The organism is Patulibacter brassicae (assembly GCF_033949425.1).
In the GTDB taxonomy this organism is placed as follows: Bacteria; Actinomycetota; Thermoleophilia; order Solirubrobacterales; family Solirubrobacteraceae; genus Patulibacter; species Patulibacter brassicae.
The window spans coordinates 447907-504219 of sequence record NZ_JAXAVX010000002.1 but is presented as its reverse complement, the minus strand read 5'-3'; the positions used below and the strand labels follow the sequence as shown (position 1 = coordinate 504219).

Genomic DNA, 56313 nt, shown 5'->3' with positions numbered 1-56313 from the left:
GACGAGCTCGGCGAGCGCGTAGCCGGTGGCCACGACGTCCGAGCCGGCGAGCGCGTCGTCGGCGAGGTGGATCGAGCGATCCGCGCCGAGCGAGACGGCCTTGTGCAGCGCCTTCTCGGCGCCGGCGGGACCGACGGTGATCGCGACGACCTCGTCGACCTGCAGCGCGCCGCTCTCCTTGAGCTGCAGCGCGGCCTCGATCGCGTGGGTGTCGAACGGGTTCAGCGTCTTCTCACCGCTGCGGTCGAGACGTCCGTCCGCGCCGACCTTCTTCTGGACGGCTGCGTCCGGGACCTCTTTCACCAGGACGACGATCTTTGTCACTTGTGCGCCTCCTTCGGGGGCAAACTGGCGTTCGGGAGTGTAGCTCGCTGGTTGACTGGCCGGTCAGCCCAGCGAGAGCTTTCCGACCGGCAGTAGCTTTTCAGGTCGCAGTGGTTCCTGCGCACTGGCCGGGACGCGCGACGGCGGGAGCCGTCGAGGGGCGCGGTCGACCGGCCGCTGAAGGGGTCGCCGAGGGTCGCTCAGGCGCGCTCGCGCGCGCCGACGCCCTCCACGATGAAGTCGATGATCGCCTGCGTCGGAGTACCCGGACCGAACACCTCGGCAACCCCGGCCTCCTTCAGCACCGGCACGTCCTCCGCCGGAATCGTCCCACCCGCCGTCACCAGCACGTCATCGACCCCCTGCTCCCGCAGCAGCTCGACGATCCGCGGCACCAGCGTCAGATGCGCACCCGACAGGATCGACAGGCCCACGGCATCCGCATCCTCCTGGATCACCGTCTCCACGATCTGCTCCGGCGTCTGATGCAACCCCGTGTAGATGACCTCCATCCCCGCATCACGCAACGCACGAGCGATGATCTTCGCCCCACGATCGTGACCATCCAGCCCCGGCTTGGCCACCACCACGCGGATCTTGCTCTGAGCTGTCATCTCGTCTCTCGGGCCGGTCCGGATCCGACCCCGCTCGCACGGGGGTCGAGCGTGCCGCGATCCTATCCGCGGACGGGGGCCGGCGCGGCGTGGCCCGACCGCGCGGACCGCCCGGTCGCCGGGGCGCCGGGAGCGCGTCCCCGACCGGCCGCGCGCGCCGACGGCCGAGGGCCGCGGGCGCCGCCCTCGCCCCGCGCGCGGGCGTCCGGCGCCCCGGCCCCCGGGCCGAGGCGGCGGGGGAGCCGAGGCGAGCCGGACGGGCTCAGCGCGCGCCGTCGAAGCGGCGCACGAGGCGCCAGGCGGACGGCAGCGCGGCGCCGGCGATCGCGGCCTTGATGAGGCCGCCGACGATGAACACCGTGAAGCCGTTGTGGATCGTCCAGCCCCAGTCCTGGCCGACCGCGAGCTTCAGGCCGACGATGCCGAAGGCGAAGACGATGAGCTGCCCGGCGACGAAGCACGCGAAGGCCGTCAGCACCTTGCGGTCCGCGCCCCGCTCGGCGAGCCGGCCGATGACCGCGGCGGCGACGATGAAGCCGACGAGGTAGCCGCCGGAGGCCCCGGTCACGACGCTCCAGCCGCTGGCGCCGTCGGCGTAGACCGGGAAGGCGAGCCCGAGGAGGAGGTAGAGCGCGAGCGCCGCGCCGCCGCGGGAGGCGCCGAGCGTCGCGCCGACGAGGACGACCGCGAGGGTCTGCCCGGTCACCGGCACCGGGGACGGCGGAACGGGGATCGAGATCTGCGCGCAGAGCGCGGTGAAGAGCGCGCCGGCCAGGATCAGGACGGCGTTGCGGGCCCAGGCCCGGGACTCGGCGCCCGCGTGGCGGCGGGTGGCGAGGGCGTCGGCGAGGACGGACCGTGGAGCAGGAGCGGTGGCGGTGGCCATGGTTCGGTTCCTTTCGAACGGGGACGCGCATCTTGGCGCGTCCCACGGTCGGACGTCGTACGGGTGGTCGGACCACCCACTGGGCGGGTGGTCCGGCGAGGCGCGGACCACTGCTCCGCGCGCCCCGGGGCGCGCCTCCGGTCGGGGCGCGCTCAGCCTGGATCCAAGCTCAGTCGAGCGTGCGGACGCCCTCGGTGATGAAGTCGATGATCGCCTGCGTCGGAGTACCCGGACCGAACACCTCGGCAACCCCGGCCTCCTTCAGCACCGGCACGTCCTCCGCCGGAATCGTCCCACCCGCCGTCACCAGCACGTCATCGACCCCCTGCTCCCGCAGCAGCTCGACGATCCGCGGCACCAGCGTCAGATGCGCACCCGACAGGATCGACAGGCCCACGGCATCCGCATCCTCCTGGATCACCGTCTCCACGATCTGCTCCGGCGTCTGATGCAACCCCGTGTAGATGACCTCCATCCCCGCATCACGCAACGCACGAGCGATGATCTTCGCCCCACGATCGTGACCATCCAGCCCCGGCTTGGCCACCACCACGCGGATCTTCGTCTGGGTCGCGGCGCTCATCAGAAGACCGGGGTCTCGGTGTAGCTGCCGAAGACGTCCTGCAGGGCGTGGATGATCTCGCCCTCCGTGACGTGGGCGCGGGCGCAGTCCATGAGCGGATCCATGAGGTTCGCGTCGGGCTTCTCGGCCTGCTCCTTCAGGGCGACGAGCGTCGCCTCGACGGCGGCGCCGTCGCGGGCCGCGCGCACGCCCTGCAGGCGGTCGACCTGCTTGCGCTCGAGCGCCGGGTCGACCTTCAGCAGCGGGTGCTCGCCGTCGTCGCCCTCGGTGTAGCGGTTGACGCCGACGACGATCCGCCGCTCGTCCTCGATCGCCGTCTGCAGCTCGAAGGCCGCCTCCGCGATCTCGCGCTGCGGGTAGCTGAGCTTCACCGCCTCGACCATGCCGCCGAGCTCGTCGATCTTGCGGAAGTACTCGTAGGCCTGCCGCTCCATCTCGTCGGTCAGCGCCTCGACGAACCAGCTGCCGCCGAGCGGGTCGATCGTGTTCGTCACGCCCGTCTCGTGGGCGATGATCTGCTGCGTGCGCAGCGCGATCCGCACCGCCTCCTCCGACGGCAGGGCGAGCGCCTCGTCGTAGGAGTTCGTGTGCAGCGACTGCGTGCCGCCGAGGACGCCGGCGAGCGCCTCGATCGCGGTCCGGGCGACGTTGTTCAGCGGCTGCTGGGCGGTCAGCGAGACGCCGGCCGTCTGCGTGTGCGTGCGCATGAGCCACGACTTCGGGTTCTTCGCGCCGAAGGTCTCCTTCAGCTCGCGCGCCCAGATCCGGCGGGCGGCGCGGTACTTCGCGATCTCCTCGAAGAAGTCGATCTGCGAGTTGAAGAAGAAGCTCAGCCGCGGCGCGAAGTCGTCGACGTCGAGGCCCCGCTCGATCGCCTGCTCGACGTAGGTCAGCCCGTCCTTCAGCGTGAAGGCGAGCTCCTGGACGGCCGTGGCCCCGGCCTCGCGGATGTGGTACCCGGAGATCGAGACGGAGTTCCAGCGCGGCATGTTCCGCGTGGACCACTCGATCATGTCGCCCAGCACGCGCATCGCCGGATCGACCGGGAAGCACCACTCCTTCTGGGCGATGTACTCCTTGAGGATGTCCGCCTGGATCGTGCCGTTGAGCCGGTCCAGCGGGACGCCCGGGTTGTCCTGGTCGCCCCCGCCCTGGCGCTCGGCGGCGACGGCGAAGAACGCGAGCATCACCGCGGCCGGCGCGTTGATCGTCATCGAGACGGAGACCTTGCCCAGGTCGATGCCCTGGAACAGCGTCTGCATGTCGTCGACGGTGTCGATCGCGACGCCCTCGCGGCCGACCTCGCCCAGCGACAGGGCGCTGTCGGAGTCGTGGCCCATGAGCGACGGCATGTCGAACGCCGTGGAGAGGCCGGTCTGCCCGTGGTCGAGGAGGTAGCGGAAGCGCTCGTTCGTCTCCTCCGCGGTGCCGAAGCCGGCGAACTGGCGCATCGTCCAGAGCCGGCCGCGGTACATCGACGGGTAGACGCCGCGGGTGAAGGGGTACTGCCCCGGCACGCCGATCGAGGGATCGATCTCCCCACCCGCCCCCTCGGCGGTGCCGGTCGGCCGGTCCTTCTCGGTGTAGAGGGGCTCGATCGGGATCCCGCCGAGCGTCGTGAACTCGACGTCGCGCTCGGCGTTGAGCCCGTAGGCGGCGCGCCACTGGTCGTAGCTGGAGGGCGCGGTGGTCGTCGGCTCGGGCGGCATGGGCATGGCGTCCTGGGGCGTGGGGCTGGTGGGGCGGGCCCGCGGGGGCGGAGTCCTGCGAGGAACAACGATAGTCGGACTTCCTCCTATCTTCCCCGATGGTAGCCGAGCCGACGGCGATCGTCCAGCGTCCCAACGCGCCCGACCGCGCTTCGGCGGGGTGCGCCGTCGCGCGATCAGGCGCTGCCGGCCGCCGGCTCGGCGTCGGCGGCGTAGTCGCCCTCCGCGCGCCGGACGGTCCGCAGCAGCGTGGAGAGGAGCTCCTGCTCCTGCGCCTCCAGCGCGCCGAGTCCGAAGTCGTCGGCGTTCAGCCGCTCCGTGGCGCGCGCGGCCCGGGCCCGGCCCTCGTCCGTGATCTCCGCGAGCGTCGCCCGCCGGTCGTGCTCGTGGGGCACCCGGCGCACGAGGCCGTCCTGCTCGAGCTTGTCGACGATGTTCGTCACGCTCGTGCGGTGGACCTGGAGCCGCTGCCCGATCTTGCCCAGCGGGAGCGACCCCGTCCGGGTGAAGGAGAGGAGCATCAGCGCCTCGTAGCGCGGGAAGGTCAGGCCCTCGTCGCGCAGCAGCTCGTTCAGGCGCGCGAGCAGGATCTGCTGGACCCGCATGACGGACGTGACGGCGGCCATCGGCCGGGCGGGCTCCGGTCCCCAGCGGTCGGTCCAGTGGCGGCGCGCCTCGGCGATCGGGTCGATGCGCAGGGGGTCCGCCACGCCCGGAAGGCTCGCACACGCGGCCGTCGGGGGACCGCGACGCCCGGCGGAGCGACCCCGGGGGCCGCCCCGTCGGCTCCGCGGCCCGGACGGGCACGCGGAGCGCCGGGCCGTCGCCGTTGGGACTAGCGCTTGCCGCAGACCGGCCAGGGCTGCGTGCCCCGAGCCGCGAGCAGTCGCGCGGCGATCCGGTCCTGCTCGGCCTCGGGCGCCGCCGCCGGGTCGCCGCTGCCGCCGTGGGCGCGCCACGTCTGGCGGTCGAACTGGTACTTCCCGCGGTACTGGCCGCTGGCGGAGACCGCGGTCGGGTCGCCCCCGGACTCGCAGGCCGCGATCCGCTCGAGCGTCGCGTTCGAGCTGCCCGAGGCGGAGGCGCCGGCGCCCTTGCTGCGGGTGGTGCTGCGGGCCGCGGCGGAGAGCCCGAGCGCCTCGAGGGTCACCGGGCCGACGATGCCGTCGACCTGGAGGCCCTTCTGGCGCTGGAAGCGGCGGACCGCCGAGCGCGTCTTGGGGCCCGCCACGCCGTCGGCGGTGACGCCGAGCGCCTTCTGGATCTGCTTGACGCTCGCGCCCGCCACGGAGATCGTCGCGGTCGCCTTCCCGCTCCCGCCGCCGGTGGCCTGCTGCGCGCCGGCGACCCCGCCGACGCCGAGCACGGCCACGGCGAGCGTCGTCGCGACGGTTCGGCGCCGTCGGCTCCAGGTCCGTCGGCGCAGGGCGATCGCCCGGCGGGCGCGAGATGCGCGCTGGCTGCGCGCCCACGGAAGCGTGGACGCGAGGTCTCGGTCGTGCGTCACGAATGTCCCTTCGTCTCGACGCCTACGGGGTTAGCTGTCGGGCTCGCGCGCAAGACGTGCGCTACACCGGCGATGCCGGCGATTCGCCCCTGGCCACCGTTGGGTGACCCGTGGGTCCCCCGCTCCCGGTCGTCGCACGACCGGGACTCGGCTGGGTTATGACGCGCGGAACTGTAGCGGACCGCTCGGGCGACGGCCCGAACCCGGACGGGTCAGCCGCGACGACGGCCGACGCCGCCCGCGGGCCGGCCCGCGCTGGCGGCGCGCCCGAGGCCGCCGAGCGCGGCGATCGCCGCGAGCGCCGCGGCGCTCTTCAGGTGGGTCGCGATCCGCTCCAGGCGGATCACCTCCCACCCCTCCTGCCGCGCGACCCGCGCGAGCTCCCGGTCCGGGTTCACCGCCACCGGCCGCCCGACCGCGCGGAGCATCGGCAGGTCGGACTCGCTGTCGGAGTAGGCCCACGACGCGCCGAGGTCGAGCCCGTCGCGCTCGGCGAGCTGCCGGATCGCCTCCGCCTTGCCCTCGCGGTAGGTCATCGGGCCCGCGAGCTTGCCCGTGTAGCGCCCGTCGACCTGCTCGAGCGGCGCGCCGACCGCACCGTCGAAGAAGAGGATGTCGGCGATCATCGACGCGGTCTCCTGCGTCGAGGCGGTGACGATGTAGATCGGGCGGCCCTCGTCCTGGTGCTCCCACGCGATGGCGAGCATCTCGGGGTAGAGCCGCGGCAGGACGCCGGCGAGCACCCGTGGCGAGAGGCGCTCGAAGTCGCGCACGCGCTGGCCGGCGAGGAACGAGCCGACCCGCTCCCAGACCTTGCGGGTCGAGTCGTCCGTCGATCCGCGGAGGCGGAACTTCACGTTCTCCCAGCCGTCGGCGGCCAGGCGCCGGCGCGAGATGAGCCCGTGAGCGGCCGCGGCGCGGGCCCAGTAGAAGCCCGACGAGCCCGCCACGAGCGTCTTGTCGAGGTCGAAGAAGGCCGCTGCGCGAAGGCCCGGCCGGGGCTCGGGCGCGGTCTCGTCCGGGGCGTCGGCGGTCACCGGGCGAGGGTAGCGAGCGTCCCTCAGCGTTCCGTGAACGGCGTGCGCGAGCCGTGTCGGCCGGGGTCCGGGGCGCGGACCCGGCCGACACGCGCGCAGCGCCGGGGTCAGCCGACCTTGATGACGACCGCGTCGCCCTGACCGGTGCCCGAGCACGCGGTGGCGACGGCGATGCCGCCGCCGCGGCGGCGCAGCTCGAGCAGGGCCGAGCCGATGATGCGGGCGCCCGACGCGCCGAGCGGGTGACCGAGGGCGATCGCGCCGCCGTTGACGTTCACGCGGTCCTCGTCGATGCCGAGGTCCTTGATCGTGTTCAGGGCGACCGAGGCGAACGCCTCGTTGATCTCCCACACGTCGACGTCGGACGGCGTGAGCCCGGCCTTCTCGAGCGCCTTCGCCGACGCCTTGCCGGGCGTCGTGAGGAGGTTCGGGAACTCGCCGGCGGCCTGGCCGAAGGCGACGACCTCGCCGAGGACCTCCTTGCCGTTGGCGGCGGCCCACTCGTCGGAGGCGACGACGAGCGCGCCGGCGCCGTCGTTGACGCCCGGCGAGTTGCCGGCCGTGTGCGTCCCGCCCTTGACGAGGCCGGGGAGCTTCGCGAGCGCCTCGAGGGAGCTGCCGCGGCGCGGGCCCTCGTCGGTGTCCACGACCGTGTCGCCCTTGCGGCCCTTGATCGTCACCGGGACGATCTCCTCGCCGAGGCGGCCGCCGTCGATGGCGTCCAGCGCCTTCTCGTGCGAGCGCAGCGCCCAGCGGTCGAGGTCCTCGCGGGACCAGCCGTGCTCCGTGGCGACCTCGGTCGTCTCGTCGAACATCTGGCGCTTCGTGAACGAGTTCGTGAGCCCGTCGTGGACCATCGAGTCGATGGTCTTCGCGTCGCCCATGCGGTAGCCGAAGCGGGCGTTCGTCAGGAGGTACGGCGCGAGCGACATCGACTCCATGCCGCCGGCGATGCCGACGCCGAGCCCGTCCGCGCGGATCAGGAGGTCCAGCAGCGCCACCGACCGGATCGACGAGGTGCAGACCTTGTTGATCGTCTCCGACGAGACGTGGTTCGGGATGCCGGCGGCGATCTGCGCCTGGCGGGCGGTGATCTGCCCCTGCCCCGCCTGGATCACGTGACCCATCGCGACGTGCTCGATCTGGTCGGGCGCGACGCCGGCGCGCTCGAGCGCGCCGCTGATCGCGATGCCGCCGAGCTCGACGGGTGGCGTGGACGAGAGGCCGCCGCCGAGCTTGCCGATCGGCGTGCGGGCGGATCCCAGGATGACGGTCTTGGCCATGGTGCGATGTTCCTTCTCGACGGGGCGCCTGACGGGCAGGCGGACCGGCGGGCGCGCGGCCCTCCGGCACGGGTCGGCCTCGACCCGCGGCCCGAACGCTACCGACGGTCGGGTACTCGGGCGGCGTGACGCGGTATCGCCCCCGACGGGCGGGCGGGCGCCACGGGGGCGGCGAGGCCCGTCGGGAACGGCCCCTACGCTGCGGTGGTGCCCGCGGATCCCACCCCGATCGACGTCCAGCCCCTGCGCGAGGGCGACCCGCCCGCGGACGCCGTCGTCGTGGGGCTCACCGCCGCGGGCCCGACCGGGGCACCGCCGGACGCGCCGCTCGCCGTCCTGGAGCGCCTCCGGGAGGCGGGCGAGGCGCGGATCGAGCGCGCGGCCGTCGCCCATGCGCACGACGCCGAGGGCACCCGCTGGCTGCTCGTGGGCCTCGGCGAGACGGGCCCGCGTCACGACGACGACCGGCGCGGCGCCGCCGCCGCGGGCCTCCGGCGGCTGCGGGACCTCCGCGCCCGCGAGGCGCGCGTGGTGCTCGACGCCCCCGGTGCGGCGGCGACCGTCGCCGAGGCCCTCGTCCTCGCCGCCCACCGTCCCGCGAAGGTCCGGGGCGCCGGCGCCCCGGCGGACGGGGCCGACGAGCCCGGTCCGCTCCGGGTGCGGATCGCCGCGCCGGGCGGCGGGCCGCTCGACGCCGCCGCGGCTGCGGACGTCGAGGCCGCGGTCGTCGTCGCCCGGGCCCAGAACGAGGCCCGCGCGCTGCAGCAGCTGCCGTCGAACGTCCTGACGCCGCGCGCGCTCGCGCTGCGCGCGCGGGAGCTCGCCGAGCGCACGCCCGGGATGTCGGCCTGCGTGGAGCTCGGCGAGGCCGCGCTGCTGGCCCGCGGGATGGGCCTCTTCGCCGCCGTCGGTCGGGGCAGCGCCGAGCCGCCCGCGCTCGTCGTCGTGCGCTACGCGCATCCGGAGGCGACCGGGCCGACGCTCGGGCTCGTCGGCAAGGCCGTGACCCACGACACCGGCGGCTACAGCCTGAAGACGCGCGCCGGGATGGTCGGGATGCGCCTGGACATGTCCGGCGGCGCGGCGGTCCTGCACGCGGTGGCGGCGATCGCGCGGCTCGGGCTGCCCGTCTCGGTGATCGGGGTCCTCGGGGCGACGGAGAACCTCGTCGGCGAGCGCGCGATGAAGCCCGACGACGTCTTCGTCGGCGCGAACGGGACGAGCGTCGAGATCAACAACACGGACGCCGAGGGCCGGCTCGTGCTCGCCGACGCCCTGCACCACGCGCTGGAGCTCGGCGCGGAGCGGCTCGTCGACGTCGCGACCCTGACCGGCGGGGTCTCCGTCGCCCTCGGCACCTCGCACGCGGGCCTGCTCGGACGTGACGAGGCGTGGCTCGCGCTCGTCGGCGCCGCGGGCGAGGCGACCGGCGAGCGGGTCTGGCGCCTGCCGCTGGAGGACGAGCACCGCGACCTCCTGAAGAGCTCGCTGGCCGACCTGGCCAACAGCGGCGGGCGCTCCGCCCACGCGATCCTCGGCGCGGCCTTCCTCGAGCGCTTCAGCGGCGAGGTCCCCTGGGCGCACGTCGACATGGCCGGGCTCTCGTCGGACCTGCCGCGGAGCTACCTCGGCAAGGGCCCGTCGGGGTGGGGCGTCCGGCTGCTCGTCGAGATCGCCCGCCGCGTCGGCGCCTGAGGGCGCCGCCGCTCCCCCGCGACGGCCCGCCGTCCGGCGCGGGTCGGGGCGGGCGTCCGGACGCCCGCCCCCTCGCGCTATCGCACCCGGAACGCGTCGCTGCGGCGGACGGGCGCGCCGCCCTTGCGGGTCGGGCGGACCTCGAGCACCGCGCGAGCGCTCAGCGAGCGGCCCCGGGCCGCCAGCAGCGCGGCCCGCGCGACGGCGCCCGGCCGCACCTGGACGCTGCCGCTCCCGGCGGGCACCGTCCGCGCCACGCGCCCGATCGTCAGCATCCGCGCGCTGCGCCGGCCGATCCGCGGGATCCGGACCTGGACGGTGATGGTCACGCGGGCCGGCTCGCGCACCCGGAAGCCGACGCGGACGCCGCGGCGCCGCAGGGTCGCGCTCGAGAGCCGCTCCGGGACGTCCACGGTCGTCTTGCCGCTCGGGGTCGCACCGGGAGCCGGCGCGGCGGGCCGGCTCGGCACGGCGGGCTGCCCCGCGCCCGGCGCGACGGGCGGCAGGACCGGCGTCCCGGGGTCCGGGGCATCCGCGGCCACGCGCGTGATCGCCACGGTCGAGGGTCGCGGCAGCGACGGGTTGTAGTCGTCGCTGCGGCTGCCGGCCGGCCACCAGCTCGAGTACGTGGAGGGGTCGCCGTACGTCGCCCCGGCGGCGCTGGGGGTCTCCTCCCCCGGATGCTGCACGTTGACGAACAGCGTCCGCTCGTCGGCGTCGAAGTACGGGCCGGTCCCCTCCGCCTCGATCGGCATGTTCGCGAAGCGGAACGCGACCCCCGCGTTCGGCCCCGACCGCGGGATCATGAAGACCGCGTTGTTGGCGTGGTACCGATAGTGGGCAGCGCTGTCCTTGTTCAGCGACGAGGACGAGATGTCGGTGACCACCCAGAGGTTGTTCGCGGAGTCGAACACGAGGTTGTCGCAGCTCGAGAAGCCCTCCTCGCCGGCGGTCGTCCGACCCGTCGGGCCGCCGTCGGCGTAGTCGGACCAGGTGAAGGTCGTCGCCGTCGGATCGCCGCCCGCCTCCTGGAGCTTGCGGATCGAGCCGTGGTAGTCCCAGACCCCCGAGCCGGTGTTGTTCGTGAACGAGACGTAGACCGTGCCGTCCTCGTCGACCTCGACGTCCTCCGGGCGGTTCGTCGCGAAGTGCAGGTCGTACTCGGCGGTCCCGATCCGCTTGCGCAGGAGCGCGGCGCAGTCGACGAGCTCGCTCGTCTGCACGGCGACCCACTCGCCGGTGCCGGAGGTCGCGGTCGCCAGCGCACCGCCGGCCTTGCCCTCGTCCTGGCTCGTGAAGCGCCGGCGGCCCTCCGGCGACCACTTCGCGATGTAGAGCGTGCCCTCCTCGAGGATCCGCAGGTTGTGCGCACGGCGTCCCGGCAGGAACTGGCGATCGGACACGAACTTGTAGACGCCCTCGCCCGCCTTGTCGTCGCCCATGTAGAGGACGAACGGCTTGCCCGCGACGTGCCGGAACGCCGTGTTCTCGTGGCGGAAGCGCCCGAGGGCGGTGTGCTTGCGCGGGGTCGACGAGGCGTCGTAGGGGTCGTGCTCGACGACCCAGCCGTAGTGGGCGTGCGCCTTCTCGTCGTACTCGTCGGTCCCCGGGGCGTGCTTCCACCCGTAGGCGAAGGCGGAGGCGTCGCCCCAGTAGCCGTCGTAGTTCTCCTCGCAGGAGAGCGTCGTGCCCCAGGGCGTGATGCCGCCGGAGCAGTTCGCCAGCGACCCGGCCGCGACCGAGCCGACCGTCACCGGGGTGCCGTCGGCGTTCTGCTGGACCGTGCCGCGCAGCGGGCCGGTGATCTCGCATCCCGGCTCCGCGCCGGTGATCCGGCGGTTGTACGGCGAGGGCGAGACGACCTGCCAGAGGCCGTCGACGCGGCGGACGTGCACGACGGAGTTGCCGACGGACTCCTGCTCGATCGCGATCTGCTCCGGCGTCTTCGTCTTCGGGTCCCGGTTGCCGTGCTGGAAGAACGGGGCCGGGTACTCGTGGTTGACGAACAGCAGGCCCTCGTCGGGACGCCCGTCGAGCTCCAGGAAGGCGAGGAAGTCGTTGTTGAAGCCGTACGTGAGCCGCGTGCCGTCGGTGTTCTCGAAGGCGTCGCCCCAGCTGATCAGGACGTCGGCGCGAAAGCCGTCGGGCACCTCGAGGCGGTCGGCCGCCGACGGCGCGATCGCGGAGAACGACGAGAACGGCGTCGGTGCGCCCGCGGCGACCGCGCTGTCGCCGACGAGGTCCGCGACGCCCGCCGCCTGGAGCGCGGACGCCGCGGCGGTGCTCGCTCCCGCCACCGCGACGCCCCGGATGAACGACCGACGCGTGCGGCCGGCTCGGGGATGGGCGCCGGAGGGGTCGACGGGCACGGCCGGATCGGCGGGGCGGATCGGGGACACGCGGAGACCTCGAGAGGGAGGGGAACGGGACCGGGAGCGCGGGCGCGCCACGCTCCGGCGCGACGCTAGGGCGACCCGGCACCGCACCGTGTCGCTGCCGCGTGAGCGAGCCGTGACGATCCGGTGAAGCGCGGTGGCCGGCGGCCGGCGTCCACCGTCCTTCCCGCTCGCCGATAGCCTGGCCAGCCGTGCCGCGACCGGATCACCGACGCGTCGTGCCGCGGCTGGCGGTGGCCTGGATCGCGCTCTTCGCCGTCTACGGCCTCGGGCTCGTCGTCCCGGCCGCGCCCGACCGCGCGCTGACGAGCGCCGAGGCGCACCGCCTGCTCGTCGCCCACTCGCTCGTCACCGACGGCGACATCGACCTGCTCGACGACTACCAGGCGGGCGCGTGGCGGTCCTGGGGCGGCGTCCAGGGCACCGGCCCCCGCGACGTGCTGCGGCCCACGGTCGCCCTGCAGCTCGTACGGCCCGACGGCGAGGACGGGCGCGCGGTCCCGCAGCCCACCGCGCCGGGCGGCTTCCTCGAGCCGAGCTCGATGGGCCTCGGTGCGCTGCTGGCGCCGCCCTACTGGCTCGGGCGCGCGATCGGCGGCGCGGACTCCGCCGGCGGCCGGATCGCGGCCCAGCTGTGGTGCGCCGGGCTGCTGGCGCTCGCGTTCGCGCTCGCGATCCCGATCGCCCGGCGGATCGTCCCCGACCCGTGGGCGACCTGGGGGGTGCTGGCGATGGCGCTCTCCCCGCCCGCGATCCTCGGCGCGACCGAGATCGCCGCCGGCGCGCCGGCGGCGGCGCTCCTGACCGGGGCGGTCGCCGCGGCGCTCGCGGTGCGCGAGCAGCCGCGCACGGGCGCCGCCCTGACGTGCGCGCTGCTCTGCGCGCTGCTCTGGTGGATCTGGCTGCCGCTCGCGCCGGTCGCGCTGCTCGTCGCGGCCGCCCTGGCCCGCTGGATGCGCCGACGGCGGCGCGGCCTCACCGGCTTCGTCGCACTCGAGCTGCTGCTGCTCTCCGCGTTCGTCTTCCTCACGGTCCACGACCGGATCTACGGCGGCCCGACCCCGTGGGCGCCCGCGGCCGGGTGGACGCTGCCCACCGACGTCGACGGTCCCGGCGACGCCCTCGCCCGGCTCGCGACCGGCCCGCTCGGGTGGCTCGTCGACGCCCGCTACGGGCTCCTGCGCTGGGCGCCGATCGCCGCGCTCGGCGGCGTGGCCGGGTGGCGGCTGTGGCGCGCTCGGCGATCGCGCCTGGCGCGCCTCTTCGCCGACGAGATCCACGTCGAGGTCATCGTGGCGTTCCTCCTGCTCGTGGTGCTCGCGGTGGCCGTGCCGTACTCGGTGCTCTCGCCCTGGCCGGCGACGAGCTGGCTCGCCGGGCCGGCGACGGTCGTCGGCCTGCCGGTGCTCGGCGCCGCCGCCGCATGGGCCTGGCAGCGCGTGCCGCGCACCGGGATGGCGCTCGCCGCGCTGACGCTCGTGGCGACCGCGTGGCTGCTCGGCGCCGGGCTCCTCACCGGCGACGTCGGGGTGGCGCCGCCGACGGGCCCCCTGCCGTGGGGCGGCATCGAGCGGGCCCTGCCCGTGCTCGGGCAGTAGCGCCGCGGTCGGCCTCAGTCGATCGCGAGGTCGCCCGCGTCGAGGCGCCCGAGGACCTCGGTCGCCGCGCTCGCCGGGTCGAGGCGCCGCTCGACCACCTGCTGGAGCAGCGCCTGGAACCGCTCGTCGGACGCGAGCGCCGCGTCGAGGCGCCGCCGGATCCGGCTCGTGGTCAGCGCGAGGACCTCGCTGCGGAGGTTGCGCCGCCGCCGCTCCTCGAGCTCGCCGCGCTCCTGGATGTAGGCGCGGTGGGCGTCGATCTGCTCGATGAGCTCGTCGATCCCGATGTCCCGGTAGGCCTGCGTCTTGACGATCGGGACGCGCCAGGTGCCCTTCTCGTGCGGCGCGAGGGAGAGCACCGACCGGACCTCCCGGACCATCGTGTCGGTCATCGGGTGGTCGGCCTTGTTCACGACGATGATGTCCGGGATCTCCATGACGCCGGCCTTCAGCGCCTGGATCGAGTCGCCCCCGCCCGGGATGAGGATCAGCACGACGGTGTCGGCGTGGTCGATGACGTCGATCTCGGCCTGGCCGACGCCGACCGTCTCGAGGAAGACGTCGTCCTTGCCCGCCGCGTCCATGAGCAGGGCCGCCTGGAGCGTCGCCTCCGAGAGGCCCCCGAGCGCGCCGCGGTTGGCCATCGAGCGGATGAAGACGCCCGGGTCGAGGAAGTGGTCGGTCAGGCGGATCCGGTCGCCGAGCAGGGCGCCCTTCGTGAACGGGGAGCTCGGGTCGATCGAGAGGACGGCGACGTCGCGCTCCTGCGCCCGTCGCGCCTTCGTCAGCGCGCTGATCAGCGTGGACTTCCCCGCACCCGGCGCCCCGGTCAGCCCGAGGACCGCGGCGCCGCCGGTGTGCGGGTAGACCTCGCGGACGAGGTCCCAGCCGCGCGGGTCGTCGTTCTCCACCAGCGTGATCGCGCGGGCGAGGGCGCGCTTGTCGCCCTGCAGCAGCCGCTCGGCGAGGCTCGTCTCGGTCGCCATCGCCCTGGACCCTACGCCATCGCGCCGAGATAGGAGGACGTCCGACTATCTGCCCCAGGCGGTCTCGACCACCCGACGGACGAGCGCCGGTCGAGCGGCGGAGCGGGTACCGTCGCCGCCGTGCGTCGCCAGGAGAAGGCCGAGCGGATCGGCGAGGTGCTCGACGAGCTCTACCCCGACCCGCCGATCCCGCTGGACCACCGCGATCCGTACACGTTGCTCGTCGCGGTCGCGCTCTCAGCGCAGGCGACCGACAAGAAGGTCAACGAGATCACCCCGCGGCTCTTCGCCGTCGCCGATCCGCCCGAGCGGATGGCGGCGCTGGACCCGGCGGAGATCCTCGAGCTCATCCGGGAGATCGGCCTGGCGCCGACGAAGGCGAGGAACCTCTGGACCGCCGCCCACCAGATCGTCGCCGACGGCGGCGAGGTGCGGCCCGACTGGGCGTTCCTCGAGTCGCTCGCCGGCGTGGGGCACAAGACGGCGAGCGTCGTCATGGCGCAGGCCTTCGGCGTCCCCGCCTTCCCGGTCGACACGCACATCCTGCGGCTCGCCGGCCGCTGGGGGCTCTCGGACGGCGGCTCGGTCGAGCGCACCGAGCGCGACCTGAAGGCGGTGTTCCCGCGCGAGCGCTGGAACGACCGCCACCTCCAGATCATCTTCTTCGGCCGCGAGCACTGCCCGGCCCGGGGGCACGACCTCGCCGCCTGCCCGATCTGCTCCTTCGCGGCCACGAAGAAGCGGATCGCCGCCGAGGCGCGTCCGCGCCGGCGGACCGCCGGACCGGCCGGCTGACGCGACCGCGCGCGAGGCCCCGGCGGCGGGATCGGCCCAGGCGGCCCGCCGGCGTGCGCGCGACGCGCCGCCCCGGGCAGCAGCCGCGCCGCCGCCGATCTAGGCTCCGGCGCGTGACGTCCGAGCCGGTGCCCGCGGTCGACCTGCCCCACTCCGGGACGACCGTCGACGACACGCAGCCGCCGGTCGTCGACGTCCGGCGCCCGCCGGAGCCGCCCCGGGGGACGATCGCGTTCCTGCGCTTCGCCCGCCGGCATGGGATGCTCCGCTGGCGCTACGCCCGCATCGGCCTGCGCGTCCTGCGGCTGAAGCTCCGCTTCGGGCGCCGCCTGCAGATCGACGGGCCGGCGTTCGTCGGACGGCGCGTGACCTTCGAGATCGGCCCTCGGGCGACGGTGCGGCTCGGCCGCTGGTCGTGGCTCGGCGACGGCACGAAGGTCCGCTGCCACGAGGGAGAGGTCGTCGTCGGCGCGAAGTCCGTGCTCGGCCAGGAGTGCACGATCAGCTGCTACGAGCGCGTCGAGATCGGGCGGGAGTGCGTCATCGCCGACCGCTCGATGTTCATCGACTTCGACCACTCCGTCGCCTGGGTCGACACCCCGATCCGCGAGCAGGGGATCTACACCCGTCCCGTCCGCGTCGGGCACAACGTCTGGATCGGGTACGGCGGGTGCGTCCTGCGCGGCGTGACCGTCGGCGACAACAGCGTGCTCGGCACCTACGGGGTCGCCACCCGCGACCTGCCGGAGAACAGCGTCGCCGGCGGCGTCCCGGCGAAGGTCATCCGGCTGCGCGACGCCCCGCAGCGGATGCGCTGGGCCGACTGAGGCCGGACCCGGCGCCCCCTCCTGCGGGCGTCCGTGAGGGGTCCGTGAGAACGCGCTCACGCAGCGTCGGGTGCGTGCGAGGGTCTTCGACGACGCCGGTCCCCCCGCCGGCGTCGGATCCCCCGATACCCCGAGGAGCCCGATGTCCCCCCGCCTCGTGCCGCTCCCAGGCCGTCGTGCCGCTGCGCTCGTCCTCGCGATGACGAGCGCGGCGGTCGTGGCCCCTGCCGCGGCCAACGCCGACCGCGCCACCGGCCCCGGCCCCTGGAAGGCCGACCGCACGTACCTCGCCCGTCAGTCGCTCGACGGGCGCACCGCCCCGCAGCTGCGGCCGCGCGCGAAGATCGACCACGTCCGCGCCGGCCAGTGGGTGCGGATCGCGTGCCAGACGACCGGCGAGGCCGCCTACGGCTCCCGCATCTGGAGCAAGGTCGGCGCGTACTACGTGCCCGACGCGTACCTGCGGACGTTCACCACCGGGTTCCTCCCCGGGGTCCCGCGGTGCCGGACCGCGACGCCCCCGGCGCCCACCCCGTCGGCGACCTACCGCGCCGCACAGGACCTCGGGTTCGGCGCCGTGCCCCACGGGGCCACGCGCGTCGTGCGCGAGACCGGCGCCCGGACCCCCGACGACGGCGTGCTCGTGCTGCGGTGGTTCATCCCGAACCGCCTCGCCGGAGGCCGGCTGCTGCGGGGCGACGGGCGCGGCTTCAGCTCGGCGACCTCCGCGAGCTCGCGCGCGTACCTCGTCTGGGACGTGGCGACCGGGCGGACGTCGCTGACCGTCACCCCGACGCACATCGCGCTCGGGCTGCCGGACCGGATCTGGCTGCCCCACTGCTACGGCCCGGTCTGCGTGCCGCGCAAGACGAAGGTCCCGCGGGCGCTGCAGGCCGGCCGCGAGGTCCCGGCCCTGCCGACCGTCGTGCGCTCGCTGAGCGGGGTGCGCAACACCGACTTCCGCTCGCGGGCCACGAACGACGTGGCGATCGCGCGCTCGGGTCGTGGCCTGCGCGTCAAGGCGTCGCTGCTGAACTCCGTGACGAACACCTGGGGCAAGGCCGGCGCATGGAGCGTCGACTACGACCTCACGGTCCGGTACCGCAGCGGCGGCGGCTACGACTTCGACGTCTCGGGCAACGGCTATCCGGCCCTGGAGAGCTACTACTACCACCGGTCCTCGACGACGGTGCACCGCCGCTTCCAGCGCCGGATCGACCCGGCCGGCCTGCGCAAGCCGTGGTCGCTCGTCGACCCGGGCGGCGGCGTCGCGGCGCTCGACGACGCGAGCCGCTTCCGCTGCACCGAGACGGCCTCCGGCGGCAGCTCGTGCGCCAAGCGCGGCGGTGGCCTGCTGCGCAAGGTCGTGCGCTCGGCGAGCTACACGACGACCGGCGGCGGCCGGGCGGAGTGACGCCGGCCGGGCGGATCGGGGTCCGCGGTCGCCGCGGCCCCCGATCCGCGCAGGGTCAGGCCCCGGCGGCCTTCCGCGCGACGACCATGAGGTTGTAGAAGACCCCCGCGGGGAGCCGACCCTCGAGCAGGCGACGGTCGAGCTGCTGGAAGAGCAGGTAGCCCCGGAAGGCGTAGCGACGCCACGACCACGGGATGTCGTCCGGGTCGGCCGTCGACTCCATCGCGCGGTTGAACCAGCCGAACCAGTTCGCGGCGAGCTCCTCGCCCTGGACGTCGACCGTCGCGAAGCCCGCCGCCTCGGCCGGTCCGCGCAGCTCGGCGGGGACGAAGGCGTGGACGTCGACGAGGTGCTCCAGCGCGTGGTTCTCCTCGCCGCCGTCGTCCTGGCCGATGACCGCGGGACCGGCCTGCATCAGGCGCCGCCAGATCGGCGCGACGCGCAGCGCGGCGCCCTTCGGGATCGCGGCGAGCTTGTCGCCGTTGCGGGACGGCTCGCCGGCGAAGAGCACGACGCCGCCGGGCCGCAGGACGCGATGGAACTCGGCGAACGCCCGCTCGAGGTCCGGGATGTGGTGGAGGATCGCGTGACCGCAGACGAGGTCGAAGCTCTCGTCGGGGAACGGCAGCTCCTCGGCACCCGCGACGGCCGTCGTCACGTCGAGCCCGAGCGTCTCGGCGTTGCGCTCGAGCGCCGCGATCATGCCCGGGGAGATGTCGGTCGCGGTCGCGCGCTCGATCAGCCCGGCCTGCAGGAGGTGCAGCGTGAAGTAGCCGGTGCCGGCGCCGATCTCCAGCGCGTCGCCGAAGACGGGGGCGGGGCGACCGAGGAGCTTGTGGATCTTCTGCAGGACCTGGTCGCGGCCGACCTCGCCCCAGTCGATGCCCCACTTCGCGTCGTAGTGCTCGGCCGCACCGTCGTGGTAGCGGGTGTTGACGTCGCGGATCTGCTCGGCCGTGTCCGGCTCCGCCGCTGCGCTACCGCTGGTCGGAAAAGGCGTCATCGGTCGGCGCAGTCTGCCACGGTCCCGCCCGCGATGGCCCGTCCGCCCCGCACGACGCGCCCGGCGGCGACGGCGCTCCCGCGCGCTCCGACCGGCCGGCCGGGTTCGGGCGCGGGCGACTAGATTGCGCCGCGATGCCCGCCGCCGCGCCGCGCTACGTCCAGCGCAACCAGCCCCCCGGGGTCCCGCCGCTGGAGCTCACCGGCGAGCGCACGCTGCCCGACGTGCCGGAGGAGAACTACTGGTACCGGCGGCACCTCGTCGTCTACGAGTGGATCGCCGAGCGGCTCGCCGCCCGCGGCGCGGACGGGACGCGCGTGGCCGACCTGGCCTGTGGCGAGGGCTACGGCTCCGACGTCCTGGCCCGGTCCGGCGCGGAGGTCGTCGGCGTCGACGCCAACCCCGAGGCCCACGAGCACGCGCGCCTGCGCTACGTGCGGCCGAACCTCCGCTTCGAGCGCACGCTCGTGGAGACCTACGACGGCCCGACCGACGTCGTCGTGTTCCTCCAGACGATCGAGCACGTCCAGGACCCCGACGCGATCCTCGAGCGGTTCAAGGCCCTCGTCGGACCGCAGGGCGAGGCGTACGTCTCCACGCCGAACCTCCTGACGCTCGCGCCCGAGGGCGCCGAGAAGTCCGAGAACCCCTGGCACGTCAAGGAGTACCGCGCCGACGAGTACCGCGAGCTCCTCGAGCGCCACTTCGGTCGCGTCGAGCTCCACGGGGTCTTCCACGCCCGCAAGCTCGCGCTGCACCAGTTCGCGATCGAGCGCCTCGCCTGGGACCGCCTGCACAAGGCGCTGCGCCTGACGAAGCCCTTCTACGGCTGGTTCACCCCGGCGATCGCCGCGTCGGACTTCGTCCTGCGGACCGCCGAGCAGGGCGCCGACCTCGACCGCGCGCTCGACTTCGTGGCGGTGGTTCGGCCCTGACGGACCCCGCCTCCGGGGACGGCCGCCTCGTCGTCGTCCTCCACACGCACCTGCCCTACGTCGAGGGCTACGGGACGTGGCCGTTCGGCGAGGAGTGGCTCTGGGAGGCCCTGGCCACGTGCTACCTGCCGCTCCTGGAGCTCCTGGACCGACGATCCGACGCCGCCGCGCTGACCCTCTCGCTGACCCCGGTCCTGCTCGACCAGCTCGAGGCCGACGGGATCGGCGAGCGGTTCCGGGCGTTCCTCGACGACGTGCGCGAGGACGTCTACGCGCGCGACATCGTGGGCCTGCGCGAAACCGGCCGACCGCGGGAGGCCGCGGCGCTCGAGACGCTGCGCGAGACCTACCGCGCCGCCGGACGGGACTTCGACGCCCGCGGCGGGGACGTCGCCAGCGCGCTCCTGCGCCACGGCGCGTGGACCTCGTCGGCCACGCACGCCGTGCTGCCGCTGCTCGCCACGCCCGAGGGCCTACACCGCCAGCTCGACGGGGGGATCGCCGCGCACCGCGCCCGCGCGGCCGGCCGCTGGGACGGCGGGCTGTGGCTGCCGGAGTGCGCGTACGACCCGGCGCTCGACGGCCCACTGGCCGACGCCGGCGTGCGGGCCACCTGCGTCGAGCTGACCGACGCCCTCGGCCTCGGCGCCCCCGGTCACCTGCGGCCCTACCGCACGCCGCACGGCACGACGCTCCTGCCGATCGATCGCGTCCTGATGGACCTCGTCTGGTCCGACGGCGCGATCCCGGCCGCCGACGCGTACCGCGACAGCCACCGGCGCACGACCTTCGACCTCCTCCCGTGGGCCAACGACGGATCCCCCTGGGACCCCGAGCGCGCCCGCGCGCGGGCCCGGTCCGACGCCGCCGCGTTCGTCGCCGCGGCGCGCGAGCGGGTCCGGGACGGCGGGACCGCCGTCGTGGCGCTCGACACGGAGTTCCTCGGCCACTGGTGGCTCGAGGGGCCGTGGTGGCTGGAAGCCCTCCTCGACGAGGCGGCCGCCCAGGGGCTCGAGCTCGTCCACGCCGACGCCGCGGCGGCCGGCGCGACCGACGCGCCGCCGCTGCCGGACGCCGCCCGCGGCACGACGACGTGGGGCACGCCCCGGACCCTCTGGACCTGGAGCGGCCCGCAGGTGGCGCCGATGGCCTGGCGGGCCCGCGAGCTGGAGCTGCAGGTCGTCGCGCGCGGCGCCGACGCGACGCCGCGCGCGTGGCGCGAGCTCCTGGCGCTGCAGTCCTCCGACTGGGCGTTCCTGCGGACGCGACGGACCGCCGGCGACTATCCCGACCGTCGGTCGGATTCGCACGCCGAGGCCCTGGACGCCGAGCTGCACGCGCTAGGGTCTGGCTCGCCCGCGGTGCGTCACCTGGCCCCGTTCCTGGACGGGGACGCCGCACGGAGCCCATCGGCATGCGCGTCCTGATCCTCAGCTGGGAGTACCCGCCGATCGTCGAGGGCGGCCTGGCCCGGCACGTCGACAAGCTCGCAGGGCACCTCGCCCGCCAGGGCCACGAGGTCCACGTGCTGACGCGCGGCGACGTCGTCGCCGCGACCGACGGGCGCGACGCCCAGGTCGTCGTCCACCGGGTGCCCGAGCCCGCGCGTCCCCGCGACCTCGACACGTTCATCGCCTGGATCGCCGCGATGAACGACGACATGGTCGCCCGTGGTCGCGCGCTCGTGGCCGACGGCGGCTTCGACCTCGTCCACGGGCACGACTGGCTCGTGGCCTCGGCGGCCGACCGCCTGGCGCGCGAGGCGCGCGTGCCGTTCGTCGCGACGGTCCACGCCACGGAGTACGGGCGCCATCAGGGCTGGGTGGACCGGCATCCCCAGAGCCACATCCACGGCATCGAGACCTGGATGGTGCGGCGTGCCGACCGCGTCATCGCCTGCTCGCACTACATGCGCGGGCACGTCGCCGACGTCTACCGGATCCCCGAGGACCGGGTGACGGTGATCCCGAACGGGATCGACCTCGCCGACCTGCGGCCCGCGGCCGACCTCGTCGGCGTCCGCGCGCGCTACGCCGCCCCCGACGAGCAGCTCGTGCTCCTCGTCGGCCGGCTCGTCTACGAGAAGGGGTTCCAGTTCGCGCTCGACGCGATGGGCGGCCCCGACGGCGTCATCGAGCGGGTCGGGAAGGTCCGCTTCCTCATCGCCGGGTCGGGCACGCACGAGGAGGAGCTGCGCCGCCAGGCGCACGATCTCGGGCTCGACGCCCACGGGACGTTCCTCGGCTGGATCGGCGACGACGTCCTGCACACGCTCTACCGGATCGCCGACCTCTGCGTGGTGCCGTCGATCTACGAGCCGTTCGGGCTCGTGGCGCTGGAGGCGATGGCGTCGGGGTGCCCGTGCATCGTCGCCGACTCCGGCGGCCTGCGGGAGGTCGTGCCCGACGAGCCCGCCGGGATGCGCTTCCCCTCGCGCGACCCGCGCGCGCTCGCGACGTCGATGGAGCGGCTGCTCACCGATCCGGTGCTGCGCGACCGCCTCGTCGCCCGGGCGTCGGAGCACGTGCGCCGCTTCGACTGGGCGGAGATCGCCCGCGAGACGGCGGAGGTCTACGCCGAGCTCGTGCCCTCCCCCGCGCCGCGCGCGCTGCGCCCGGCGCGTGCCTCCGCCGGCTGAGGGCCCCGTCCGAGAAGGGACGTGGGTCGTGACGCAGGCGACCGACGGGATCGCCGTCGCGCCGCTCACGCCGCCGCGGCGCGGTACCGCGCCGCGGCGTGCTCGCGCTCCTCGGCGTGGTCGACGATCGGCGCCGGGTAGTCCGTGCCGATCCGGCAGCCTGCCGCGCGCTGCTGGTCCTCGTCCATCCGCCACGGCTCGGCGAGCAGGTCGTCCGGCACGCGCCGCAGCTCCGGCACCCACCGCCGGACGTAGCGGCCGTCAGGGTCGAAGCGCTGCTGCTGGCGGATCGGGTTGAACATCCGCTGGAAGTACGGCTTCGGATCGACCCCGACCGACGTCACCCACTGCCAGTTGCCGTCGTTCTGCGCCGGCTCGCCGTCCAGGAGCAGCCGGTGGAAGTGCCGCTCCCCGGCGCGCCAGTCCAGGTGCAGGTCCTTCGTGAGGAACGAGCCGACGACCAGCCGCGCTCGGTTGTGCATCCAGCCGGTGGCGGCGAGCTGCCGCATCCCGGCGTCGACGAGCGGGTAGCCGGTGCGCCCCGCGCGCCAGGCGTCGAGCGCCTCGTCGTCCTCCTCCCACGCGAGCGAGCGGTAGCGCTCCTGGTGCTCCCGGTGGCGGTCCTCGGGGTGGTGCAGGTAGACGTGGGCGTAGAAGTCGCGCCAGGCGAGCTGTCGCACGAACGCCGCCGGGCCCTCGCCGTCCAGCCGCCGCGCCCGCGCCTCGAGCCAGCGCGAGGAGATCGTGCCCCAGCGCAGGTGGGGAGAGAGGCCGCTCGTGCCGCCCGCCGGGCGCGCGCCGGGCACCGCGAGGGCGTCATGGCGGTCGGCGTAGTCGGCGAGCGGGCCGTCGAGCCAGCTGCGGGCGGCGCGCAGCCCGGCCTCCTCGCCGCCCTCGGCGAACGGCTCCGGGACGTCCGGCAGGTCGCGCGGGGCGAGGTCGCGTGCGGCCGGCAGGCCCTCGCCCCCGACCCGCGGCACCCGCAGGGCCCGGGGCGCGTCGTGGATCGGGCGGCGCTCCTGGCCCTCCCACGAGCGATGGAACGGCGAGAACACCCCGTAGGTCCCGCCGCTGCCGGTGCGCGGCGCGGCGGGATCGACGACGTACTGCCCCGGGTGCTCGCTCGCGGCGACGCCGGCCGCCTCGAGCGCGTCGGACACCCGGGCGTCGCGCGCGCGCCCGAACGGCGAGGCGTCCGCGGTCCACCGCACGACGTCGGCGCCCACCTCGCGGGCGAGCGCCGGCAGGACCTCCCCGGGGTCGCCGTGGCGGACGACGAGCCGCCCGCCGCGCTCCCGCAGCGCCCCGTCGAGCTCGTGCAACGACGCGGCGAGGAAGCGCGCGCGGGGTCGCGAGGCCCCGCGGCCGCCGGTGATCGCCGGATCGACGACGAAGAGCGGGACCACCGAGCCGTCGCCCGACGCCGCCTCGTGCAGCGCCGGGTGGTCCCGGACGCGCAGGTCGCGACGGAACCAGACGATCTCGGTGCCCATGCGCTGCCCCTTCCCGGGCGGGCGCGGTCCCAACCAGGACGAGGGCGGGGCGCCGACCGGCCTCGCTCAGTCGAACCGGACGACGCCGTTGGAGGCGCCGCGGACGCGCGCGAGGTCGGCGAACTCCAGCCGCTTCAGCGCGGCGCGCAGCAGCGAGAGCAGCTGGCGCAGCCGCGCGTTCTCCGAGCGCTGCTCGAGCAGCTGCTGCTTCGCCGCGGCGGCGAACTCGACCGACGCCGCGAGGTCGTACGAGGTTGCGGCGGCGAGGTCGCCGGGGCTCACCTCGTGCTCAGTGGCCTGGTTGGCCAGCGACGCGTACGCCTGGCGCACCGCGGCGGCGGCGTCGTGGTCCGGGGACTCGGCGTCGTCGTCGAGGAACTCGACCTCCGCCGACGCGTACGCGTGACGGTGGTGCTCCTCGATGACCCGGAACGGGCGCGTGCCGCGGGTCATGACGTCGAGGCGGCCGTCCTCGAACCGCTGCAGGACCTCGGTCACGCGCATCGCGCAGCCGATCGCGCGGGGACCGTCCTCGTCGAGCAGGACGATCCCGAACTCGCGGTCCTCCGCGATGCACCGGGCTCCGAGCTCCTTGTACCGCTCCTCGAAGAGGTGGAGGGGCACGTCCTCGCCGGGGAGGGCCACGATCCCGAGGGGGAAGAGCGGCAGGTCCTCTTCGCGCTGCGCCATCCCGACCGAGGATACGCCTCGTCCCGGGAAGGTCCAGCCGGTCCCGCGGGCTCGGGGTCGAACCCCGTGGTCGTCCTCGGGCGCCGGTGGCGCCCGAGGCGCGGGTGCGACGATCGTCGACGATGGCGCTGCCGTGACCCGCCCTCAGGCGATGCTCCTGCTCGCGCTCGCGGCGACCTGGGGCGGCAGCTACGCGCTGACCGCCGTCCTCCTGGACCACGGCATGCCGTGGGCGTGGATCGCGGCGCTGCGGCTGCTCGTCGGCGCCGTGGTGATCGCCGGCCTCGCGCGCCTGCGCACCGACCGAGGCGGTCCGCGCACCCCGGCAGGGCGGTCGGCGGTCGTCGGCGCGCTCGCGGCGGGCGTCTCGCTGCCGATGATCGCGCTCGGCCAGCGCTGGGTGGCCAGCGGGCTCGCCGGGGTGCTCGTCGCCGCCGCCCCGCTCTGCACCGCCGCGCTGGAGCGCGCCGGCGGCGGAGCGCGGCTCGGGCGCGGCGGCGTGGCCGGGCTGCTGACCGGGTTCGCCGGCGTCGTGCTGCTGTTCGCCGCCGACCTCTCCGGCTCCTCCGATGCGCTGCTCGGCGGCCTGGTGATCCTCCTCGCCCCGCTCGGCTACGGCGCCGGGGCGGTCCTCAGCCGCCGGTGGACGGCGGGCGTGCCGCCGCTGCGCCAGACGGCCGACAACCTCGCGTGGGCGACGACGATCGCGTTGGTGGCGACCGCCGCCGGCGAGGGCGCGCCGCGCTGCACGGCGCCGGCGCGTGGCTGGCGCTGCTCGTGCTCGGCGTGCTCGGCACGGGTCTCGGCTTCGCGGCGTTCTTCGCGCTCGTCGCCACGGTCGGGCCGGCGCGGACGATGCTCGTGACGTACGTCGCGCCGGTCTTCGCGCTCGCCTACGGCGCGGCCTTCCTCCACGAAGCGGTGACCGTCGCGGCGGCCGCCGGCGTCGTGCTCGTCGTGGCCGGCACGCGCGTCGCGTCGCGTCCGGTCCCGCGGACCGGTGCCTGAGACGGGCTCGCCCCCGTCCCGCGGCGCGCGCCCCGTCCGGTGACCACCGCCGCGAACCGGTCGCGGGTCGGCGGTGGCGACCGCGGGGCGGCGTGCCCGCCGTCGCCCCCGCCGACCGGGCAGCAGGACCTCCGCCGTCCGCGGCCCCGGTGCGCGGCTCAGGCGACCGCGACCGCGCCCCCGCGCCGCGGATCGGCCGCGGCGGCCAGCGCGCCGCCGTCGGCGCTGCGCGTCGCGATCTGGACGCCGCCGAAGAAGAGGCTCGGCGCGGCGAAGTCCACGAGCGGTCGCCCGCCCGTCCAGCCCTCGGGCGCCGCGAGGCCCGGCTCCCGGTAGACGACGCCGTCCTCGACGTGCACGCGGGGCGCGGTCACCGCCGCCTGGGGGTCGCAGCCGCGGTCGACGAGGGCGACGACCGTCTGCAGCAGCGCGGACCGGATCCGCATCGACCCGGCCGAGCCGAGGATCGCCTCCGTGCTGCCGTCGGCCCGCAGGACCGCGGTCGGCGCCATCATCGACGGCATCCGCCGGCCGGGCGGGAACGCGCGCGCCGGGTCGGCCAGCGCCGGGTTGAGGTCCTCCTCCCCCATGACGTTGTTCAGGTGGATGCCGGTCCCCGGAACGACGAGCCCCGACCCCTCCCCGTTCGTGCTCGTGGCGCCGCACGCCAGCCCGTCGCCGTCGATCACCGAGACGTGGGTCGTCGAGCCGAGGCGCAGCGCCAGCAGCCGGTCCGCGTGGCCCGGGACGTCGAGGCCGGCGACGAACGCGTCGGTGCGCTCCTCCTCCGCCGCGGCCATCGCGGCGACGAGCTCGGCCGGGCCCGGCGGGCCGGCCGTCGCACGGTCCAGGCGCCCGAGGGCGAGCGCCAGCAGCAGGCCGCCGGCCGACGGCGGCGGCGTCGTGAGCACCGTCCGGTCGCGATAGCCGACGCGGACGGGCTCGCGGACCACCGCGCGGTAGTCGGCGAGGTCCTCGGCCCGGAGCGCCCCGCCGGCCCGCGCCGTCCAGGCGACGCACGCCGCCGCGAGGTCGCCGTCGCGCAGCGGGCCGGCGCCCTCGCTGCCGATCCGGGCGATCGTGTCGCCGAGCTCCGGGCTGCGCAGCACGTCGTGCTCGACGAGCAGGCGGCCCCCGGGCGCCCACAGCGCCTCGGCCTCGGGCGTCGACCGCAGGATCCCCTCGAGGATCCGAGCGACGTACGCCTGGCCGGCGTTCAGCGGCACCCCCTCGTGCGCCATCCGCGAGGCCGGGGCGGCGAGGTCCTCCAGGCGCATGCGCCCATGACGGTCGTGCAGCGCCACGAGCCCGTCGGCGAGCCCGAACGCGCCCACGGAGGCGCCGCCGACGTGGAAGGTCTGGTGGGCGTCCCCGAAGTCGACGTCGACCGCCCGCAGCGGGCTCGCCGGCGTCCCCGACGGCGCGGCGCAGAAGGCGTCGATCGCGAGCGCCGGCCCCGCGGCGGGCACGGCGAGCAGGTGACCGCCGGCGGCGGGCCCGGTGAGCAGGGGCTCGCAGACCCAGGACGCGAGCACCGCGGCGACGAGCGCGTCGGCGGCGCTGCCGCCCTCGCGGAGGATCGCAGCGCCGACGTCCGCGGTCCGCGGGTGCCCGGCGGCGACGATCCCGCGCGACGTCATCGGCGCCAGCATGACGCAGCCACCGGCGGCCGCGTTCGAGCGACCTCCCGGAACGGGCGCGCGGGCGACGGTTCTCCGCCGCCCGCGATCGAGGCCCGTCGGTGCCGTCGGGGACGGCGGTGCAGCTCGTGCGGCTCAGCCGCCGAGGTGGAACTCCGGCACGCTCCAGCCCTCGCCGTCGCGCCCGGCGCCCGCCGCCGCGGGGCGGCGGACCGGCTCGGGGCGACGCGGGGCCGGCGCGCGACGCTCCACGCGCGGCTCGGCCTCCGGCGCGCGGACGGCGCGGCGCTGCGGCGTCGCCGCGGCCGGAGCCGGCGCGAGGTGCGGCTGGTGGTCGTAGCCGGTCGCCACGACGGTGACCCACGCCTCGTCGCCGAGGCGCTCGTCGACCATCGCGCCGAAGATGATGTTCGCGTCGGGGTGGGCGGCCTCGCGGATGGTCTCGGCGGCCTCGTTGATCTCCCAGAGCGAGAGGTCCTCGCCGCCGGTGATCGAGAGGAGGATCGCCTTCGCGCCGTCCATCGACGTCTCCAGCAGCGGGCTGGAGACGGCGCGCTCGGCGGCCTGGATCGCGCGCGACTCGCCGGTGCCGTGGCCGATGCCCAGCAGCGCGGCGCCGCGGTCGGCCATGATCGTCCGCACGTCGGCGAAGTCGAGGTTGATGAGGCCCGGCACGGTGACGAGCTCCGAGATGCCCTGGACGCCCTGGCGCAGGACGTCGTCGGCGACGCGGAACGCGTCGACCATCGACGTGTTGCGCTCGAGCACCGTCAGGAGGCGGTTGTTCGGGACGACGATCAGCGTGTCGACCTCGGCGGCGAGCTCCTGCACGCCGCGGTCGGCGGACTCGGCGCGGCGGCGGCCCTCGAACGCGAACGGCTTCGTGACGATGCCGACGGTCAGCGCGCCGAGCTCGCGGGCGATCCGCGCGACGACCGGAGCGGCACCGGTGCCGGTGCCGCCGCCCTCGCCGACGGCGATGAAGATCATGTCGCTGTCGCGCAGCGCGTCCTTGATCTCGTCGTACTGCTCCATCGCGGCGCTGCGCCCGACGTCGGGGTCGGCGCCCGCGCCGAGGCCGCGGGTCGAGCCCTGCCCGATGTGGATCGTCGTCTCGGCCTGGGAGTCCGCCAGCGACTGCGCGTCCGTGTTGATCGCGAGGAACTCGACGCCGGTCATCTCGGCGTCGACCATCCGGTTGACGGCGTTCGTGCCGCCGCCGCCCACGCCGACGACGCGGATGACCGGGCCGTGCGGGTTCGCCGGGACGTGGCGGCCGCGCGCGCCCCAGGACTCGACGGTCGCCTCGGTGCGCTCGGCGAGCGGACGGGCGTCGACGACGCCGAGGTCGACCGGCGTCGGGGCGACGTCGGCGAGGCCGAGGATCTGGTCCGGGTCGGCGCCCAGCTCGATCTTCGCGGGGTAGCGGCTGTCCTGCGGCAGCGCGCTGGACTCCGCCGGCTGGTCGGTCCGGCGGAACAGGTCGGCCAGCGGCCCCTCGTGGAGGCTGGACCGGTGCGGGTTCTGGCTCATCGGGCGAGCAGCTCCTTGGCGAGGTCGCGGTAGGTCTGTGCAGCGAGGCTGTCGGGGTCGTAGCGAAGGACGGACATGCCCTTCACGGGCGCCTCGGCGAAGCGGATCGTCTTCTTCACGCGCGTGGCGAGCAGGCGGTCGCCGAAGTGCTCCTCGAGCAGCTCCAGCGCCTCCTTCGCGTGGACCGTGCGGCGGTCCAGCATCGTCGGCAGGATGCCCTCGATCCGCACGCGCGGATTGAGCTGCTCGCGGACGAGCTCGACGGTGTTGCGCAGCTGCGCGAGACCGCGCAGCGAGAGGTACTCGGCCTGGACCGGCACGATCACCTTGTCGGCGGCGGTGAGCGCGTTGATCGTCAGCAGGCCGAGGCTCGGCGGCGTGTCGATGCAGACGTAGTCGTAGTCGGCGGCGACGGCGCGCAGCGCGCGCTCCAGCGCCCGCTCGCGGCCGATCATCGCGGCCATCGCGACCTCGGCGGAGGCGAGGTCGATCGAGGCCGCGGCGACGTCGACCTCGGCGTGGTGCAGGACGTCGGCGATCGGGCGGCCCTGCACGAGCACGTGGTACATCGACGGATCCACGTGGTCGGGGTCCAGGCCCTGCGACATCGTCAGGTTGCCCTGCGGATCGAGGTCGACGGCGAGCACGCGGTGGCCGCGCTCGCCGAGCGCCGCGGCGAGGTTGAGCGTCGTGGTCGTCTTCGCCACGCCGCCCTTCTGGTTGGCCATCACGATGACCGTCGGGCGCGCGCCGTCGGCGTCCGCGCTCCGGGGGGTGGGTTCCTGGTCGTGCGTCACGATCGCTCGCGGGGTCCGGGGCCTCCGATGGAGGCCGCGCCTCGGTCGTTCGCCGGACGCGGCGCGGTTCCTTCCGCGGGACTGGGCGCGACGTTGCAGGAGGACGGCGAGCGGGACGGTCGGGCCGCTGCCGTACCATCCGCGCCGATGGCGGGCGACCTCCTCGAACGGCGGCTCGTCGTCGTGACCGGCAAGGGCGGGGTCGGCAAGTCGACCGTCGCGGCCGCGCTGGCCGTGGCGGCGGCACGACGCGGCAAGCGCGTGGTCGTGGCCGAGGTGGGCCGCCGGGCCGACGTCGCCGCGACGCTCGTCCCGGGCGGGGACGACCGCCCCGGCGTCGCGCACGAGGACGACGTGGAGCGCTTCGACGAGCGGCCGCTGGCCGGGCCCTGGGGCGACGGCCTCTGGCACGTCTCGGTCTCGCCGGAGGCCGCGCTGCGGGAGTACCTGCGCGACCAGCTGCCGATCGGCCCGCTCGCCGAGCTCCTGCGCTCGAGCCGGATGTTCACCGCGCTGACGGCCGCCACCCCCGGCCTGCGCGAGCTGCTCGCGCTCGGCAAGGTCTGGGAGCTCGCCCAGGCCGAGCGGCGCACGCCGGGCGCGGCGCCCTACGACCTCTGCGTCATGGACGCCCCGGCGAGCGGCCACGCCGCGACGATGCTCGGCGCCCCGGCGCAGTTCGCCGCCACCGCCCGCGTCGGGCCCGTCGCCCGCCAGGGGCTGCGAATCGCCGACACGATCACCGATCCGGCGTCGACGGCCGTCGTCGTGACCGCCACGGCGGAGGAGCTGCCCGTCGGCGAGGCGCTCGAGCTCCGCGACGCGCTGCGCGCGGAGGCCGGCGTCGACGTCGCGCTCGGCGTCGGCAACGGGCTGCTCGCGGACCGCTTCGACGCCGCGGACCGCGCCGTCCTCGACGGCGCCGGGGAGGACCCGGCGGTCCGGGCGGCGCGGCACCACGCGGCGCGCGCCCACGATCAGCAGCGCCAGCTCGCCCGCCTGCGGCGGGAGCTCGGCGCGCCCGTGAGCACCCTGCCGTTCCTCCCCGTCGCCCAGGTCGGTCCCGCGCAGGTCGTCGCGCTCGCCGACCGCCTCGAGCGCGCGATCGGACGGCGGGCGGCGGCATGAGCGCCCCGGCGCCGCTCGTGGCCGCGTCCCTCCTCGACCGCCTCGCGGGCGCGCAGGTCGTCGTCTGCGCCGGGCCCGGCGGGGTCGGCAAGACGACGACCGCCGCGGCACTCGCCCTGGCGCTGGCGGGTCGCGGGCGCCGCGTCGCCGTGGTGACGATCGACCCGGCGCGGCGCCTGGCCGACGCGCTCGGCGTCGGGACGCTCGGCAACGACCCGGTCCCGGTCGCCCCGGGGACGCTGGCCGCGCTCGGCGTCGCGCCGCCCGGCGAGCTCTGGGCGATGATGCTCGACCCGAAGCTCACCTTCGACGGCCTCGTCGCCGAGCTCGCGCCGGACCCGCAGCGGCGGGAGGCCGTCCTGGCCAACCCGATCTACCGGCAGATCTCGACCGCGGCGGGCGGCAGCCACGAGTTCACGGCGGTCGCCCGGCTGCACGACCTCGACCGCGATCCGCGCTTCGACGTCGTGGTCCTCGACACGCCACCGTCGCGCAACGCGCTGGACTTCCTCGACGCGCCGGACCGGATCGCCGGGTTCCTCGAGGGGCGAGCGGTGCAGGCGCTGCTCGGGCAGGGCCGGACCGGCATCGCGGCGCGCGTCGCGCGCCGCGGCACGAACCTCGCGCTCGGCGGGCTGCGGCGGCTCACCGGCGTCGAGGTGCTCGAGCAGCTCGCGACGTTCCTCGCGGTGCTCGGACCGCTCACGGACGGCTTCGCGGCGCGTGCGGCGGCCGTCCGCGCGCTCCTGCGGGCGCCGACGACGCGGTTCGTCGTCGTGACCGGTCCCGGGCCGGTGCCGGCCGGCGAGGCGATCTTCTTCCGACGGCACCTGCAGGCCGTCGGGATGCCGTTCACCGCGCTCGTCGTGAACCGCGTCACCGTCCTGGACCCGGCGTCCGGGGACGGCGACGGCGGCGCGGTCGGCGCGCGGCTCGCGCCGGCGCTCGGCGCTCCGCTGGCCGCGAAGGTCGGCCGCACGTGGGACGACCACCGCCGCCTGGCCGCGCGGGACGCCGAGGCGGTGGCCCGGCTGTCCGCCGCCACCGGGGACCCGACGCCGGTCGTCGTGCCGATGCTCGACCACGAGGTCTTCGACCTCCCGGCGCTCGCGGCGATCCGCGACGCGCTGCTCGCGCCGCGGAGCTGACGCCCGCTGGCGACGGGCGGCTCAGCCGGACGTCGGCCAGGGCCCGACGTCGTCGTCGCGCGGCTCCTCCAGCGCGCGGTCGTCCCAGGTCTGGTCGAGCCAGAGCTGCTCGCGGTCCACCTCCTCGAGCCAGCGCTCGTCGAAGGCCTCGCGGTCGGCGTCCGCGTCGGCCGCGTCGGGGTCGAGCTCGTCGGCCGCGCTCCAGCGCACGACGTCGAAGAGCCCCTCCTCCTCGTCGGCGGCGACCGGAAGCTCCTCGGCCCCGCCGGCGTCGCGCCCGCGCCGGTCCACGACGACGAACGGGCGCTCGGGCGCGGCGTCCGTCGGGTCGGCGATCGGCGCGTCGTCGGCCTCGGGCTCCGTGTCGCGCAGGGCGATCGGCGCGTCCTGGAGCGGCGGGACGCGCTCGTCGTCGGTCTCGGTGACCGGATCGTCGGTGCGGGTGACCGCATCGCGGACCTCGTCCTCGAACGTGTCCTCGTCCGCGTCGGGCGCCACCGCGTCCCCGCCGCGCGCGGGCATCGGCGCGACGGAGGGCAGGACCGGTCCGCGGCGGCGGGCGTCCGCCGCGCCGCCGCCCCGCCCGACGAGCGGCCGGACGGCCGCGAGCATGCGCCCGCGCAGGTCCCCGGGCCGCGGACGCACCGGCTCGTCGGCGATCGCGCCCTCCAGGACGTCCTCGGCGAGCTCGACGAGGTCGCCCTCGAGGTGCCCGCAGACGCAGTCCCGCAGCACGGCGCGGAGGCACTCGGCGAGCTCGTCGACCTGGGCGGGCAGGCTGGCGGGCAGGCGCCGCCGGCCGGCCATGATCTCCTCCTCGACGACCGCGAGCCCGGCCAGGCGCGACGTCAGCGCGGCACGCTCGCCGTCGGCCGCCACGAGCGCGGCGAGCCGCCCCGCGAGCCGGCCGCTGCGCGGCCCCTCGGGCTCCAGCAGCGCCCGGGCTGCGAGCAGCAGGTCGCTCAGCGCCTCGTCCGGACGATCCCGGTCCAGCGCCAGCGTCCAGCGGCGCAGCGCCCAGGCCACCTCGCCCCGCTCCGGCAGCCGTCGGGCGACGAGCTCGACGAACGCCTGCAGGTCGTCGACGTCGTCGGCGCCGATCGCGACGTGGCCCCGGTTCGTGAACGTCCCGCCCAGGGCCATCGCCCGCCACGGTCCGCCCGCCGTGCGCAGCCAGACGAGCGGCCCGCTCGCCGGGGCGGCGCCGGCGCAGTGCAGCCGCAGCGCGGTGACGAGCCGGCGGGCCGCCTCGCGCGCCCGCCGCGGCGTGTCGGGCGAGCCCGGCCGCGCGGCCCAGCGCAGGGTCGCGATCGCGTCGGCCTCCTCGCCGTCGGGGCCCGCGAGCGCCGCCGGCGGCAGCGCCGCGCGCAGGGTGTCGGGGCGCTGCAGGGCGACGCCGCGCGTGATCGCGACGGTCGCGAGATCGATCTCGACGCCGACGAGCGGGATCGCGACGACCGTCTCGGTGGCGTCGACGGTCAGGACGGCGTCGAGCTCGCCGAAGGCGCGGTCGAACTGCTCCTCCCGCAGGACGAAGTCCGGCGCCTCCTCGTAGACCCGCTCGAGGAAGAGCCGCACCCCGAGCCGGGCCCGCTCGTGCGGGTCCGCCGGCGGACGCGCGACGCCGCGCGACTCGAGGTACGCCTCGACGCCCCAGGCCGCGACCATCGTGTGCGCCGCCTCGGCGACCGTCGGCAGGCGCGCGAGGTCGTCGGCGTGACGCTCGACGTACAGCCCGACGAGCGGCTTGTAGGAGTAGAGGGTCGGCGCGCTGCCGAGGGGGCGGCGGCCCGGGCCGTGCTCGAGCAGCTCGTAGGGGACCTCGTCCCCCTCCTCGGCTCGGGCGGCCAGCTCGCGACCCGCGTCGCGGGCCGCCGCCTGCAGGGCCGCGTGCAGCTGGGGATGGCGCATGGCCCGGCGTTCGGCGCGCCTCGCCGGGCTCCTCGCCGCTGGTCGCGGTCCTGCACGGCGGCGGCCACGCGGATCGACGGGTCGCCCCGCCGGGCTACGATGGATGGCGATGTCCGTCACGAACGCCCCGTCCCCCTGGCGCCTGCGCGCCGAGGAGCGGCTCACCGACGCCGGCTACCGCCGGGGCGGCGCGCGCACGGCGCTGCTGGACCTCCTCGCCGCCCAGGGCTGCGCCCGCACGGCGCTGGAGATGGAGGACGAGCTGCGCGCGCAGCAGCGGCCGGTCGGCCGGGCGAGCATCTACCGCGTCCTCGACGAGCTCGAGCAGCTGCGGCTCGTGCAGCGGATCGAGGTCGGCCAGGGGATCGCGCGCTACGAGCGCCTCGCCCCCGACCACCATCACCACCACCTCGCCTGCGCGGAGTGCGGCGAGCTCGTGCCGTTCACCGACGACGCGCTCGAGCAGGCGATCGCGCGCCTGAGCGCGAAGGCCGGCTTCGAGGTCACCGGCCACGACGTCGTGCTGCACGGGCGCTGCCCGGCGTGCGCCCGGCGCTGAGCGCCGCGCGTCAGCCGATCGCCCGCGTGTAGCGGGCCGCCGAGTCGTAGCGCCGCCCGCCGCTCGTGGCCTGGAGGGTCACGCGATGCAGGCCGGTCCGGCGGACGGGGATCCGCGTCGCGAAGCGCGAGCCGTCGAGCGTGATCGTCCGCTCGCCGACGAGCTTGTAGCGGCCGCCGGCGTACCGTCGCCGCAGCATGATCCGCACGCGGTCGCTGCCGCGCACGCGCCCGCTGACGCGCAGCGTGCGCCCCTTGCGCACGCGCGAGGCCGGCGAGCGGAGCGAGAGGGACGGGACGATCGGCGGCGTGATGACGTCGGAGACGGTGTCGCCCGCGCGGGCCCGCAGGTCGGCGGAGCGCCGCCAGCTCGTGCCGAGCCGCCAGCGGCCCGCGCCGTCGGTCGTCGCCGTCCCCAGCGGGACCCAGCCGCCGCTCGGGCTGCGCTTCTCCAGCACGACCGGCTCGCCGGCGATGCCCGCGCCGCCGATCGTCAGCCGTCCGGACGCCGTCAGCGTCTTGCCGTAGGCGACGACCGACTCCGGGCCGGAGAGCGTCAGCTGGCGCGTCGGCGCGACGACGGCGTCGCCGACCTTCGCGCGCAGCGCCGGGAGCAGCCCGTAGAGGCTCGTCCCCGGGCAGTCGGTCGAGCAGCCGTCGCGGTGGCCGCTGACGCGGTTGAAGGCGACCTCGCGCCCGCGTGGCCAGCGGTTGCCCGCGCCGCCGGAGGAGACCAGCGAGACGGTCCCGGCGGTGGGCGCGCCGTGCAGCGGGAGCTTCCAGCGGATGAGCGCGGCGACGGCGTTCAGCGCGGCCTCGGGCGGCGCGGTCTGCTCGAACGTCCCGATGATCGCGATCCCGGTGGAGACGCTGTTCCACCCGACGGCCTGCGCCCCCACGATCGGCTCCGCGACCCCGCCGGCGCGCCCCTCGAAGATCTGGCCGAACCGATCGACGAGGAAGTTGTAGCCGATGTCGTTCCACCCGTTGGAGCCGATGTGGTACTTCGCGATCGCGCGGACGATGCCGGCGCTGTCCTCGGGCTGGTAGTCGTTGCCGTTGACCGTGTGGTGCACGAAGGCGAGCTGCACCTGCCCCGTGGTCGGGCTGCCCTTCGTCGCGACGCCGCTGGCCCACGCCGAGCGCGGGATGATCGCGGGCATCGCGGCCCGTCCCGTCGCCGTCGCGCGTGGTCGCGCGGCCCGGGAGGCGGCGGCCCGCGCGCTCGCCGTCCTGGTCCGCCGCCGCTCCCGCGCGTCGAGCCCCACGAGCGCGAGGTCGAGGTCGCGCGCGGGCAGGCGCCGCGCCCGCAGCTGCAGCAGATCGCTGTCGCCGACCCAGAGCGGGTCGCCCATCGTGGCGCGCCGCCCATCGGGCGCGTGGTCGGCACCACCCGCGAGCGTCGTCCACGGCGTCCAGCGCCCGCCGCGGCGCCGTGCCCGGGCCTCGATCCCGCTGCCGGCGAGCGCGGCCACCGACCCGCCGACGAGCTCGAACGCGCCGGGCCGCAGCTCGACGACGCGCCCGGGCCGCAGCCGGGCGCGCGGGACGCGGACCCGGCGCGTGCCGTCGGTCCCGCGGGCGGCGCCGGCCACGGCCGGAGCGACGCCGAGCCACAGGGCGCCGCCGGCCGCCGCGCCGGCGCCCAGGACGCGGCGCCGCGTCAGGCCGCGGGCACCGCGGGGCGCCACGGCGTGGCCGCGTCGCGAGCGATCGGTGGAGGAGCCGTCGTGCACCATCGTGGGTCCCAACCGGGCAGACCCCGGAGAGTTCCGGTGCGACGGCGGACGAACAACCGGTGCAACCGCGCGCCCGCCGCGGACGGCGGACCGATCAGGCGACGGACGCCGCGGTCGCCGCGACCGGGTCCGACGCGCAGTCCTCGAGGCCCAGCCACCGCTGCCCGTAGGCGCGCATGCCCTCGATGATCGGCAGCAGCGCGCGCCCCTTCTCCGTCAGCGCGTACTCGACGCGCGGCGGGACCTCGGGGTACGTGCGGCGCTCCACGATGCCCTCCTCCTCGAGCGCGCGCAGCCGCAGGGAGAGCGTGCGGGGGCTGATGCCCGTCAGCGAGCGCTCGAGCTCGCCGAACCGCGTGTTGCCCTCGGCGAGATCCCGCACGAGCAGCAGGGTCCACTTGCCGCAGACGATGTCCGCGGTCCGGCAGACCGGGCAGGTGGGATCGACCGCCATGCCAAGACTTTACCGAATGAAGCGTTGGCCTCAGCAGGGAACTGCGCGTGGCGTGCCGCTCAGACCGCCGGCAGCACGGCCGGCTGCTCGTCGAGGCCGCCGGCGGCCGCCGCGGCCGACCGGCGCTGCTGGTCGGCGACGTCGTCCATCGAGGTGCCCATCCGGCCGTCGGCGCGCAGGAGCAGCTCCAGGTCGTGCGGGCGGGCGGCCGCGCGCATCGCGTCCTCGCGCGCGACGGTCCCGTCGAGCACCATCCGGCAGAGCGCCTGGTCGAAGGTCTGCATGCCGTAGTGGGCGCCGTCGGCGATCACCTGCTCGAGCTCGCCGAGCCGCGCCGGGTCGCGGACGATGTCCTTCACGAGCCCCGTCGCGCGCAGGACCTCGCAGACCGCGGCGCGCCCCTTGCCGGCGGCGAGCGGCACGAGCCGCTGGCTGACGACGCCCTGGAGCGTCAGCGCCAGCGCCTCCCGGATCTGCTGGTGCTGGTGGGGCGGGAAGAAGCCGACGAGGCGATCGACGGCGCCCGTCGCGTCGAGCGTGTGGACGGTGGAGAGGACGAGGTGGCCCGTCTCCGCCGCCGAGAGCGCCGCGTGCACGGTCTCCTCGTCGCGCAGCTCGCCGATGAGGATGACGTCGGGGTCCTGGCGCAGCACGCGCCGCAGCGCCTGGGCGAAGCTCCCGGTGTCGTGGCCCACCTCGCGCTGGTTGATCGACGCGCGCCGGTCCTGGTGCAGCATCTCGATCGGATCCTCGATCGTCACCACGTGGCAGTCGCGGCTGCGGTTGATCCGGTCGACCATCCCGGCGAGCGTCGTGGACTTGCCCGATCCCGTGATGCCCGTGACGAGGACCAGCCCCCGCTCCTCGTCGGCGAGCTCCCCGATCACCGGGGGCATGCCGAGCTCCTCCAGGCTGCGCGGCGCGTCGGGCACGACGCGACAGACGATCGCGACGCTGCCGCGCTGGCGGAACGCGTTGACGCGCAGGCGGGCGATCCCGGGCTCGGTGTGCGCGAGGTCGATCTCGTGCTCCTCGGCGAACCGGGCGCGCGCCTCGTCGTCGGGCAGCATGGCCTGGGCCATCGCCTCCGTCTCGGCCGCGCTCATCGGCTCGGCGTCGGGCAGGAGCGGCCGCAGGACGCCGTCGATCCGGCCCAGCGGCGGGCGCCCGGCCTTGATGTGCAGGTCCGAGCCGTCCTGGGAGACGAGGGCCGCGAGGCAGGTGCGCAGATCGACCGGCATGGCCGTCGGATCGACCGGTCATCGGCCGCCCGCCAGCGCGGCCGCGCCGGACTGGACGATCGGTGGAGCCCGCGGGGCGTCAGTCGCCGGCGCCCGCGCCGGCCAGCGCCGGACGCCGACCCCGCCCGCGCGAGGGGGTGCGGCGGTGCGCCCACGCGATCGCCGGCTTCTCGATGAGCCACCAGCTCGCCGTCGCGATCGCCATCGAGCACCCGAGCGTCAGGGCGAACGCCGGCAGCAGCTGCTCGGGCCAGCGGTCGAAGCCGCGGAGCGCGAAGATCACGGGGAAGTGCGCGAGGTACAGGCCGTAGGAGACGGTCCCGGTCCACTGCAGCGGCCCGCGGGCGAGGATCCCGGTGCCGTGCACGCGCCCGAGCGCGATCGCCGCGATGAGGAGGCCGAAGCCGGTGCTCGCGACGCTGTCGAGCGTGGCCTGGCGCAGCTCTCGCGGCCCGAGCATCGCCCCGTGCACCACGGCCTCGGCGACCACGAGCGCCACCCCGGCGAGCGCGAGCGCCCCCGCGCCGCGCGGCGAGAGCCGGCGCCCGTGGACGAGCACCGCGACGGCCATGCCGGCGCCGAAGGAGCCCATCCGGCCGGGCAGCGTGTCGCTCCACGTCTTCCCCGCGCCCGTGAGCGTCGCCCAGCCGAGCCAGGCGCTGCCGGCCACCGCGAGGGCCACGCAGGCCGCGGCGAGGACCGCGCGCCGGCCGCCCGGGGTCGAGCAGCGGCGCACGAGCCGCGCCGCGAGCAGCCCGAGGACCGGGACCGCGACGTAGAAGCTCGCCTCGACGGCGATCGTCCAGCTCGGCGGGTTGAGCCGACCGGCGGTCGCCTCGGAGTAGTTCTGGAGGAAGGCGAAGTACCGCGGCAGCTCCGACGTCGCGACCGCCATCGGGTGGTCGAGGTGCAGGAGCAGCAGGGCGGTGGCCGCGATCGCCAGCCAGTACGCGGGCAGCACGCGCGCCCCGCGGCGCAGGGCGTAGCGCCCGAGCTGCGGCAGCGGACGGCCGTCGATGAGCGCCGCGGCGAACGGCCGGAAGATGAGGAAGCCCGAGAGGACGAAGAACATCGGCATGCCGAGCCGCAGCTGGCTGATGACGTCGTCGAGCGTGCCGCGCGGGGCGGGCGTGTCGCCGCGCACGAACATCCACACGTGCACGAGCACGACGCCGATCGCCGCCACGCCCCGAAGGCCGTCCAGCGCGCCCCACCGGACGTCGGAGGACGGCGTGGCGCGCGGGGACGAGGAGGTGCGAGCAGCGGGCATGCGGCGGAGGGAGCCGGGCGTTCGGGCGTCCGACCAGGCGGCCGCCGCGGAGCGACCTCGACCCTTTCAGCGACGGGTCAAGGCTCTCTAAGTACCCGCCGAGAGGATGGTGAGAACGCCGAAGGGCGCCCCGGAGGGCGCCCTTCGCACGGTTCTCGCGCTGTCGCGCTAGGCGACGTCGCGCAGCTTCTGGGCCTCGGCGAGGCTCTGGAGCTTCTTCAGCGACTGGTTCTCGATCTGCCGGATCCGCTCGCGCGTGACGTTGAAGCGGTGGCCGACCTCGTCGAGGGTGCACGGCTTCTCGCCCCCCAGCCCGTACCGCAGCTCGAGCACGCGGCGCTCGCGGTAGCTGAGGTTCTCGAGGGCCTCGCGGAGGTGCTCCTTCGTGAGGATCTCGGCAGCCCGCTCGTAGGGCGACTCGGCGCGCTCGTCGGCGATGAACTGGCCGAACTCGGACTCCTCCTCGTCGCCGACCGGCTTCTCGAGCGAGACCGGCGCCTGCGCGGAGCGCTTGATCGACTCGACCTCCTCGGGGTCGATGCCGGTGACCTCGGCGATCTCCTCCGGGGTGGGCTCGCGACCGAGCTCCGTGACGAGCTTGCGCTCGGCGCGGCCGATCTTGTTCAGCTTCTCGACGACGTGGACCGGGATGCGGATCGTCCGGGCCTTGTCGGCCAGGGCGCGGGCGATCGCCTGCCGGATCCACCACGTGGCGTACGTGGAGAACTTGAAGCCCTTGCGGTAGTCGAACTTCTCGGCCGCGCGGACGAGGCCCAGCGTCCCCTCCTGGATCAGGTCGAGGAAGGGCAGGCCCTGGTTGCGGTAGTTCTTCGCGATCGAGACGACGAGCCGCAGGTTCGACTCGACCATCTTCTGCTTCGCGTCGAGGTCGCCGCGCTCGATGCGCTTGGCGAGGTCCACCTCCTCGGCCGCGGTGAGCAGGCGCACCTTGCCGATGTCCTTGAGGAACAGCTGGAGGCTGTCCGTCGTCATGTCGGGACGGAGATCCAGCGGCGTGGGCGCGCGCTTCTTGCGCGAGCGCTTGTCCGGGGCGCGCTCGACCTGGGTGGCGGCGTGCGCGGGATCGATCTCGTCGACGAGCTCGATCTCGCTCTTCTCGAGGTAGGCGTTCAGCTCCTCGACGTCGGACTCGTCGAAGTCGAGCTCGGAGATGGCCTTCTGCACCTCCGCGTGCGTGAGCACTCCGAGCGTCTGGCCGCGATGGACCAGCGTCTTGACCTCTTCGAGTTCCTGAAGTTCAACTGCAGACATATAAGGAGGCGTCTCTGTCGCTCCGCCGGGAACGGCGGAGGCGGTGGCAAAGCAGTAGAGGCGTGCGCGTCGGTCTGAGCGGAAGGTGCGGGCCGAAGAGGTCCAAGCTACCGACAGCGGTCCCCAAGTGTACCAGGTGATACCCGCGCGATCGAGGCCGCAACAGCGGCCGCTCGCACGCGGAGCACCGGTCTGAGAGCAGGTACACCCGAACCGGCGAAAAGGTGCACTCGTCCGTGAGATGCGAGACGATTCGCACACGATGACCCCGCGCGGCACCGCTTCCCCCGACGGCCCGGAGCGCCCCGACGAGGACGGCGTCCTCGGCAAGCTCCCCGCGAGCCGCCCGGTGCGTCGCAGCGCGCGGCGCACGACGGCCGGCGCGGCCTCCGGGACGAAGCCCGGGGGCAGCGGGACGAAGGCCGCCGGGACCGGGAGGGCGCAGGCCGCGACCACCGGCGCGGCGAAGGCCCGCGGCGCGAGGGCGAAGGCCCGCAGCACCACCGCGACGACGGCGAAGGCGGGCAGCCGCACGACGTCGAAGGCCCGCGGCGCGACGACCGCGAAGGCCGGCGGCACCACCGCGGCCGCGACGCGCCGGGCCACGCCGAAGGGCGCCGCCGGCGCGACGACGCCCGGGACGACGGCGGCCGGCGCGGCGACCGGGACGAGCACGCGTCCGTCGGGCGCGGTCCCCCGCCACGGGTGGGCGACGCCGGAGGAGCGCCGGCCGCCGGCCGAGCGCGCGGTCGGCGATCTCGTCTCCGTCGTCGCCGGCGTCGCGAGCGTCGGCGAGTCGGTCGTGCGGGGCGTCCTGCGCCGCATCACGCCCCGCTGACCCCCCCGGGAGCGCCGGCGCGCCGGCCCGTCGAGCGCCGCGGACCCGCGCGAGATCCCCCTGGGCACCGGGGATCCCAGCACCCGAGGCGAACGTGCGTTCGCCTCCGGGACCGGCGCTCGCGATCGATGTGCCATAATCCCCGCCGCCGAGCTCCCGACGACCGGATCGTCGGGGGGCGGGGGAACCACTGCGAGCGCGCTCAGGCGCGGTCGCTGGGGCGAATCGGGTCGACCGACCCGTAGCGCACTCGTTCAGCGCGAGCCCGACAGCTCACCCCGTAGGCACGGAACGAGACCAACGGGACCACGTGACCTACCGCACCCCTGCGCGTCCTCGCGCAGCGATCATCGCCGTCGTCGCCCTCGCCGCGCTGAGCCCAGCCGCGACCGCGAGCGCCGCGTCGGGTGGGGGCCTCTCCACCCAGGCCGCCCCCAGCACCGCTCCGGCGACCGCCGAGGCACCGGCCACGACCGAGGCCGCCCCCGCCCCGACCGCCACGGGCCCGTCGCCCGCCGACACGACCTCGGGCACGACCGTCCAGGCGCCGGGCCTCGGCACCTGGAGCGCCGCGCCCTCGACGACCGTCGGGACCCCGGTCCTCGTCGTCGGGCAGTTCGAGGCCGCGCTCGCGAACCGGCGGGTCCAGATCCAGCGCCAGGACGCCCGGGGCGGCTGGCGCCGCGCCACGACGGCCCGCGTGCGCAGCAACGGCCGCTTCGTCGCCCGCTGGCGGACGCGCGCCGCGCGCTACCACCAGCTGCGCGTCGTCCTGCTGAACGCCGACGGCAGCGTCCCCGCCGGGGGCGCCCCCGCCGGCGGCGCGACCGCGCGCACCGCGGGCAGCGCGACGACCGCGCGCGTCGCCGTGCTCGCCAAGACGAAGGCCACGTGGTACGGCCCCGGCTTCTACGGCCGGCGCACCGCCTGCGGCCAGACGCTGACGAAGCGGACCGAGGGCGTCGCCCACCGGACCCTGCCGTGCGGCACCCAGGTCGAGATCCGTCGCGGCGGCCGCAGCGTCGTCGTGCCGGTCATCGATCGCGGGCCGTTCGCGAACAAGGCCGACTTCGACCTGACGAAGAACGTGGCCGACGCGGTCGACGTCAGCGGCGTGGACCGCGTGAGCTACATCGTGCGGGACGACCTCCCCCGCTCCCGCTAGGCGCGGGCGCGCCGCGGATCGCTCCCGCGCCCGTCACGCCGCGCGGGCCGCGCGCCGGTCCCGGCCGCGATCCGCGCTGCCCCGAGCGCCGCGACGCCACCGCGCGGCGGGGACGTCCCCGGATAGGGTCCCCGCCACCGAACCGCCCGCCGCCCGCCGAGCAGGTCCCTCCGGCTCGGGGCGCGGCGGACCCGACGACCCCGAAGGCCGATGACCACCACGCCCGACCGCACCCTCGCCATGGAGCTCGTCCGCACGACCGAGGCCGCCGCCCTGGCGGCCTCGCGGCTCGCGGGCCGGGGCGACAAGAACGCCGCCGATCAGGCCGCCGTCGACGGGATGCGGTACGTCCTGGACACCGTCGCGATGGACGGCGTCGTCGTCATCGGCGAGGGCGAGAAGGACGAGGCGCCGATGCTCTACAACGGCGAGCACGTCGGCAACGGCGAGGGTCCGCAGGTCGACATCGCGGTCGACCCGCTCGAGGGCACCACGCTCACCGCGAAGGGCCAGCCGAACGCGCTCTCCGTGATCGCGATCGCGCCGCGCGGCTCGATGTTCGATCCGGGCCCCTGCGTCTACATGGAGAAGCTCGCCGGCGGCCGCGACGTCGCCGACCTGCTGGACCTCGACCGCCCGCTGACCGAGACCGCCGGCCTCATCGCCGAGCGCCGCGGCAAGGACATCAGCGAGGTCCTCATGATCACCCTCGATCGCCCGCGCCACCAGGAGCAGATCGAGGCGGTCCGCGCCGCCGGCGCGAAGGTGCGCCTCATCAGCGACGGCGACGTCGCCGGCTCGCTGCTGGCCGTCATGAGCGACTCCGCGGTCGACTTCCTCTGGGGCGTCGGCGGCACGCCGGAGGGCGTCATCTCGGCCGCCGCGATCAAGTGCATCTCCGGTCGCCTCGTCGGCCGGCTCTGGCCGCGCGACGACGCCGAGCGGCAGGCCGCGCTCGACGCGGGGTACGACCTCGAGCGCCAGCTCGACCAGAACGACCTCGTCAAGGCCGACCAGTGCCTCTTCTCGGCTACGGGGGTCACCGACGGGGAGCTCCTGCAGGGCGTGCGTCGCCGCTCGGCCGGCGGTGCGACGACCGAGTCGGTCGTCATGCGCGCGGGGTCGGACACCATCCGTCGCGTCCACGCGCAGCACCGCCCGGAGAAGCTCTCCTCGATGCCGGGCGCGGGCCCGGGCTTCGCGATCTCCTGAGCCCCGGCCCGTCGGGCGCCGCGCTCAGCCGAGGCGCCCGATGACCGAGCGCGGCAGGTCCTCGCCCTGGGCGAGCGACCGGATGAACCCGTAGGCCAGCAGCACGTGGTAGCGCGACTGCGTCTGCTTGTAGACCCAGTAGGCGAAGCCCGACGACATCGCCGGGTAGAACTGGCTCACCTCGAGCTCGACGTAGACCTGGCTGTAGGGGTCGGCGGACCCCGTGCCCCGACGGCCGGACCCCGGCGGCTCGACGCCGTCGCGCCGGTGGACCTCGATCTCGAGGAACCCGCGGCTGCGCCCGCGCCGCGAGATGAGCAGCCCGCGGGTGATCGGCCAGCGCACGAGACCGAGCGTCGCGGTGAACTCGTACTCCGGCTCGCTGAAGCCGAGCAGCACGATGCGGCGCGACAGGAAGCAGACGTAGCGTCCTCGCTCGTCGTAGTGGACGCGGACGATCCCGAGGGAGAACCGCTCCATGTAGCTCCAGTACGAGCGCGCGAGGCGCTCGAGGTGCGGCGGCGTCCAGATCGCGTCGAGCGAGGAGGTCGGCGTCGTGATCGTCGCCGTCTGGATCGAGTAGACCGAGCCCGTCGACGCGTCGATCCCGGTGTGGTCGACGACCCGGCCGATCCGCACGCCGGTCTCCCGGGCAACGCGCCGCGCGCGCCATCGACCGGTCGCGGCGGCGACCGCGACGATCGCGAGGAGCACCAGCAGCGGGAGCGCGACGGCCGGCATCGCCTGCATTCAACCCGAACCCGGTCCCGCCCCGGCGCGCGGCGCGGCCGCCCGCCACGCCCGCGCGGCGCTCACGCGCCGTCGAGGGCCTCGCGGACGGCGTCGGCGAAGCCGAGGGGCGCGTCGTTGATACCGGGCGGCGGCGGCTCGGTCACGACCATCTCGACCTGCAGCCCCTCGATCAGCGGGCGGACGAGGTCGTGCTCGACGCCGCCGAACATGCTCACCCACAGCGACGAGAGGCCGATCGCCGAGATCGGGACCGGGAGCTTCGGCACCCCGCGCCGCTCGAGCAGCGTCGCGGTCGTATCGAGCATCTCGCGGTACGTGAGCGCGTCCGCTCCGCCGAGCTGGACCTCGGCGGGCACCTCGTCGCGGGTGGCGAGCGCCCGCAGCGCGGCCGTGACGTCGCGCTGGGCGATCGGCTGGCTGCGGGTCGTCACCCAGCGCGGCATGACCATCACGGGCAGCCGTCGCACGAGGTTGCGCAGGATGACGAACGACTGGCTGTCCGAGGCGATGACCATCGCGGCCCGCGCGTGGACCGGCTCCGGGGCGTGCGCGGAGAGGATCTCGGCCACCTCGCGACGGCTGCGCAGGTGGTGCGAGCGCTCCTCCCCCGCCCCGCCCAGCCCGCCGAGGTAGATCACGCGCCGCACGCCGGCCCGCTCGGCCGCCTCGCCGAACGCCCGCGCGCCGCGCCGGTCCAGCTCGGCGAAGTCGCCGTCGTTGCCGCGTCCCATCGCATGGACGAGGTAGTACGCGACGTCGACGCCCTCGAGCGCCGCGTCGAGGCCCTCGCCGGCGAACAGGTCGCCGCGGTGCGTGCGCACCGACTCGGGCAGGTCGGCGCGATCCGGATCGCGGACGAGGGCGCGGATCGGTCCCACGTCGCCGTCGTCCAGCAGCGCCGGCAGCAGGCGGCCGCCGATCGCCCCGGTCGCGCCGGTCAGGAGCACCGTCGGGCCCGGCCGCGCCGTCGCGTCCGCGTTCCCGTCCGTCGTCGTCTCGCTCGTGGCCACGGTCTCGGCCATGTACCCGCTGCGGACCGCGTCGAACCGCCTGCTCCAGCCGGACAGTCCCCCGGCCCCGGCCTTCACCGCCTGGCGCCGAGCGCGCGGCCGGGATGTGCGAATCTCGCGGCAGATGGATCCCACGATCCGCACCGCCGGCGTCGACGTCGGGGGCACGAAGATCGCCGTCGCGCTGCTCGACGGCGTCGTGCTGCGCCCCGCCCGGGTCGAGCCGACCGCGACGGAGCCCGCGGCGCTGCTCGCGCAGATCACGCGGATGGTGCAGGCGCTGGGGCCGGTCGCCGGCGTCGGCGTCGGCGTGCCCTCCGTCGTGCGGATCAGCGACGGCCGCGTGGAGAGCTCGGTGAACCTCACCGCGTTCCGCGACGTCGCGCTGCGCCAGGAGCTCACGGCGGCGCTCGGCGTCCCGGTGCAGGTCGACAACGACGCGAACCTCGCCGCGCTCGCGGAGGCCTGGGACCCGGAGCTGCGCCTCCGGCACCGATCGCTCGTGGGGATCACGGTCGGGACCGGGATCGGGAGCGGGATCGTGCTCGAGGGCCGTCCGCTGCACGGTCACCGCACCTCCGCGGCCGAGCTCGGCCACCTCATCGTCACCGCGCCGCCGGCCGGGGGCGCGCCGCCCGGCGGGGTGGCCCCGCTGCCGACCTCGCTCGAGCGCTGGGCCAGCGGCCGGGCGCTCGACGAGCTCGCCCGCGACGGGGGCTTCGCCGACGGCTCGGCGGTCACCGCCGCCGCGATCGGCGGCGACGACGGCGCCGCCGCCCTGCTGGCGCTGCTCGGCGAGCGCGTCGGCGTCGGCATCGCCGCGGTCATCTCGCTGCTGGAGCCGGAGGCGGTCGTCGTGAGCGGCGGCGTCTCCCGCGCGGGCGAGCTGCTCGTCGGCCCCGCGCGCGACGCCGCGCGTCGCCTGCTGCTGCCCGGCCTGGGCACCACGACCGAGATCCGCGTCGCCGACCACGGGCCCGAGGCGGGCGTCCGTGGTGCTGCCCTGCTGGCCCGCCTCCCGGAGGTCCGATGACGAACACCCCCGCCCCGTCCCTGCGCTGGCGCCTGAGCGACGCGGAGGAACGCGCGGTCGACGCGCTGCTCCGGCGCGCGGAGGAGGAGCGCGTCGTCGAGCGCCTCCACGCGCGCGATGACACGCTCTGGGGCCCGGCCGGCCAGGCCGAGGTGGCCGACCGGCTCGGCTGGCTCGACGCGCCGGCGGACGCCCGTGCCCTCCTGCCGGAGCTCTTGGAGCTCGCCGCCGCCGTCGAGGCCGAGGGCTTCACCGACGTCGTCCTCGCCGGGATGGGCGGCTCGTCGCTCGCGCCGGAGGTCATCTGGCGCCACCGCCTGCAGTCCGGCCGGACCGGGGGGCTGCGGCTGCGGATGATCGACTCCACCGACCCGGACGCCGTCGCGACGGTGGACGCCGCCACCGAGCCGCGGCGCACCCTCGTGCTCGTCTCGACGAAGTCCGGCGGGACCGTCGAGACGCTCTCGCTCTTCCGTCACCTCTGGGACCGCAACCCCGACGGCGCGGCGTTCGTCGCGGTGACCGATCCCGGGACCCAGCTCGAGGGCATCGCGGCCGAGCACGGGTTCCGCGCGACGTTCCACGGCGACCCGGAGATCGGCGGCCGCTTCAGCGCCCTCTCGCCCTTCGGGACGGTGCCCGCCGCCCTCTGCGGCGCCGACGTGGCCGGTCTCGTCGACGGCGCCACGGCCGCGCTGGAGGCCGCCCGCCAGCCGCTCGACGAGAACGCCGCCGCGCGCCTGGGCGTCGCGATCGCCGCCCTCGCCGAGCAGGGGCGCGACAAGCTCGTCCTGCGGGTCGAGGACCCCGGCCTGCAGTGGTTCGGCCCGTGGCTCGAGCAGCTCGTCGCCGAGTCGACGGGCAAGAGCGGGCGCGGGCTGCTGCCGGTCATGAGCGACCCGGTCGCCGACGGCTTCGGCGTCCGTTGCACGGACGACCGGCAGGTGCTCGCGCTGCGCGGGCCCGAGCCCGACGCGGCGCTCGAGGCGGCGCTCGCCCAGGCGCGCGAGGACGGCGTGCCCGTGCTCGAGCTCGCGGTCGGCGGGGAGGGCGACCTCGGCGCGGCGTTCGTGGCGTGCGAGGTCGCGACCGCCGTCGCCGGCTGGGGGCTCGGGGTCAACCCGTTCGACCAGCCCGACGTGCAGGCCGCGAAGGACGCCACGAGCGCCGTCCTCGCGGAGGTCGCCGACGGCGCGCCGCTGCCCCCCGCCCCCGAGGCCACGCCCGACGCCGTCCTGCGGCTCGTCGACGGGCTGCGGGCCCCGGAGTACCTCGGGCTGCTCGCGTACCTGCCGCCCAGCGAGGGGGCCGCGGAGCTGCTCGGGCGCCTGCGCAAGGTCCTCGCGCGCGACCACCTCGCCGCGATCACCATCGGGTTCGGCCCGCGGTACCTGCACTCCACCGGGCAGCTGCACAAGGGCGGGGCGGCCCAGGGTCGCTTCCTCATCCTGCAGCACGACCCCCGCGCGCACCGGCCGATCCCGGACGCGCCGTACGACTTCACGACGCTGCTCCTGGCCCAGGCCGCGGGCGACGAGCGGACGCTCGCCGCGCGCGGGCGCCCCGTCGCGCGCCTGGACCTCGGCAGCGACTGGACCGAGGGCCTCGAGGCCCTCATCACCGCGATCGAGGAGCGCCGCTGACATGCAGATCGCCTTCGTCGGCCTGGGCAAGATGGGCGGCAACATGGTCCGCCGCCTGCGCGAGGCCGGGCACGACGTCGTCGCGTACGACCGCGACCAGGAGCTGACCGCCGCGCTGGCGGCCGAGACCGGGGCGCGCCCCGCCGCCGCCCTGGAGGAGCTGCCGGGGCTGCTGGAGGCCCCCCGCCACGTCTGGGTCATGGTCCCGCACGGGGAGCCGACCGCGTCGACGGTCACCGCCCTCGGCGAGCTCCTCGACGCCGGGGACGCGATCGTCGACGGTGGCAACAGCCGCTGGACCGACGACGAGCCCCGCGCCGAGGCGCTCGGCGCGCGCGGGGTGCACTACCTCGACGTCGGGACCTCGGGCGGCGTCTGGGGCCTGGAGAAGGGCTACTGCATGATGGTCGGCGGGCCCGACGAGGCGGTCGCCCGGCTCGCGCCGATCCTCGACGACCTCGCGCCCGAGACCGCGGAGGCCTCGCGCCACGTGCTCGGCGACCGCGGCTGGTCGCACGTCGGACCGTCGGGCTCGGGCCACTTCGTGAAGATGGTCCACAACGGGATCGAGTACGGCGTCATGCAGGCGTTCGCGGAGGGCTTCGCGCTCCTGCGCAAGAACGACCCCGATCTCGACCTGGCGACGGTCGCGCACCTCTGGGAGCAGGGCTCCGTCGTGCGCTCGTGGCTCAACGAGCTCGCCGCGCGCGCGTTCGAGCAGGAGGGCACCGACCTGGCCGGCCTCGAGCCGTGGGTCGACGACTCCGGCGAGGGCCGCTGGACGATCGAGGCCGCCATCGACCACAGCGTCCCGGTCCCCGCGATCACCGCGGCGCTCTTCGCGCGGTTCGGCTCGCGCGGCGAGGACGAGTACGCCAGCCGCGTGCTCGCGGCGCTGCGCAACCAGTTCGGCGGGCACGCGGTCAAGCGCGCCTCGTGAGCCCGATCGACCCGCACCCCGCCCTCCGATGAGCGAGCCCGTCTTCGAGCCGATGGACCCCGAGCAGCTGGCCATCGGACTGGATCAGCTGCCGCCGCCGTCGTCCGTCCTCGTCATCTTCGGCGGCGTCGGCGACCTCGCGCGACGGAAGCTCCTCCCGGCGCTCTACAACCTCGCGCACGAGGGCAACCTGCCCGAGCGGTTCCGGCTCATCGGCGTCTCCCACACCGACCTCGGCGAGGACGCGTTCCGGGAGCAGCTCGCGGAGGCGGTCCGGCGCTTCTCCCGCCGCACCCCCGACCCCGAGGTCCTCGGCGCGCTCGTCGCCGGGGCGCACTACGTCCACGGCGGCTTCGAGGACGGCACGACGTACACCGCCCTCTGCGCCCGGATCGAGCAGCTGGAGGAGGAGGTCGGGCAGCCGCTGGCCCGCGTCCACTACCTGTCGACGGCCCCGCGGTTCTTCGGTCCGATCGTCGAGCAGCTCGGGGAGCACGGGCTGGCCCGCACCGAGCACGCGCCGACGCGGGTCGTGATCGAGAAGCCGTTCGGCACGACGCAGGACGAGGCGCACGAGCTGAACCGGCGGATCCGCGAGGTCCTCGACGAGGAGCAGATCTTCCGGATCGACCACTACCTCGGGAAGGAGACCGTCCAGAACCTCCTCGCCCTGCGGTTCGCCAACGGCCTCTTCGAGCCGCTGTGGAACCGCACGCACGTCGCGTCGGTCCAGATCACCTCCGCCGAGGCCGTCGGGCTCGAGGGCCGTGCGGGGTACTACGACGGGTCCGGCGCGCTGCGCGACCTCGTCCAGAACCACCTGCTGCAGGTGCTGGCGATCCTCGCGATGGAGCCGCCGACGGCGTTCGCGGCCGACGACATCCGGACGGAGAAGGTGAAGGTCCTGCGCGCCGTGGAGCCGATCCCGCGGGACCGGATGGCCGAGCACGCCGTGCGGGGCCGCTACGGCGCGGGCTCGATCGGCGGCGAGGTCGTGCCCGCCTACCGCGACGAGCCCGGGGTGCCCGAGACGTCGCGGACCGAGACGTTCGCCGCGCTGCGCCTGCACGTCGACACCTGGCGCTGGGCGGGCGTGCCGTTCTACATCCGCACCGGCAAGCGGCTCTCGCGCAAGCTCACCGAGGTCGCCGTGACGCTGCAGCCCGTCCCCCACCTCGCCTTCGAGGGCGCCGGGGCGGTGCAGCCCAACCAGATCATCTTCACCCTCCAGCCCGACGAGCACGTCGCGATCAAGCTCGCCGCGAAGGTCCCCGGGAGCGGGATGCACCTGCGGCCGGTGACGATGGACTTCTCGTACGGGACGGCGTTCCTCTCGACCTCGCCCGAGGCCTACGAGCGGCTCATCACCGACGCGCTGCGCGGCGAGGCGCTGCTGTTCACCCGCGCCGACGAGGTCGAGGCGCAGTGGTCGGTGATCCAGCCGATCCTCGACGCGTGGGGCACCGACCACGCCACCCCCGACGAGTACGCCTCCGGCAGCGACGGACCGCGCAGCCAGGCGCGGATCCTGCGGCCGGGCGACGCCTGGCGCGCGATCTGAGGACGCGAGGATGGCGAGCGTCGACCACACCGTCTGGCAGCAGGACGACGTCGATCCCGCCGGCGTCGAGCAGGCGATGCGCGCGCTGGAGCGCGAGCGGTTCCTGCGGCGCGAGCAGGCGCTGCCGGCCCGTGCGCTGAACCTCGTCACGGTCGTCGAGGCCGCGTACGCGGGCGAGATCGCCCGACGGCTCGAGGCGACCGGCGCCAACGCGCCGTCGCGCTCGATCCTCCTGCGCGTGGACCCCGGCCGCACGCGGCTGGCGGCGCGCGTCACGCTCGCCGGCGACGGCACGAGCGCGATGCACGAGCTCGTGACGTTCGACATCGGCCGCCGGCACCTCGACCGGCTCGAGTCGATCGTCGATCCCGTGGTGATGACCGACGTGCCGACGCTCCTCTGGTCGCCGCACCAGATCGACGGGGCGCTCGACGCGCTGCTGCCCCTCGCGCAGACGGTGATGCTCGACAGCTCCGACGCGGGCGACCCGGCCGAGGGCCTCGACGCGGCGCTCGCGCTGCAGGAGCGCCACGACGTCTCGATCGTCGACCTGTCCTGGCTGCGCACCCTGCCGTGGCGCCAGCGGCTCGCGTCGGCCTTCGCCGAGCCGCACCGCCGCGGCCGCCTCGACGACGTGCGCGAGGTCGAGGTCCGCCACCAGCCGGGCTCGGCGGCCGCCGCCTGGCTGCTGCTGGGCTGGCTCGCCGATCGGCTCGGCTGGCGCCCCGCCGCCGAGCCGGGCGTCGCGCTCGACGCGCGCGGCGGCCGCGTGGCGCTGCGCCCGGTCGAGGCCGACGCGGGCGTCACCGGCCTCGCCGGGGCGACGGTGCGCGGCACCGACGGCGCGAGCTTCGCCCTCGACCGCAACCCGGGCGGGCTGCGCGGCCGCGACCGGCCCGCGCCGGGCGACGCCGAGCAGGAGCGCAGCTGGACGATCATGGGCGCCTCGCGCGGCGAGGCCGGCGTGCTGTCGGCGGGCCTGCGCCGGACGCTCGTCCCCGACGACGGCTACCGCGCCGCGCTCGCCGGCGCCCGGCGGCTGCTGACGGAGCCCGCGTGAACGGCGCCGCCCAGCGCCCCCGTCCCGCCGGGGCGGCCGCCTACCATTCCACGATGCCCGCGATCCCTCACGGCATCGACGCGCTGCTCTTCGACATGGACGGCGTGCTGACCGACACCGCGCGCCTCCACGCCGCGGCCTGGAAGCAGACGTTCGACGAGTTCCTGTCCGGGTCCCGTCCCGAGCATCGTCCGGGCGACGGCCCCAGCCACCGGGATCGTCCCGGCTCGGGACACCCGGAGGTGTCCGGGTCCCGTCCCGAGCATCGTCCGGGCGACGGCCCCGACCCGCATCGCCCGTTCGCGCTGCCCGAGGACTACCACCGCTACGTCGACGGCCGCCCCCGCTACGACGGCGTCCGGACGTTCCTCGCCGCGCGCGGGATCACGCTGGAGGAGCCGGACGTCGTCGCGCTCGGCGACCGCAAGAACGAGCTGCTGCAGGCGCGCCTGGCCGGCGACGGCGTCGAGCTCTACCCCGACGCCGGGGCGTTCCTGCGCGCGGCGCGGGACGCCGGCTACCGCACGGCGCTCGTCTCCTCGAGCAAGAACGCGCGCGCGATCGTGAGCGCCGCCGGCGTCCTGGACCTCTTCGACGCCGTCGTCGACGGGACGTCGCTGGAGCCGCGCGGCCTGCGCGGCAAGCCCGCCCCCGACAGCTTCGTCGCCGCCGCCGGCGACGTCGGCTCGGAGGTCGCGCGCGCGGCCGTGCTGGAGGACGCCGTCGCCGGCGTCGCCGCCGGCCGCGAGGGCGGCTTCGGGCTCGTCGTCGGCGTCGACCGCCACGACGACCCGCAGCCGCTGCTGGACGGCGGCGCCGACGTCGTCGTCTCCGCCCTCACCGACCTGACGCTCGCCGGAGGCCCTGCCGATGCATGAGACCACCCCTGCCACGCACGCGGCGCAGACCCAGGGCCCGATCGTCGACATCGAGCCGTGGGGCCTGCGCGAGACGGGCCTGGACCTCGGGCGGATCGCGGTCTCCGAGTCGCTCTTCGCGCTCTCCAACGGGCACCTCGGCCTGCGGGGCAACTTCGACGAGGGCGAGCCGCGCGCGCAGTCGGGCACGTACCTCTCCGGGTTCTTCGAGTCCTACCCGCTCTCCTACGGCGAGCGCGGCTTCGGCTTCGCCGAGGACGGCCAGTCCGTCGTCAACGTCACGGACGGCAAGCTCATCCGGCTGCTCGTCGAGGACGAGCCGTTCGACGTCCACCGCGGGTGGCTCGAGCAGCACGACCGGTTCCTCGACTTCCGCACCGGCGTGCTCGAGCGCAACGTCGTCTGGCGCTCGCAGGCGGGGCGGGCGGTGCGCGTCACGACGAAGCGGCTCGTGTCGTTCACGCAGCGCAGCGTCGCGGCGATCCTCTACGAGGTCGAGGCGCTCGAGCAGCCCAGCCGCGTCGCGCTGCAGTCCAACCTCCTCGCCAACCAGCCGCAGGACTCGGAGTCCGCCGACCCCCGGAAGGCCGCGGCGCTCGGGCAGGTGCTCGAGAGCGAGCTGTCCACCGGGCACGACCTGCGCGTCGTGCTCGGTCACCGGACCCGGCGCTCGGGGCTCGCGCTGGCCGCCGGCATGGACCACGTCGTGGACCGCACGCACTGCGATCCGAAGGAGCTCACGCAGGTCGACGACGACCTCGGCCGCGTGACGATCTCGACGCTCCTGGAGCCCGGCAAGCCGCTGCGGATGGTGAAGTTCCTCGCCTACCACTGGTCCGGCCGGCAGTCGATGGACTGGCTGCGCGACCAGGTCGACGCGAGCCTCGAGAACGCGATCGGCGCCGGCTTCGACGGCCTGGTGAAGTCCCAGCGGCGGTACCTCGACCGCTACTGGCGCGTCGCCGACTTCCAGCTCGACGGCGACCCGGAGCTGCAGCAGGCGGTCCGGTTCGCGAAGTTCCAGCTCCTGCAGGCCAGCGCCCGGGCCGAGACGCGCGCCGTCGGGGCGAAGGGGCTGACCGGCTCGGGCTACGACGGGCACGCGTTCTGGGACACGGAGAGCTTCATGCTCCCGCCGCTGACCTACGCGAAGCCCGATCTCGTCCGCGACCAGCTCATGTGGCGCTCGCGGACGCTGCCGCTCGCCCGCGAGCGCGCCCAGCAGCTCGGGCTGCGCGGCGCGGCGTTCCCGTGGCGCACGATCCACGGCGAGGAGTGCTCGGGCTACTGGCCGGCCGGCCTCGCCGCGTTCCACGTCAACGCGTCGATCGCGCACGCGGTCGTCCGCTACGTCGCGGCCACCGGCGACGACGGGTTCGCCCGCAGCCACGGCCTCGAGATCCTCGTGGAGACCGCGCGGCTGTGGGAGAGCCTCGGCCACCACGGACCCGACGGGACGTTCCGGATCGACGGCGTCACCGGGCCCGACGAGTACACGGCGCTCGTGGACAACAACGTCTACACGAACCTCATGGCGCAGCTGAACCTCGACGCGGCGGCCGACGCCGCGGAGCGCGACAACGACGTCGCGCACGCGCTCGGGGTCACCGACGACGAGATCGCCCGCTGGCGGGTCGCCGCGTCGACGATGTTCGTGCCCTTCGACGAGCGCCTCGGCATCCACCCGCAGGACCAGGACTTCCTCACCCACGAGCGCTGGGACTTCGACGGCACGCCGCCGGAGCACTACCCGCTGCTGCTGAACTACCCGTACCTGCAGCTCTACCGCAAGCAGGTCGTCAAGCAGCCGGACCTCGTCATGGCGCTCTTCGTCCGCGGCGACGCGTTCACCGCGGAGGAGAAGGAGCGCAACTTCGCCTACTACGAGGGCGTGACCGTCCGCGACTCGTCGCTGTCGGCGTGCGTGCAGGCGATCGTCGCGGCGGAGGTCGGGCACGTCGACCTCGCCTACGACTACCTCGCCGAGGGCGCGTTCACGGACCTGCACGACCTGAAGGGCGACGGCGCCGAGGGCCTGCACATCGCCTCGCTCGGCGGGGTGCTCGGCGCGGTGATGTTCGGCTTCGGCGGCTTCCGCGACCACGGCGGCGAGCTGCGCTTCCGCCCGCGGATCCCCGCCGCCCTGACGCGGATCCAGTTCCCGATCGTGCACTGCGGGCAGCGGATCCGGGTGGTGATCGAGCCCGGCAAGGTGACCTACGCGCTCACGGCGCTGGAGGACGGCGGCGACGAGGCGGCGCTGCGGCCCGTCACGATCCACCACGAGGACGAGGCGATCGAGCTCGTCGCCGGCGAGCCGGTCGAGCGCCCCCTCGCCGAGCTGCATCCGACCTTCGTGCCGACGCAGCCCGCCGGTCGTGCCCCCCACCGCCGCGCGCTGCGGCCGCTCTCGTGACGACCCCCGCTCCCCGCACGACGCCCTCCGGCGCCCGGCTCCTCGCCGTCCCGGACGCCGAGACCGCGGCGTCGCTCACCGCGACGCTCCTGCACGACGCGATCGCCGCGTCGCTCGCCGAGCGCGGCGTCGCCCGCGTCGCCCTGTCCGGCGGCCGCACGCCGCTGGCCGCCTACGCGCAGCTCGGCCCGGCGGTCCGCGACTGGTCGGCGGTCACGGTCCTGCTCGCCGACGAGCGCTGCGTGCCCCAGGACCATCCCGACAGCAACGCACGCGAGATCCGCGCCGCGCTCGGCCCGGCGGCGCGCGACCTCCGTCTCGTGCCGCTCGTGGAGAACGGCTCCCCGGGCGACCGCGCCCGCGCCTACGCCCACGACCTCGGGCCCGAGCCGATCGACGTCGTCCTGCTCGGCCTCGGCGAGGACGGGCACACCGCGTCGCTCTTCCCGGCGCACGGCGCGCTGGAGGCCGAGGGACGGACCGTCGCCGTGCTCGACGCGCCGAAGCCCCCGCCGGAGCGCGTGTCGCTCACGCTGCCCGAGCTCCGGGCCGCCGGGTCGGTCGTGCTGCTCGTCACCGGCGAGGGGAAGGCCGACGCCCTCGCGCGGACCCTCGGGGATCCCGGGCAGACCGCGCCGGCCAGCCTCCTGCGTCCCGAGACCCTGACCGTCGTCGCCGACGCCGACGCGCTGCGGCGGGCCGACGAGCTGGGTCTCGCGGGCGGCTGAGCGGGGCGGGAGCGTGACGGACGGACCGGACCGGACGGACGGCGAGCGCCCCGCCGACGTGCGGCTGTGGCTCGTGCGTCACGGCGAGACGGCGTGGGCGCGGGTCGGCCGGCACACCGGCCGCACCGACCTGCCGCTGACCCCGCACGGCGAGGAGCAGGCGGCGGCGCTGGCGCCGCGCCTCGCGGGCGTCCCGTTCGCGGCCGTGCGCTGCTCGCCCCTGCAGCGGGCGCGGCGCACGCTGGAGCTCGCGCTCCCCGACCGCTCCCCCGTGCTCGACGACGACCTCGCCGAGCGCGACTACGGCAGCGCGGAGGGACGAACCCGCGCGGAGCTGCGGCAGGCGGACCCGACGTGGGACTCGTGGCGGACGCCGGTGCCCGGCGCCGAGACGATCGCGCAGGTCGGGGACCGCGCCGACCGGGCGATCGCGGCCGCCCTGCGCGACGCCGGTCCGGTGCCCCCGGCGCCACCCGCGCGCGAGGCGGGCGGTCCGCGTCCCGGACCGGCGGTGTCCGACGTCCCCGCCGAGGCCGGCGGCCTGCGCGGGGTCGGCGACCCGGCGGGCCGCGACGTCCTGCTCGTCGCCCACGGGCACCTGCTCCGGATCCTCGCGGCTCGCTGGCTCGGCCAGCCGGCGACCTTCGGCGAGCACCTGCCGCTCGCCGTCGCGGCGCTGTCGGTCCTCGGCACCGACCGGGGGCGGCCGGTCCTCCTGCGCTGGAACGACGCTCGCTGAGCGACGGGCGAACGCCGCGCGCCGGGGTCCCGGCGCCCCCACCTAGGGGCTTCCACAACATCTGGCGCCGGTTCTTGGCTGGCTGGCCAACCCGCGAGGTAGGGTGGCGCGCATGGCTCAGATCGAAGGCAGCAGCGTCCTGGTCACCGGCGGCGCGTCGGGGCTCGGCGAGGCGACCGCGCGGCGGTTCCACGCCGGTGGCGCGCACGTGACCATCGCCGACGT

General features: G+C 75.6%; 51 protein-coding genes and 2 riboswitches (2 of these 53 cut by a window edge). Of the genes, 26 read left to right on the top strand and 25 right to left on the bottom strand.

The window, feature by feature from the left end:
• The 9 genes from SK069_RS07405 to SK069_RS07365 all read right to left on the bottom strand — a co-directional run.
• Positions 1–324, bottom strand: partial view of an electron transfer flavoprotein subunit beta/FixA family protein gene (locus SK069_RS07405; RefSeq protein ID WP_319953560.1) — the 5' end (the start) only. Its footprint begins 468 nt before the window's first position; only the first 324 of its 792 coding nucleotides appear in the window; the start codon lies at positions 322–324; its stop codon lies off the left edge, out of view.
• A gap of 200 nt (positions 325–524) precedes the next feature.
• Complete coding sequence (locus SK069_RS07400) at positions 525–938, bottom strand: cobalamin B12-binding domain-containing protein (RefSeq protein ID WP_319953559.1); 414 nt, start codon at positions 936–938, stop codon at positions 525–527.
• 262 nt (positions 939–1200) lie between these two features.
• Entirely contained in the window at positions 1201–1824 is a 624-nt protein-coding gene (locus SK069_RS07395; protein ID WP_319953558.1) for a biotin transporter BioY, read from the bottom strand.
• 169 nt (positions 1825–1993) lie between these two features.
• Entirely contained in the window at positions 1994–2407 is a 414-nt protein-coding gene (locus SK069_RS07390; RefSeq protein ID WP_319953557.1) for a cobalamin B12-binding domain-containing protein, read from the bottom strand.
• Positions 2407–4122, bottom strand: coding sequence for an acyl-CoA mutase large subunit family protein (locus SK069_RS07385; RefSeq protein WP_406628256.1), 1716 nt, complete (start codon positions 4120–4122; stop codon positions 2407–2409). The genes SK069_RS07390 and SK069_RS07385 overlap by 1 nt, the downstream gene beginning before the upstream one ends.
• Positions 4123–4292: 170 nt before the next feature.
• The gene (locus tag SK069_RS07380) at positions 4293–4826 is read right to left on the bottom strand and encodes a MarR family winged helix-turn-helix transcriptional regulator (RefSeq protein ID WP_319953555.1); all 534 of its coding nucleotides are present in this window, start codon (positions 4824–4826) and stop codon (positions 4293–4295) included.
• Positions 4827–4951: 125 nt separating this feature from the next.
• Positions 4952–5623: a transglycosylase family protein gene (locus SK069_RS07375; protein ID WP_319953554.1), complete on the bottom strand. Its 672-nt coding sequence runs from the start codon at positions 5621–5623 to the stop codon at positions 4952–4954.
• 2 nt (positions 5624–5625) lie between these two features.
• Positions 5626–5786: riboswitch (cyclic di-AMP (ydaO/yuaA leader) on the bottom strand.
• A 49-nt stretch (positions 5787–5835) separates the two neighbouring features.
• Positions 5836–6660 (bottom strand): HAD family hydrolase, encoded by an 825-nt coding sequence (locus SK069_RS07370; RefSeq protein ID WP_319953553.1) that lies wholly within the window; start codon positions 6658–6660, stop codon positions 5836–5838.
• A gap of 107 nt (positions 6661–6767) precedes the next feature.
• On the bottom strand, positions 6768–7943 hold the full coding sequence (locus tag SK069_RS07365) for a thiolase family protein (protein WP_319953552.1): 1176 nt from the start codon (positions 7941–7943) through the stop codon (positions 6768–6770).
• Positions 7944–8150: 207 nt separating this feature from the next.
• Here SK069_RS07365 and SK069_RS07360 point away from each other — a divergent pair, with 207 nt between their 5' ends.
• Positions 8151–9638, top strand: coding sequence for a leucyl aminopeptidase family protein (locus SK069_RS07360; RefSeq protein WP_319953551.1), 1488 nt, complete (start codon positions 8151–8153; stop codon positions 9636–9638).
• Between the two features lie 77 nt (positions 9639–9715).
• Here SK069_RS07360 and SK069_RS07355 read toward each other — a convergent pair whose 3' ends face one another.
• Positions 9716–12037, bottom strand: coding sequence for a PhoX family protein (locus SK069_RS07355; RefSeq protein WP_319953550.1), 2322 nt, complete (start codon positions 12035–12037; stop codon positions 9716–9718).
• Between the two features lie 188 nt (positions 12038–12225).
• Between SK069_RS07355 and SK069_RS07350 the strand changes: the two genes are divergently transcribed.
• Positions 12226–13632, top strand: coding sequence for a hypothetical protein (locus tag SK069_RS07350; RefSeq protein ID WP_319953549.1), 1407 nt, complete (start codon positions 12226–12228; stop codon positions 13630–13632).
• A gap of 14 nt (positions 13633–13646) precedes the next feature.
• Here SK069_RS07350 and meaB read toward each other — a convergent pair whose 3' ends face one another.
• Positions 13647–14618: a methylmalonyl Co-A mutase-associated GTPase MeaB gene (meaB, locus tag SK069_RS07345; RefSeq protein ID WP_319953548.1), complete on the bottom strand. Its 972-nt coding sequence runs from the start codon at positions 14616–14618 to the stop codon at positions 13647–13649.
• 120 nt (positions 14619–14738) lie between these two features.
• Here meaB and SK069_RS07340 point away from each other — a divergent pair, with 120 nt between their 5' ends.
• The 3 genes from SK069_RS07340 (at position 14739) to SK069_RS07330 (ending at position 17654) form a co-directional block, all read left to right on the top strand.
• A complete protein-coding gene (locus SK069_RS07340; protein WP_319953547.1) occupies positions 14739–15413 on the top strand; it encodes an endonuclease III domain-containing protein in 675 nt (224 codons plus the stop codon).
• Between the two features lie 113 nt (positions 15414–15526).
• Positions 15527–16240 (top strand): acyltransferase, encoded by a 714-nt coding sequence (locus SK069_RS07335; RefSeq protein WP_319953546.1) that lies wholly within the window; start codon positions 15527–15529, stop codon positions 16238–16240.
• Positions 16241–16382: 142 nt separating this feature from the next.
• Positions 16383–17654, top strand: a complete 1272-nt coding sequence (locus tag SK069_RS07330; protein ID WP_319953545.1) for a hypothetical protein — start codon at positions 16383–16385, stop codon at positions 17652–17654.
• A 55-nt stretch (positions 17655–17709) separates the two neighbouring features.
• On the opposite strand, the gene SK069_RS07325 is transcribed toward SK069_RS07330, so the two are convergent.
• Positions 17710–18657: a class I SAM-dependent methyltransferase gene (locus tag SK069_RS07325; protein WP_319953544.1), complete on the bottom strand. Its 948-nt coding sequence runs from the start codon at positions 18655–18657 to the stop codon at positions 17710–17712.
• A 134-nt stretch (positions 18658–18791) separates the two neighbouring features.
• Here SK069_RS07325 and SK069_RS07320 point away from each other — a divergent pair, with 134 nt between their 5' ends.
• The 3 genes from SK069_RS07320 to SK069_RS07310 all read left to right on the top strand — a co-directional run bounded on the left by SK069_RS07320 (position 18792) and on the right by SK069_RS07310 (position 22230).
• Positions 18792–19592 (top strand): class I SAM-dependent methyltransferase, encoded by an 801-nt coding sequence (locus tag SK069_RS07320; protein ID WP_319953543.1) that lies wholly within the window; start codon positions 18792–18794, stop codon positions 19590–19592.
• Between the two features lie 254 nt (positions 19593–19846).
• Positions 19847–21019, top strand: a complete 1173-nt coding sequence (locus tag SK069_RS07315) for a 1,4-alpha-glucan branching protein domain-containing protein (protein WP_319953542.1) — start codon at positions 19847–19849, stop codon at positions 21017–21019.
• Positions 21007–22230, top strand: a complete 1224-nt coding sequence (locus tag SK069_RS07310; protein ID WP_319953541.1) for a glycosyltransferase family 4 protein — start codon at positions 21007–21009, stop codon at positions 22228–22230. The genes SK069_RS07315 and SK069_RS07310 overlap by 13 nt, the downstream gene beginning before the upstream one ends.
• A gap of 65 nt (positions 22231–22295) precedes the next feature.
• Here SK069_RS07310 and SK069_RS07305 read toward each other — a convergent pair whose 3' ends face one another.
• Both SK069_RS07305 and SK069_RS07300 read right to left on the bottom strand, forming a co-directional pair.
• The gene (locus SK069_RS07305; protein ID WP_319953540.1) at positions 22296–23723 is read right to left on the bottom strand and encodes a cryptochrome/photolyase family protein; all 1428 of its coding nucleotides are present in this window, start codon (positions 23721–23723) and stop codon (positions 22296–22298) included.
• A gap of 66 nt (positions 23724–23789) precedes the next feature.
• Positions 23790–24413 carry an LON peptidase substrate-binding domain-containing protein gene (locus SK069_RS07300; protein WP_319953539.1) on the bottom strand — a complete coding sequence of 208 codons (624 nt, stop codon included), beginning with the start codon at positions 24411–24413 and terminating at the stop codon, positions 23790–23792.
• Positions 24414–24546: 133 nt separating this feature from the next.
• Here SK069_RS07300 and SK069_RS07295 point away from each other — a divergent pair, with 133 nt between their 5' ends.
• Together SK069_RS07295 and SK069_RS07290 are read left to right on the top strand one after the other, a co-directional pair.
• Positions 24547–25278, top strand: a complete 732-nt coding sequence (locus SK069_RS07295) for a DMT family transporter (RefSeq protein ID WP_319953538.1) — start codon at positions 24547–24549, stop codon at positions 25276–25278.
• On the top strand, positions 25191–25421 hold the full coding sequence (locus tag SK069_RS07290; RefSeq protein ID WP_319953537.1) for an EamA family transporter: 231 nt from the start codon (positions 25191–25193) through the stop codon (positions 25419–25421). The genes SK069_RS07295 and SK069_RS07290 overlap by 88 nt, the downstream gene beginning before the upstream one ends.
• A 158-nt stretch (positions 25422–25579) precedes the next feature.
• On the opposite strand, the gene SK069_RS07285 is transcribed toward SK069_RS07290, so the two are convergent.
• From SK069_RS07285 to SK069_RS07275, 3 genes are all read right to left on the bottom strand, one after another.
• Positions 25580–27061, bottom strand: coding sequence for a gamma-glutamyltransferase (locus SK069_RS07285; RefSeq protein ID WP_319953536.1), 1482 nt, complete (start codon positions 27059–27061; stop codon positions 25580–25582).
• Positions 27062–27196: 135 nt separating this feature from the next.
• On the bottom strand, positions 27197–28594 hold the full coding sequence (gene ftsZ, locus SK069_RS07280; RefSeq protein WP_319953535.1) for a cell division protein FtsZ: 1398 nt from the start codon (positions 28592–28594) through the stop codon (positions 27197–27199).
• Complete coding sequence (locus SK069_RS07275; protein ID WP_319953534.1) at positions 28591–29322, bottom strand: ParA family protein; 732 nt, start codon at positions 29320–29322, stop codon at positions 28591–28593. Before SK069_RS07275 ends, ftsZ begins: the two co-directional genes overlap by 4 nt.
• Before the next feature lie 216 nt (positions 29323–29538).
• Between SK069_RS07275 and SK069_RS07270 the strand changes: the two genes are divergently transcribed.
• Positions 29539–30519, top strand: coding sequence for an ArsA-related P-loop ATPase (locus tag SK069_RS07270; protein ID WP_319953533.1), 981 nt, complete (start codon positions 29539–29541; stop codon positions 30517–30519).
• Positions 30516–31667 carry an ArsA family ATPase gene (locus SK069_RS07265; RefSeq protein WP_319953532.1) on the top strand — a complete coding sequence of 384 codons (1152 nt, stop codon included), beginning with the start codon at positions 30516–30518 and terminating at the stop codon, positions 31665–31667. The genes SK069_RS07270 and SK069_RS07265 overlap by 4 nt, the downstream gene beginning before the upstream one ends.
• Positions 31668–31688: 21 nt before the next feature.
• Here the strand turns inward: SK069_RS07265 and SK069_RS07260 are convergent, their stop codons facing one another.
• On the bottom strand, positions 31689–33578 hold the full coding sequence (locus tag SK069_RS07260; RefSeq protein WP_319953531.1) for a hypothetical protein: 1890 nt from the start codon (positions 33576–33578) through the stop codon (positions 31689–31691).
• A gap of 109 nt (positions 33579–33687) precedes the next feature.
• Between SK069_RS07260 and SK069_RS07255 the strand changes: the two genes are divergently transcribed.
• Complete coding sequence (locus SK069_RS07255; RefSeq protein WP_319953530.1) at positions 33688–34137, top strand: Fur family transcriptional regulator; 450 nt, start codon at positions 33688–33690, stop codon at positions 34135–34137.
• Between the two features lie 10 nt (positions 34138–34147).
• Here the strand turns inward: SK069_RS07255 and SK069_RS07250 are convergent, their stop codons facing one another.
• The 5 genes from SK069_RS07250 to SK069_RS07230 all read right to left on the bottom strand — a co-directional run bounded on the left by SK069_RS07250 (position 34148) and on the right by SK069_RS07230 (position 40112).
• Positions 34148–35827: a peptidoglycan recognition protein family protein gene (locus tag SK069_RS07250; protein ID WP_319953529.1), complete on the bottom strand. Its 1680-nt coding sequence runs from the start codon at positions 35825–35827 to the stop codon at positions 34148–34150.
• 142 nt (positions 35828–35969) lie between these two features.
• Positions 35970–36329 (bottom strand): winged helix-turn-helix transcriptional regulator, encoded by a 360-nt coding sequence (locus tag SK069_RS07245; protein ID WP_319953528.1) that lies wholly within the window; start codon positions 36327–36329, stop codon positions 35970–35972.
• Between the two features lie 59 nt (positions 36330–36388).
• Positions 36389–37570: a type IV pilus twitching motility protein PilT gene (locus SK069_RS07240; protein ID WP_319953527.1), complete on the bottom strand. Its 1182-nt coding sequence runs from the start codon at positions 37568–37570 to the stop codon at positions 36389–36391.
• Between the two features lie 79 nt (positions 37571–37649).
• The gene (locus SK069_RS07235) at positions 37650–38840 is read right to left on the bottom strand and encodes an acyltransferase family protein (RefSeq protein ID WP_319953526.1); all 1191 of its coding nucleotides are present in this window, start codon (positions 38838–38840) and stop codon (positions 37650–37652) included.
• Between the two features lie 168 nt (positions 38841–39008).
• Positions 39009–40112, bottom strand: a complete 1104-nt coding sequence (locus SK069_RS07230) for a sigma-70 family RNA polymerase sigma factor (protein ID WP_319953525.1) — start codon at positions 40110–40112, stop codon at positions 39009–39011.
• 241 nt (positions 40113–40353) lie between these two features.
• Here SK069_RS07230 and SK069_RS07225 point away from each other — a divergent pair, with 241 nt between their 5' ends.
• The 3 genes from SK069_RS07225 (at position 40354) to glpX (ending at position 43327) form a co-directional block, all read left to right on the top strand.
• Positions 40354–40950, top strand: coding sequence for a hypothetical protein (locus tag SK069_RS07225; protein WP_319953524.1), 597 nt, complete (start codon positions 40354–40356; stop codon positions 40948–40950).
• Between the two features lie 136 nt (positions 40951–41086).
• Positions 41087–41251, top strand: a riboswitch (cyclic di-AMP (ydaO/yuaA leader).
• A gap of 9 nt (positions 41252–41260) precedes the next feature.
• Positions 41261–42115 carry a septal ring lytic transglycosylase RlpA family protein gene (locus SK069_RS07220; protein ID WP_319953523.1) on the top strand — a complete coding sequence of 285 codons (855 nt, stop codon included), beginning with the start codon at positions 41261–41263 and terminating at the stop codon, positions 42113–42115.
• 210 nt (positions 42116–42325) lie between these two features.
• Positions 42326–43327, top strand: coding sequence for a class II fructose-bisphosphatase (gene glpX / locus SK069_RS07215; RefSeq protein WP_319953522.1), 1002 nt, complete (start codon positions 42326–42328; stop codon positions 43325–43327).
• Between the two features lie 24 nt (positions 43328–43351).
• Here the strand turns inward: glpX and SK069_RS07210 are convergent, their stop codons facing one another.
• Both SK069_RS07210 and SK069_RS07205 read right to left on the bottom strand, forming a co-directional pair.
• Entirely contained in the window at positions 43352–44068 is a 717-nt protein-coding gene (locus SK069_RS07210; protein WP_319953521.1) for a hypothetical protein, read from the bottom strand.
• A gap of 71 nt (positions 44069–44139) precedes the next feature.
• Positions 44140–45102, bottom strand: a complete 963-nt coding sequence (locus tag SK069_RS07205; RefSeq protein ID WP_319953520.1) for an NAD(P)H-binding protein — start codon at positions 45100–45102, stop codon at positions 44140–44142.
• 112 nt (positions 45103–45214) lie between these two features.
• On the opposite strand from SK069_RS07205, the gene SK069_RS07200 reads away from it, so the two are divergent.
• The 10 genes from SK069_RS07200 to SK069_RS07155 form a co-directional block, all read left to right on the top strand.
• On the top strand, positions 45215–46123 hold the full coding sequence (locus tag SK069_RS07200; protein WP_319953519.1) for an ROK family protein: 909 nt from the start codon (positions 45215–45217) through the stop codon (positions 46121–46123).
• Positions 46120–47766: a hypothetical protein gene (locus tag SK069_RS07195; RefSeq protein ID WP_319953518.1), complete on the top strand. Its 1647-nt coding sequence runs from the start codon at positions 46120–46122 to the stop codon at positions 47764–47766. Before SK069_RS07200 ends, SK069_RS07195 begins: the two co-directional genes overlap by 4 nt.
• Before the next feature lies 1 nt (position 47767).
• Positions 47768–48706: a phosphogluconate dehydrogenase (NAD(+)-dependent, decarboxylating) gene (gnd, locus tag SK069_RS07190; protein WP_319953517.1), complete on the top strand. Its 939-nt coding sequence runs from the start codon at positions 47768–47770 to the stop codon at positions 48704–48706.
• Positions 48707–48734: 28 nt separating this feature from the next.
• Positions 48735–50267: a glucose-6-phosphate dehydrogenase gene (gene zwf, locus SK069_RS07185; RefSeq protein WP_319953516.1), complete on the top strand. Its 1533-nt coding sequence runs from the start codon at positions 48735–48737 to the stop codon at positions 50265–50267.
• A 10-nt stretch (positions 50268–50277) separates the two neighbouring features.
• Complete coding sequence (locus tag SK069_RS07180; protein WP_319953515.1) at positions 50278–51327, top strand: glucose-6-phosphate dehydrogenase assembly protein OpcA; 1050 nt, start codon at positions 50278–50280, stop codon at positions 51325–51327.
• 53 nt (positions 51328–51380) lie between these two features.
• The gene (locus SK069_RS07175) at positions 51381–52205 is read left to right on the top strand and encodes an HAD family hydrolase (protein ID WP_319953514.1); all 825 of its coding nucleotides are present in this window, start codon (positions 51381–51383) and stop codon (positions 52203–52205) included.
• Positions 52198–54621, top strand: coding sequence for a glycoside hydrolase family 65 protein (locus SK069_RS07170; RefSeq protein WP_319953513.1), 2424 nt, complete (start codon positions 52198–52200; stop codon positions 54619–54621). The genes SK069_RS07175 and SK069_RS07170 overlap by 8 nt, the downstream gene beginning before the upstream one ends.
• Positions 54618–55349 (top strand): 6-phosphogluconolactonase, encoded by a 732-nt coding sequence (pgl, locus tag SK069_RS07165; protein WP_319953512.1) that lies wholly within the window; start codon positions 54618–54620, stop codon positions 55347–55349. The genes SK069_RS07170 and pgl overlap by 4 nt, the downstream gene beginning before the upstream one ends.
• Before the next feature lie 13 nt (positions 55350–55362).
• A complete protein-coding gene (locus SK069_RS07160; RefSeq protein WP_319953511.1) occupies positions 55363–56088 on the top strand; it encodes a histidine phosphatase family protein in 726 nt (241 codons plus the stop codon).
• 112 nt (positions 56089–56200) lie between these two features.
• Positions 56201–56313, top strand: partial view of a 3-hydroxyacyl-CoA dehydrogenase gene (locus tag SK069_RS07155; protein ID WP_319953510.1) — the start only. It continues 658 nt past the right edge of the window; only the first 113 of its 771 coding nucleotides appear in the window; the start codon lies at positions 56201–56203; its stop codon lies beyond the right edge, outside the window.

Excerpts from the sequence above, each read along its gene's own strand:
- SK069_RS07400 (WP_319953559.1), bottom strand. The coding sequence starts at position 938 with ATGACAGCTCAGAGCAAGATCCGCGTGGTGGTGGCCAAGCCGGGGCTG.
- SK069_RS07395 (WP_319953558.1), bottom strand. The coding sequence starts at position 1,824 with ATGGCCACCGCCACCGCTCCTGCTCCACGGTCCGTCCTCGCCGACGCC.
- SK069_RS07390 (WP_319953557.1), bottom strand. The coding sequence starts at position 2,407 with ATGAGCGCCGCGACCCAGACGAAGATCCGCGTGGTGGTGGCCAAGCCG.
- SK069_RS07385 (WP_406628256.1), bottom strand. The coding sequence starts at position 4,122 with ATGCCCATGCCGCCCGAGCCGACGACCACCGCGCCCTCCAGCTACGAC.
- SK069_RS07365 (WP_319953552.1), bottom strand. The coding sequence starts at position 7,943 with ATGGCCAAGACCGTCATCCTGGGATCCGCCCGCACGCCGATCGGCAAG.
- meaB (WP_319953548.1), bottom strand. The coding sequence starts at position 14,618 with ATGGCGACCGAGACGAGCCTCGCCGAGCGGCTGCTGCAGGGCGACAAG.
- SK069_RS07330 (WP_319953545.1), top strand. The coding sequence starts at position 16,383 with ATGTCCCCCCGCCTCGTGCCGCTCCCAGGCCGTCGTGCCGCTGCGCTC.
- SK069_RS07325 (WP_319953544.1), bottom strand. The coding sequence starts at position 18,657 with ATGACGCCTTTTCCGACCAGCGGTAGCGCAGCGGCGGAGCCGGACACG.
- SK069_RS07320 (WP_319953543.1), top strand. The coding sequence starts at position 18,792 with ATGCCCGCCGCCGCGCCGCGCTACGTCCAGCGCAACCAGCCCCCCGGG.
- SK069_RS07310 (WP_319953541.1), top strand. The coding sequence starts at position 21,007 with ATGCGCGTCCTGATCCTCAGCTGGGAGTACCCGCCGATCGTCGAGGGC.
- SK069_RS07305 (WP_319953540.1), bottom strand. The coding sequence starts at position 23,723 with ATGGGCACCGAGATCGTCTGGTTCCGTCGCGACCTGCGCGTCCGGGAC.
- SK069_RS07300 (WP_319953539.1), bottom strand. The coding sequence starts at position 24,413 with ATGGCGCAGCGCGAAGAGGACCTGCCGCTCTTCCCCCTCGGGATCGTG.
- SK069_RS07285 (WP_319953536.1), bottom strand. The coding sequence starts at position 27,061 with ATGACGTCGCGCGGGATCGTCGCCGCCGGGCACCCGCGGACCGCGGAC.
- ftsZ (WP_319953535.1), bottom strand. The coding sequence starts at position 28,594 with ATGAGCCAGAACCCGCACCGGTCCAGCCTCCACGAGGGGCCGCTGGCC.
- SK069_RS07275 (WP_319953534.1), bottom strand. The coding sequence starts at position 29,322 with ATGGCCAACCAGAAGGGCGGCGTGGCGAAGACGACCACGACGCTCAAC.
- SK069_RS07270 (WP_319953533.1), top strand. The coding sequence starts at position 29,539 with ATGGCGGGCGACCTCCTCGAACGGCGGCTCGTCGTCGTGACCGGCAAG.
- SK069_RS07265 (WP_319953532.1), top strand. The coding sequence starts at position 30,516 with ATGAGCGCCCCGGCGCCGCTCGTGGCCGCGTCCCTCCTCGACCGCCTC.
- SK069_RS07260 (WP_319953531.1), bottom strand. The coding sequence starts at position 33,578 with ATGCGCCATCCCCAGCTGCACGCGGCCCTGCAGGCGGCGGCCCGCGAC.
- SK069_RS07255 (WP_319953530.1), top strand. The coding sequence starts at position 33,688 with ATGTCCGTCACGAACGCCCCGTCCCCCTGGCGCCTGCGCGCCGAGGAG.
- SK069_RS07245 (WP_319953528.1), bottom strand. The coding sequence starts at position 36,329 with ATGGCGGTCGATCCCACCTGCCCGGTCTGCCGGACCGCGGACATCGTC.
- SK069_RS07240 (WP_319953527.1), bottom strand. The coding sequence starts at position 37,570 with ATGCCGGTCGATCTGCGCACCTGCCTCGCGGCCCTCGTCTCCCAGGAC.
- SK069_RS07235 (WP_319953526.1), bottom strand. The coding sequence starts at position 38,840 with ATGCCCGCTGCTCGCACCTCCTCGTCCCCGCGCGCCACGCCGTCCTCC.
- SK069_RS07230 (WP_319953525.1), bottom strand. The coding sequence starts at position 40,112 with ATGTCTGCAGTTGAACTTCAGGAACTCGAAGAGGTCAAGACGCTGGTC.
- SK069_RS07225 (WP_319953524.1), top strand. The coding sequence starts at position 40,354 with ATGCGAGACGATTCGCACACGATGACCCCGCGCGGCACCGCTTCCCCC.
- glpX (WP_319953522.1), top strand. The coding sequence starts at position 42,326 with ATGACCACCACGCCCGACCGCACCCTCGCCATGGAGCTCGTCCGCACG.
- SK069_RS07210 (WP_319953521.1), bottom strand. The coding sequence starts at position 44,068 with ATGCCGGCCGTCGCGCTCCCGCTGCTGGTGCTCCTCGCGATCGTCGCG.
- SK069_RS07205 (WP_319953520.1), bottom strand. The coding sequence starts at position 45,102 with ATGGCCGAGACCGTGGCCACGAGCGAGACGACGACGGACGGGAACGCG.
- SK069_RS07200 (WP_319953519.1), top strand. The coding sequence starts at position 45,215 with ATGGATCCCACGATCCGCACCGCCGGCGTCGACGTCGGGGGCACGAAG.
- SK069_RS07195 (WP_319953518.1), top strand. The coding sequence starts at position 46,120 with ATGACGAACACCCCCGCCCCGTCCCTGCGCTGGCGCCTGAGCGACGCG.
- gnd (WP_319953517.1), top strand. The coding sequence starts at position 47,768 with ATGCAGATCGCCTTCGTCGGCCTGGGCAAGATGGGCGGCAACATGGTC.
- zwf (WP_319953516.1), top strand. The coding sequence starts at position 48,735 with ATGAGCGAGCCCGTCTTCGAGCCGATGGACCCCGAGCAGCTGGCCATC.
- SK069_RS07180 (WP_319953515.1), top strand. The coding sequence starts at position 50,278 with ATGGCGAGCGTCGACCACACCGTCTGGCAGCAGGACGACGTCGATCCC.
- SK069_RS07175 (WP_319953514.1), top strand. The coding sequence starts at position 51,381 with ATGCCCGCGATCCCTCACGGCATCGACGCGCTGCTCTTCGACATGGAC.
- SK069_RS07170 (WP_319953513.1), top strand. The coding sequence starts at position 52,198 with ATGCATGAGACCACCCCTGCCACGCACGCGGCGCAGACCCAGGGCCCG.